This window comes from Streptomyces flaveolus, assembly GCF_000716535.1.
Lineage (GTDB): Bacteria > Actinomycetota > Actinomycetes > Streptomycetales > Streptomycetaceae > Streptomyces > Streptomyces flaveolus_A.
In genome coordinates this window covers 114,233-154,872 of record NZ_JNWV01000024.1, presented here as the reverse complement: position 1 = coordinate 154,872, position 40,640 = coordinate 114,233, and the positions used below count along the sequence as shown (strand labels likewise).

The following is a 40,640-nucleotide window of genomic DNA, read 5'->3' as shown; positions in this document are numbered from 1 at the left end:
GAACGCGATCCCCGCAACTACCTGGCCTTTCTCGGACTCGCCGCCGCCCTCTGCTGCTACAAGCGACTCATCCGCCTCACCACGTAGGACACGGTCTAAATTCAGGGTCGGCGTAAGAATCGAGCGAGGGCGGACGGAGCGTTGCAGGAACGGGCGAAAGCAACCCGTAGATCACTGCTGGAAGCGGCTGCCCAGCTCTTCGCCGAACAGGGATACGCGGCCACCAGCGTCAACGACATGAGCGCCCGGTCGGGCCGGACCAGCGGCGCCGTCTACTTCCACTACGCCGGCAAGGAGGCCGTCGCCCTCGCCGTCGTCCAGGACCGGTTCGCCACCTGGCCACAACTCGCCGCACGCTACGCGGACGAGGCGGTCTCCCCGGTCGACCGGCTCGTCGCCCTCAGCTACGACATCGCCCACGCTCTCGCCGAGGACCCGGTGACCCGTGCCGGCGCCCGCCTGTGGGCCGAACGCACCACCATCAACGCTCCCCTTCCCCACCCCTTCGCGCTGTGGACCACCGCCGTCACACGACTGCTCGCGAAGGCCCGGCTCGCCGGCCACCTCCACCCGCATGTCCGCCCCGCTCGCGCGGCCCGGACCCTGGTCCCTGCCTTCTTCGGCCTGTGCGCGCTCACCGAGGAACTCGAAGGCACGGCCGCCCTCACCGACCGCCTGACCGACTGGTGGCAGCTGACGCTGCCCTGCCTCCGCCCGCACCCGGTGCACGAGGACCTGCCGCGCGGGCGGTGACGCGCGGCAGGTCCCGTAGCCCCGGCCGCTGTCGGAGCACGGGCGGCGCATTACGGGGACCGCGCCGGGTAGGCCCCGTGGCCCACCGCTCGCGGACACCCTGAACGGGGAGATGAGGGGCGCGGCCTCCGCCGTCACGCCGCAGTCCGGGAAGCCGTGGTGTTCGAGGAAGCCCGCGATTCTCGAGCCTGCGCGGCAGCGCCGGCCCCTCGGCCGGACAGCGCGTCGCACCGCCCGTACAGCGCTCACCAGCAGGTCCGGTGGGTGCGGATACCGGGTGGTGCAGCGCAGCCCTGCACGCGGTAGTTGCGGCATGCCGGGTGGTGCGGCGGCGCTCGCCGTGGGGACGGGACGGGGGGCGTCGCGCATGCGGTGGCTGCGGATGCCGGGCGGTGCCGCCGTGCATGCCGCGGGTACGGACGCTGGGTGGTGCGGCGGCGCACGCCGTGGGGGTGGGGCCGGGGGTGCCATGGGTGCGGACGCCGGGCGCTGCGGCGGCGTACGCCGTGGGCCTGGGCGGAGGTGCCGTCACGCAGGCCGTGGATGCGGACGTCCGGTGGTGCCGCCCTGCATGCCGTGACCGCGGACGCCGGGCAGTGCCGTCGCGCGCCCCATGGGACCGGGGCGGGCGGGGCACGCCGGTATCCGGGTGGGGGGCGGTACCGCCCACGCCCACGGCGCCGCCCGGCCGGCACCCCCGCCCGCCGCTCAGGGACGCGCCTCCACCGGTTCGAGGTGCGGTTCCAGGGCGCCGGCGACCTTGTGGCACAGCTCCACGAACATCGCTCGCTCACCCGGGCTCAGTGCGGCCTCCACGATGCGGGCGTTCTCCCGCCGTTGCTCGGCGACGCGGGTGAGGAAGGCCTCGCCGGCCGGTGTGAGCGAGGTGGTGAGTTCACGCCGGTCCTCGCCGAGCGTCCGCTGGTCGACGAGCTCCAGGTCCTTGAGGACGCGCAGTGCTTTGGACGTGGTCGCCCGCGACACCCCGAGCGAGGCACTGAGCACCGAGGGAGTCATGGGGCCGCGGATGCGCAGCAGCTCCAGGACGTCGTACTGCTGCCAGGTGACGCCTTCCGGATTCGAGCGAGTGCGGCGGGCGACGAGGATGCACTGCAAGTGGGAAAGCGCGTCCTCGAGTTCGCCTGGCACAGCCGAGGTCTCGGAGGCGCTTCGTGGGCTGTCGGTTCGGGTCATCAACGCCCTCAGGTGATCAGGTCGGGGACGAGGCGCCACGGCCGGCTCGGGGCGGGAGCGGGCCGACGGCGACCTCCGATTGGTTACTCATTATCAACGATCCTGGGGCGGCAACGTATACCTCTCCACACGGTCATGTGATCCATCGCCCAACAGTTGTTTCCACCGGGAAAATTTCTGCGCGGTGATCTCGGATGAGGGGCCCTCCAGACCGGACACGCGCCGCGCCTCGCTCCGGCTTCTTCCGCCCCGCGAGCGGGAGGCACCCCTCCGGCGGACCCCCGTGGGCGGCCGGGCGCCGTCGGCCGGGCGCTTTGGTTTGCTCCGGTCGAACAATGGCTGATGCATCGTCAGTAACTCGGTTGCTTTCCTGGCGGTAAACAAGTGGCTGAAAACGCGCCCTGCGGCGCTGCGCTCCGCCGTGTCGGCCTGGGGTTGTCCGTGGCGGCGAAGGGGCCTCCGGTCGGGGCCCGACAACCCAGGCATGGGAGCGAAGAGCGGGGGTAGTGGCAGCTCCAGCGTGGGTGGCGCAGCGGTCTCGGCGCCTCAAGATCGGGGTTGACACGTCGAAGAGCGCCGACCTAACGTGATTTCCGAACAGCAACCATCACCTTTCGGTTGATTTGTGCGTATTCCTTGAGAAGCCGGTCACTGGACGTCGGATGTGCTCGTCGCTGTGGGCGCCCCGTGGCCATCCGCCAGCGAGGCAAGGAGCACGTGTGCTCACGGAGAATGCATCAGGCGAGGCGCGTTCCGCTGTTCCCCTGACCCTCACCGAGGGTTTCGACCGCGTGGTGCGGACCGCCGGCCACCAGGTCGCCCTCGTCTCCGGCACGGAGACCGTGACCTACCTGCAACTGAACGAACGAGCCGAGCGCGTGGCCCGCGGGCTGGGCGCCCGCAAGGTGGCGCCCGGTGACCGGGTCGGCGTGTATCTGCGCCGGTCTCCCGACCTCTACGCGGTCATGCTCGGCGTCCTCAAGGCGGGCGCCTGCGTGGTGCCGGTCAACCCGGACCACCCTGCGCCGTTCGTCTCCCGCGTGGTGGCCGAATCAGCGCCGCGGGCCGTCGTGCACGACGCGGGAACACCGGCCGTCGCGCCCGGTGCTCCGGGCGCACCGCTGTGGGTACCGGTCGAGGAGCTCACCACGGCCGCGGAACCGGACGACGGCGTCGCGCTGCCCGCCGTGAACGATCCGGACAGCACCGCGTTCCTGATGTTCACCTCCGGATCCACCGGCCGGCCGAAGGGCGTCCGCATCGCCCACCGCGGGCTGGCACGACTCGGCCCGTACAGCGGGGAACTGCGCATGGGCCCGCGGGACTGCCTGGTCCAGTCCGCGGCGTTCTCCTTCGCCGCGTCCACCATCGAGATCTGGCTCGCCTTCCTGCACGGCGCACGTCTCGTCGTGATGCCCCAGGGGCTGCCCAGTCTCCCGGCCCTCAAGGACGCCGTCGTCCGGCACGGCGTCACCGCGCTGTCCCTGCCCTGCGGTCTGTTCAACCTCCTGGTGGACGAGGAGCCGGAATGCCTGCGGGGCCTGAGGGTGATCCTTCTCAGCGGCGACTTCCCGTCGCCGGAGCACCTCAGCCGCGCGGCACGGGCGACGCGCGCGGTCATCTACAACGGCTACGGCTGCACCGAGAACTCCTCCATCACTGCCCTCTACCCCATCCGCGATGCCGGCGACGTCACCCGCGAGAACCGGGTGCCGGTGGGCCGCCCCCTGCCCGGGGTCACCCTGGAGGTACTCGACGACTCGCTGCGGCCCTGCCCGCCCGGAACGCCCGGACAGCTCGTCGTCGGCGGGCTCGGACTCGCCCAGGGCTATCTGAACGACCTGGAACTCACGAACCGCAAGTTCGTCACCGGGCCGGACGGACGGCCGCGCTACCTGACCGGCGACCTGGCCCGCGCCACCGAGGACGGTGACATCGTCCTCATAGGCCGCGCCGACAGCATGGTCAAGATCCGCGGCTACCGCGTCGAACTGACCGCGGTGACCCTCGCCCTGCGCGCCCTCGACGGGATCGGCGACGCCGTCGTCAAGGCGTTCCCGGAGGGCGCCGGGGAGAAGTCGCTCACCGCCTTCTACACCACCGTCGACGGACGACCGCTGGACGGCGCCGACCTGGCACGCCGCATGGGAGACCAACTGCCCTCCTACATGGTCCCCTCCACGTTCCACCACCTCGGCGACCTGCCGAGAAACGCCAACGGAAAGATCGACCGGTCCGCCCTCACGGACCCGTCGGACACCAACCGCGATCCGAAGAAAGGTCACACAGCCGTGCAGAACCCGCTCGAGACCGTCGTACTCCAGGCGTGGAAGGACATCTCCGGCGCCGACGACTTCACCACCACCGACTCCTTCCTCGGCCACGGCGGGAACTCCCTGCACTTCGTCCAGCTCGCCTCCAGGCTGCAGAAGATCTTCGGTGTGGAGGTCAGCACCGAGGACGTCTTCCGGCACGGCACGGTGGAGCAGCTGGCGCGCTTCGTCGAGCAGTCGCGGGACACCGGACGCAACCCCGCCGCACAGACCCAGTAGGCGTCACCCGGCCGTGGCCGTGCGGCGCCCGTCGCCGGCGGCCGGGGCATCTCTGCAGAGGACTACGACCGGTGAACTCCCCCCTCCGAACCACCGTGCTCGACCTTGCACGGACCACCCTCGGCAGCGCCGACCTCACCGCGCACGAACCGTTGGCCGACCGGTGCGAACATCCGGCCCTGCTCGACGACCTCGCCACCACGCTGACCGCCGTCTTCGCGGTCGAGATCACCGGCGCGGACCTGGCGGCCGGTGCCACCGTGGCCGACGTGGCCGCGCGACTGGACGCCCGGCGCGACGCGCCCCGGATCCCGGAACTGCGCGCCGGGCTCGCTCCCCGCGACGGCCGGGCGGCGGAGGCGTCCTTCGGGCAGAGCGGCATCTGGCTGATCGACCAGTACCTGCCCAACCCGGCAGCCTACAACGGCCCCTTCTTCGTCCGGCTGCCGTTCTCAGCCGATCCCGACCGCCTGCACGCGGCCGTGCGCGGAGTGCTGCGCCGCCAGGAGGTCCTGCGCACCACCTACGCCCTGAGCGACGGCACGCTCCGGCAGAACGTCTCGCGGGACGATGACGCGGTCGTCTTCGAGGTAGCCCGCTACGGCGACGACAAGGAACTCGACGCCCTCGTCCACCGGGTGGCCAATCTCCGCCTCGACCTGGCCCGCGGGCCGGTCATCGCCATGACCTGCGCGCTCGGCCCCGCGAACCGGTCCGCCGTCATCTGCAACATCCATCACATCGCCTCCGACGCCGCCTCCGCCGGTGTCTTCCTGCGGGAACTCCTCGACGCCTACGACCGCCTCGGCCGCGGTCTGCCCGTCGAGGCCGACCCGCTGCGGCCCACCTACGGGGACTTCAGCCAGTGGTACCGGGAACTGATGAACCCCGAGGCCCTCACCCGCTCCCTCGACCACTTCGCCGCCCGGCTCGCCGGGGAACTCCCGGTGCTCGACCTGCCCACCGACCGGCCCCGCCCCCCGGTGAAGCAACACCGGGGCGGCACCCTCCCGTTGCACCTGCCGGTCGCCGCGGCTGACGACTTCGAGGCGCTCGCCCGGGCCGAGGGGGTGACCCTGTTCATGGCCCTCGTCGCCGCGTACGCGGTCTTCCTCTCCCGCCACACCGGTCAGCGGCGCGTGCTGATCGGCAGCCCCGTCTCGCTCCGCGACGACCCGGCCACCCACGAACTGATCGGCTACTTCGTCAACCTGGTCGTCCTTCAGCAGGAGATCGACGACCGGATGACCGTCCGGGACGTGCTCCGCCGGGTGCGGGAGGAGGTGAGCGAGGCGCTGCGGCACAAGTGGGCGCCCTTCGACAAGGTTGTCGAGCGTCTGCAGCCACCGCGCAGCAGCGGCTACACCCCGCTCGTGCAGACCATGCTCGTGCTCACCCAGGGCGACGCCGGACGGATATCCCACGGTGACACGGAACTGCGCATCGAGCGCGGGGCCGCGCACGGCGCCAAGTACGACCTGTCCCTCGTCTTCGAGCGGGACTCCGAGGGCCTGCACGGTCTGATCGAGTACGACGCGGACCTCTTCGACGAGCCGACGGTACGGGCCATGGGCGACCGGCTGCGGCACCTGATGGAGCAGTTCGCCCGACGTCCCGACGCACCCCTGCACGAACTGGAGGCGCTCGGTGCGCAGGAGCGGCGGTCGGTGCTGGTCCGCGGGGACCGGACCGCGCACGCCGTGCACGACGCACCCGTCATGGAACTGTTCGAGGCCCAGGCCCGGGCGACCCCCGACGCGGTGGCGCTGGAGGACGGCGACACCACCCTGTCCTACCGCGAACTCGACGAGCGCGCCAACCGGCTCGCCCACGTGCTGCGCGCGTCCGGCGCTGCGGCCGGCACCCGGGTCGGGATCTGCCTGCCCCGCTCCCACGACATGGTCGTCGCCCTGTTCGCCATCCTGAAGACCGGGGCGGCGTACGTACCGCTCGACCCGTCCTACCCCAGGCAGCGGATCACCCACACGCTGCGCGACGCCGGGGTCTTCCTGACCGTGACGGACAGCTCGCTGGCCGAGGAACTCCCCCCGGGGGAAACCCTGTTCGTGCTGGACCGGCACGCCGGGCGGATCGCCGCGGCCCCCGCCACCGGCCTCGGCCGGGTGAAGACACCCGACGACGAGATCTACGTCGTGCACACCTCGGGCTCCACCGGCCTGCCCAAGGGGGTGGTCATCGCCGACCGGACCGTCGCCAACCTCGTCCGGGCTCAGCACCGTTGCTCGCCGGCCGGAGCGACCGGGCGGACGCTCCAGTACATGTCGCTGTCGTTCGACGTGTCCGTGATGGAGATCCTCGGCACCCTGTGCGTCGGCGGCGCCCTCGTGCTGGTCTCCGAGGAACTGCGCAAGGATCTGCACGCGCTCGCCGGATTCCTCGCCGAACGCCGCGTCACCCGGGTGTACCTGCCCTACATCGCGCTGCAGCAGCTGGCCTCCCTGGCCACCGACGCCGGTGTGCGCCTGGACGACCTGCGCGAGATCACCTCCGTCGGCGAGGCCCTCGTGGTCTCCCCGCAGATCCGGGAGTTCGCCACCCGTCACCCGGCGGTCCGGCTGGTGAACATGTACGGGCCGTCGGAAACGCACCTGGCCAGCTGGTACCCGCTCACCGGCTCGCCCGCGACCTGGCCCGACAGGCCGCCGATCGGCCGCCCGGTGGACGGCGTGCGGCTGGTGGTCCTGGACGCCCACATGCGGCTCGTCCCCCCGGGTGTCCCCGGCGAGCTGTACATCGGAGGGCCCGTGCTGTCCCCCGGATACCGCAACCGTCCGGACGAGACGGCCCGCCGGTTCCTCCCGGACCCCTTCGGCGGCCCCGCCGACCGGCTCTACCGCACCGGCGACCTGGTGCGCTGGAACAGCGAGGGCGACCTGGAGTACCTGGGCCGGACCGACGACCAGATCAAGATCCGTGGCTATCGGATCGAGCCCGCCGAGATCGAGGCCGCACTCGACGACCTGGACGGCGTCGCCTCCTCCGCGGTCGCCGCCGTGGACGTCGCCCCCGGCGACCGCAGACTCGTGGCCGTCCTGGAGACCTCCCGCACCTGGGAGACCGCGGAGCTGCGTCGCGCCCTGTCCGGCACGCTGCCCGACTACATGGTGCCCGCGCTGGTGGTAGCGGTGGAGCACATGCCGACGACCCCGAGCGGGAAGATCGACCGCCGGGCCGTCGCCGGCCTGGCCGCGGCACAGGCGACCGCGGCACGGACCGCGCCCGCGCCACCCGTCCGGCCGCCCAGGCCGGGCCTGGAGCAGCGGATCGCGCGGGAGTGGGCGGATGTGCTGAAGGTGCCCGCGGTGGGCAGGGACGAGGACTTCTTCTCCGTCGGAGGGAACTCGATCATCGCCACGGAACTGGTCTATCGGCTGCGCCGGGCGTTCGACCAGGACCTCTCGCTGCGGGCCCTGCTGGAGAATCCGACGGTCGCGGGCATGGCCGCCCGGCTGCGCTCCGGCTCCGGCGCTCCCACCACCGCCCCCGCCGCGCTGCGGGAGGACGCGACGCTTCCCGACGACCTGCCCGCCGTCACCGGCACCCCGGTACCGGTCGCCCGGGCCCGTGAGGTCCTGCTCACCGGCGCGACCGGGTTCCTCGGCAGCTACCTGCTGCGGGAGCTGACCGGGACCACCGGCGGCCGGGTGCACTGTCTGGTGCGGGCGGCGGACGAACGGGCCGGCATGGAGCGGCTGCGGGCCACCGCCGAGCGCTACCGGCTGGACGGGCGGATCGACTGGAACCGGGTGCGCGCCGTGCCCGGCGACCTGAGCCGGCCCGGGTTCGGTCTGCCCGGTGCGGAGTACGACGCGCTGGCCGGTACCGTCGACGTCGTCTACCACGCGGCCGCGCACATCAACTTCGTGCTGCCGTACGCCTCGGTGAAACCGACGAACGTGGACGGCTTCCGCCACGTGGTCCGTTTCGCCGCGACGGACCGCCCCAAGCACGTGCAGTACATGTCCACCATCGCCGTGTTCCCTCCGGGCGAGGCGCCCGACGGCACGGTCCTCACCGAGGACGACGTGCCCGAGGCGTGCGAACGACTGGGCATCGGCTACACCCAGAGCAAGTGGGTCGCCGAGCGCATCGCACTCGCGGCCCGCGCGCACGGCGTGCCGGTCACCATCCACCGCATCGGGCGCATCTCGGGCGACAGCGTCACAGGCGCCTGCCAGAGCGACGACTTCCTGTGGCGGCAGATCAAGAGCTTCATCGAACTCGGCTCGGCCCCGCCGGCCGAGGACCTCACCACCGATCTGCTGCCCGTCGATTTCGTCGCCCGCGCCGTCGTCGCCCTCTCCCGCCACCCCGCCACCCACAACCGCACCCTGCACGTCTTCCACCCGAGCGGATCAGACTTCACCCCGGTCCACGCGGCCCTGCGCGCGGACGGCCACCGTCTGGATATCGTCCCGGCCGACACCTGGCTTGCCCGGCTGGAGGAGTCCGCACGGCGGCCCGGCGGCAACGCCCTGGCGGCAGCCGTGCCCCTCTTCCGCGAGGGCGCCCTGGAACTGGGCGACAACACCTACGGCAACACCGTCACCACCCGCCTGCTGACGGACCTCGGACTGCCCTGGCCAGCCATCGACGAGCAGGCGATCACGCGGATGCTCCGCTACTTCCGCTCCGTCGGAGAACTGGCCGACGACTGAGGGGACTTCCGTGTCCCGGGCCCTCCCGGCAGCGCGGCGCAGCCGCCGGCGCCGATCCGACCATCCACCACACGGCAATCGCCGAAGCGGTCGCCGGACACCGAAAGCACCAGCAGCCATGCCAACGAGTTCCTGCCCCGACACCGCATACGACACCCTCATACCCTCCGTCGTCGCGGCTCTCCCGGCCGCGCAGCAGCCGGAGTGGCCGGACCCCGGGCGACTTGCCCTCGTCCACACCGAACTGGCCCGCGCGGACCCGCTGGTGACGTACGACAGCGTGCGTGCCCTGCGCCGGCTGCTGTCCCGTGCCGCCGAAGGCGAACTGTGCGTCCTCCAGGCCGGCGACTGCGCGGAGGACCCCGCCGAGTGCGGCCCGGCCCCGCTGGCCCGCAAGGCCGAGATGCTGGACGTCCTCAGCGACATCGTGCGAACGGGCGCCGGACGGCCGGTCGTCCGGGTGGGCCGTGTCGCCGGGCAGTACGCCAAACCCCGCTCCCACCCGGAGGAGCTGCACGACGGCGTCCGGCTCCCGGTCTACCGCGGTCCCATGGTCAACGCCCCCCACCCCGACGCCGACGCGCGCCGGCCCGATCCCGCCCGCATCCTGAGCTGCTACCGGGCCGCCCGCCGGGCCGTGGAGTCCCTGGACCGGCTGGGCCGCGGCGAGGGTTCGCCCGCCGAGACCCGGGTGTGGACCAGCCACGAGGCACTGCTGCTCGACTACGAGCTGCCCCTCGTGCGCCGGCACCGCTCGGGCCGCAGTTACCTCGCCAGCACCCACTGGCCGTGGGTCGGCGAACGGACCCGGCAACCGGACGGAGCCCACGTACGGCTGCTGGCGGAAGTGGACAACCCGGTGGCGTGCAAGGTCGGCCCGACCACGACCGTGGAGCAGGTGCTCGCCCTGTGCACCGCGCTGGACCCGGAGCGCTCACCGGGCCGGCTGTCGCTGGTCGCCCGGTTCGGCGCCTCCCGCATCGACGGCCTGGCCCCCCTGGTCCGCGCGGTACGGCGGGCCGGTCACCCGGTGCTGTGGCTGTGCGACCCGATGCACGGCAACGGTGAACGCACCGCGCACGGACTGAAGACGCGCCGACTCAGCGCCGTGATGGCGGAGATCAGCCGGTTCGTGGACATCGTCTCCGCCGAGGGCGGCCGCAGCGCCGGCCTGCACCTGGAGGCCTCACCGGACGACATCGCCGAGTGCACCGGCGCCGGATTCACCCCGGCCCCCGGGCCGGCCTACCGCACCCTGTGCGATCCCCGCCTGAACCTGGTGCAAGCCGTCGCGGCGACCGCCTACTGGCGGCTGCCGGCCCTGGAGGCCGTCGCATGAGCGAGTCTGCGCGGAACGCGCGCGGCCTGGCGGCCCTGCTGCCCCCGCCGGGCACCCCCTTCGCCGTCCTGCACCGGCCGGGTGCCGGGCACCCTGGCACCGTGGACGTCGTCAGCGGGCCCCTCCGCACCGCCGCCACCCTCGCCGAGCTGAGCCTCGACGACGAGTCCGCGCCGGCCTCCCCGGGCCCCGGACCGGCGCACAGGGTCCTCGCCCTGGTGCCCCACCGGCAGATCGCCGAACGAGGCTTCGCGGCTCCCGACGACGGCACCCCGCTGCTGGCCATGGACATCGGCACCCAGCACACCGTGCCCCTGGAGCGGATGCTGGCGCTCCTGCCCGACCGCGAACTGCACGTCGAGGAAACCGGGTTCGACCTCGACGACGACCGGTACGCGGCCGGCGTCGACGCGCTCACCCGCCAGGAGATCCAGCGAGGGCAGGGCGCGAACTTCGTCCTCGCCCGCAGCCTGCACGGCCGGATCCGCGACTTCGACCGGACCCGGGCCCTGGCCGCGCTGCGGCGGCTGCTGATCGCGGAGAGCGGCGCCTACTGGACCTACCTGGTCTGCACCGGCGACCGGTACCTCATCGGCAGTTCCCCCGAGCAGCACGTACGGGTGGCCGGCTCGCGGGTGTCGATGAACCCGATCAGCGGCACCTACCGCTACCCCGAGGGGGGCCGCCCGGACCGCGAAAGCCTCCTCCGGTTCCTCGCCGACCCCAAGGAGATCCACGAGCTGTACATGGTCGTGGACGAGGAACTGAAGATGATGACCGAACTGTGCGGTTCCCGCGTGCGCGTGTCGGGCCCCACGCTCGCGTGGATGTCGCGTCTCGCCCACACGCAGTACCACCTGCACGGCGAGTCCCCGCTGCCCCTGACCGACATCCTGCGCGGGACACTGCCCGCGCCCACGGTGACGGGCAGTCCGGTGGAGAACGCCTGCCGGGTCATCGCCCGCCACGAACCGGCAGGCCGGGGCTACTACAGCGGCGTGCTGGCGCTGGCCGGCCAGGAGGGGGGACGGCGCGCCCTGGACGCGGTCATCGTGCTGCGCACCGCCGACATCACCGCGGACGGATCCGTGCGGCTGACCACCGGCGCGACCGTGGTGCGTGACTCGGTGCCCCGCGAGGAGGCGGCGGAGACCACGGCGAAGGCCGCGGGGCTCCTCACCGCGCTGACCCGCGGCCCGGCCGGCCGGGCCGCGGCCCCGGCGCACGCGGCACCCGACGTCTCCCTGGGAGCCGATCCGGCGGTGCGCGCGGCGCTGCGCTCCCGCAACGACGGCATCGCCGCCTTCTGGCTCGGCGGCGGGGCGCGCCTGCCGGCGCCCTCGCCTCACGGACCACGGGTGGCGGTGATCGACGCGGAGGACCGGTTCACCAGCATGCTCGCGCAGCAGCTCCGCGCGGTGGGCTGCCACGTCACCCTGCACCCCTGGTGGTCGGTTCCGGAGGCAGCCGACGACCCCGGCACCGTGCTGCTGCTGGGGCCGGGGCCCGGCGACCCCCGGGACGTCGGCGACCCGCGGGTGGCGCGGCTGCGCTCCCTGGCCGGCCGCCGGCTCGCCCGGCGGTTGCCGCTGGCCGCGGTGTGCCTCGGTCACCAGGCCGTCTGCGGGGTGCTGGGCCTTCCCCTGGTCCGGCTCGCGCGGCCCCGCCAGGGCGCCCGGATGCGGGTCGGCCTGTGGGGACGCGACCGGCACGTCGGCTTCTACAACAGCTTCACCGCGCGCTCCGACACCGATCGCTGTCCGCTGCCCGGCCGGGACGCCACGGCCCGGGTGTGGCGCCGGGACGGGGGAGACGTGGTCGCGCTGGACGGCCCGGGGCTGGCCACCGTCCAGTTCCACGCCGAGTCGCTGCTCACCGAGGACGGCCCGGACATCCTGCGCGAGCTGGTGGACCGGGCGGCCCGTACCGAGCGGCGCACCGAGGCCCTGATGTCCCGCCGAGCCAAGGAGCACGCGTGAACCCGCCCGGAACCGTCGTCGCCAACGTCGCCCTGGAGCCCCGGGAGCTGCGCCGGACCATGGGGCACTTCGCAACCGGCGTCACCGTGGTGACCTGCCGGCGCGGCGCCCGGCTGCACGGGGCGACGGTGAACTCCTTCACCTCGGTGTCGCTCGATCCGCCGCTCGCCCTGGTCGCCCTGGACCGTCGCACCCGCGCCGCCGCCCTCCTGGACGACGGCCCCTTCGTCGTCAACCTGCTCGGCGAGCACCAGCAAGACCTGGCCCTGCACTTCGCCGGCGGCTCGCCGGCCGATTCCGTGCCGTGGGTGGACGGCGACGGCGACCGGCCCCGGCTGGCGGGAACCCTCGGGTACCTGGTGTGCCGACCCTGGCGCACCTACGACGGAGGCGACCACACGCTGCATGTCGGCCGTGTCGAGGAGTTCGCCGCCGGAGGGGGACGGCCGCTGCTCTTCTACCGAGGCGTCTTCCCCCGCCTCATGCCGGACGGAGGAGGAGACCCGGAGGGACCCGAGGAGGTGTGGTCGCTCTGTCTGGACGGCCCAGGACCGGCCACGGATCAGTTCGTCACCGATCATGAGACACGGAAGTAGGGACATGGCACCCGACAACGGACAGTCCGCAGCACCCGGCACCTCCGGGGCGTCCACCGGCAAGGCCCGGGTCACCCGGCCGCTGACCGGGGACGAGTACATCGAGAGCATCCGCGACGGACGGGAGATCTGGGCGTACGGCGAGAAGGTCGACGACGTCACCAAGCACCCGGCGTTCCGCAACACCGTGCGGATGACGGCCCGCTTGTACGACGCCCTGCACGATCCCGAGCACCACGACACCCTGACCGCGCCCACCGACACCGGCAGCGACGGCTTCACCCACAAGTTCTACCGGGTGCCGCGCAGCGTGCAGGACCTCGTGGGGGACAGGGACGCCATCGCCGACTGGGCCAGGCTGACCTACGGCTGGATGGGACGCAGTCCCGACTACAAGGCCAGCTTCCTGGTGACCCTCGGCGCGAACCCCGACTATTACGGCGACTTCGCGGACAACGCCCGCCGGTGGTACGCCACCGCCCAGGAGAACGTGCTGTTCTGGAACCACGCGGTGATCAACCCTCCGGTCGACCGGCACCGGCCCGCCGACGAGGTGGACGACGTCTTCGTGCACGTGGAGAAGGAGTGCGACGACGGGCTCGTGGTGAGCGGGGCGAAGGTGGTGGCGACCGGGTCCGCGCTCACCCACTTCAACTTCGTGGCGCACTACGGACTGCCCGTGAAGAAGAAGGAGTTCGCCCTCGTCGCCACCCTGCCCCTGGCGGCACCCGGCGTGAAGCTCATCTGCCGCCAGTCCTACGAACTGGCCGCGAGCCGCACGGGCAGCCCGTTCGACTACCCGCTGTCGAGCCGGCTCGACGAGAACGACACCATCTTCATCCTGGACAAGGTGAAGATCCCCTGGGAGAACGTCCTCATCTACGGGGACACCGCCAGGGCCGGCACCTTCCTGCAGACCTCCGGCTTCACCCACCGGCTCACCTTCCATGGGGTGACCCGGCTGGCCGTGAAACTGGACTTCCTGGCGGGCTTGCTGCTGAAGGGTGTGGAGGTCACCGGCACCAAGGACTTCCGGGGCATCCAGACCCGGGTCGGCGAGGTCCTCGCCTGGCGCAACATGTTCTGGGCACTGAGCGACGCGATGGCGCACAACCCCGATCCGTGGCACGACGGAGCCCTGCTGCCCAACCTCGACTACGGCATGGCCTACCGGTGGTTCATGACCGTCGGCTACCCGAGGGTCCGGGAGATCATCCTGCAGGACCTCAGCAGCGGGCTCATCTACCTCACGTCGCACGCCAAGGACTTCAACGAACCTGAACTCCGTCCCCATCTCGACCGCTTCATGCGGGGTTCCAACGGTTACGAGGCGGTGGAGCGCGCCAAGCTGATGAAGCTCATCTGGGACTCGGTGGGGACCGAGTTCGCGGGCCGGCACGAGCTGTACGAGCGGAACTACTCCGGCAACCACGAGAGCGTGCGGATCGAACTGCTGCACGCCCAGACGGCTTCCGGTCTCGTCGACCAGTACCGGGGCTTCGCCGAACAGTGCATGGCGGAGTACGACCTGGACGGCTGGACGGCACCGGACCTGGTGCCGCCCGACGTCGACTGAGCGCCGCGGCCCCATCCGGCCGGACGGGCCCGCCGGGCGGTACGGCCGGGGCGGGAGGAGCCCCCCGCCCCCTGCCGCTCAGCCGGTGACCAGGGCGAGCGTGAAACCGTCGTACCCCTTGGTGCCGACGGTCTGGATCGAGGTGGCGGTGACGTCCGAGCGGCCGGCCAGCATCTCGTGGAACCGGCGCACGCCCTGGACGCCGGCGTCGGGATGGTCCGGGTCGGTCACCGCGCCGCCCAGGACGACGTTGTCGACGACCACCACCGCGCCCGGCCGGGACAGTTTCAGCGCCCAGGTGAAGTACTCGGGGATGTCGGGCTTGTTGGCGTCGACGAACACCATGTCGAAGGGGGCGGTACCGGGCCGGTCGAGGGTCGGCAGGATGTCCAGCGCCCGGCCGACGTGCTGTTCGACGAGGTGGGCGACCCCCGCCTCGGCGAGGCGCGACGCGGCCGACTCGGCGAAGGACCGCTCCCACTCGATGGTGACGAGGCGGCCGTCCGGCGGCAGCGCGCGGGCCAGCCAGATGCTGCTGTACCCGCCGAACGTGCCGATCTCCAGGATGCGCCGCGCCTGCCGCAGACGCGCCAGCAGATGAAGGAGTTTGCCCTGGGGGGCGCTGACGGCGAGGTCCGGCAGGTCGAATTCCCTATGGGCCTGAGCGGCCTTCGAAAGTGCTTCGTCCTCCTTCACGAGAAGGGAGCTGAAGTAGGCGTCGACACTGTTCCATCGCTCTTGTTCCATGGTTGCAATAATTCACGATAAACCTGCGGATGGCAAGAGCAGAATTCGATATCTATGGTGCCGTGAACCTGAGAATACCCAGGTCAGCGGCCTATTCAAGGCTGTCCAGTCGCCTTCGTCATAGAAATTCATGGGCAGTCGATAATGTTCGGAAATTCCTTCGGTGTGGCGTTGACTGTCGTCCTTGCGGTCACCTAGCCTCCCTTTCTGGAACCTTGTGAAAAAGCCTGTCCCGGATAGGAGTGTCATTTCATGCGAGAAGACTCGGCCGTCACAACGGCCGCACCCCCGGTGCACCTGGTGCCGGCGATGCACCACCTGGGCGTCCAAACCCGCGACCTGGACAACTCCCTGGCGTGGTACAAGGACTTCTTCGGCTGCGCCGAGACCTGGACGCTCACCACCTTCTCGGACCTGACCCGCAGCAGGCTCCCCGGCATCACCCGGCTCACCGAGATCAGCGTCGCCGACGTCCGCTTCCACCTCTTCGAACGCGCCGGGCACGACCCGGACCTGCCCGGCGGCAACAAGGCCCAGTTCCAGCACGTCTGCCTCGCCACAGGTTCCCCGGAGGAACTGCGCGCCTGGCGCGATCGCTGGATCGAGCTCTACCGCTCGGGCCGCTACGACTTCGCGACCGATGAGCAGCCCACGGACATCGTGGTCGACGCCGACGGAGTGCACAGCTGCTACCTGTTCGACCCCAACGGCCTCGAGTTCGAGTTCACCTACGTTCCGGGCGGTGCGGCATGAGCGCGGGCCCGCACCGGACCGTCACCGAACTGCCGGTCGCCGAAGGCTGGGACTTCGGGGACTTCCCCTACGGCCTGGAGCCGCTGACCCTGCCCGAGCCCCCGCACGAGCCCGCGGCCGACGTTCCGGACGTGCTGTGCGCCGAGCCCGCCCCCGGCGGTGCGCGGACGTCCTGCCCGCGCACCGGACCGGCGCCCGGCCTCCCGGAGCTGGCCCACCAGCTCTTCTGGTTCCGCTGGATCACCGGACACCAGCTGACCTTCGCCATCTGGCAGTTACTCGGCCACGCGCTGCACCAGGCGCACGCCCGGCCCGACCCCGGCCCGTCGCTGCGAGCCATGACGGACCTGACACGGGCGTACACCGCGATGCTGCTCTACACCGGCTCCTGTCCCAAGGACGTCTACAGCGACGTGATCCGGCCCAGCATGTTCCTGCAGCACCGCGGCTTCAGCGGGACCTGGGCGCCCGACTTTGTCCCCGTCCGCCGGCTGCTGCGAGGCAGGAAGACGCCGTGGCACGAGACCCCGGAGGGCGGCCGGCTGGCCGACGAGGTCCGGCTCTACCACCTGGTGCACTCGGGGGTCGCCGCGAAACTCGTACCCGGCGGCAGGTCCCTGCTCCAGGACACCGCCCCCACGGCCCGGCCGCACGACCCCCGGATGCAGGCGCTGGTCTACGACAACTACTTCCTCACCCTGCGCGCCGACGTCCCGACCGCCGAGGTCGTCGACCAGCTCCGGCGCCGACTGGCCGCGGTGCGCCTGGACGTCTCGGTCAACGGGCTGTACCCCGGGCTGACCGCGCAGGAGGACGCCGCACTGCCCGAGGAGTTGCGCAGCGAGGACACACAGGCCTGCGAGCGGGACTTCGACGCCGTCCTGCGGCGCGTCGACGGCCTTGCCGCCGCACTCGACCGGCGGTTGCTCGACGGCACGATCGCCCGCTGAGCCTGAGCCACCCGATCATGCGACAGGAAAGGAGCGGTGGACCGTGCGGTACGGAGTCGTCGTCCTGCCCGAACGCCGCTGGGCGCAGGCCCGCGAACAGTGGGTCCGCGCAGAGGAGTTCGGATTCGACCACGCCTGGACCTATGACCAGCTGATGTGGCGGTGGCTGCGTGACGAGCCCTGGTTCGGCGCCGTGCCCACCCTGGCGGCGGCGGCCGAGGCCACCTCGACCCTGACCGTGGGCACCATGGTGGCCACACCCACCTATCGGCACCCGGTGACGCTGGCCAAGGAGGTGATGACCCTCGAGGACATCGCGGGCGGCCGGTTCGTCTGCGGGCTGGGAGCCGGGGCCGGCGGCCTCGACGACCGCGTCGTCGATCCGGCCGCCTACTCCCCACGGCAACGCGCCGACCGCTTCACGGAGTTCGTCGACCTGCTCGACAAGCTGCTGAGCCGCCGCAGCACCACACACACCGGCACCTACTACGACGTCCGGGAGGTGCCCGTGCGCCCGGGCTGCCTGGCCACGCCCCGGGTGCCGTTCGCCATCGCGGCGACCGGGCCGCGCGGCATGCGGCTGGCGGCCCGCCACGCCGACATGTGGATCACCGCGGGGCGGCCCGGCGACTTCGACGCCCTTCCGTACGAGGAGACCCTGCCGGTGATCAAGGAGCAGCTGGCGCGCCTCGACGAGGCGTGCGAGCGGACCGGGCGGGATCCCGCCACCCTGCGCCGGCTGCTGCTGACCGGCGCCATGGTGGGCGGCACCCTGGACTCCGTCGAGGCGTACCGCGACGCCGCCGGCCGCTTCGGCGAACTCGGCATCACCGACTTCGTCGTCCACTGGCCCCGGCCCTCCTTCCCCTACCAGGGCAGGGTGGAAGTGCTGGAGCGGATCGCGCGGGACGTGCTGACCGTCCGGGGCGGGGAGCGGCCGTGATCGCCTACGAGATCGTCGACATGTTCACCGGCACGCCGTTCGAGGGCTGCGCGCTCGGGGTGGTCCCGGACGCGACCGCACTCGACGACGACGGCATGCGGGCGGTGGCCCGAGAGATCGGCCTCACCGAGACGGCGTTCGTCCTGCCACCCGAGTCGCCCGACGCCACCCACCGGGTACGGGTCTTCACCCCGGAGCGGGAGTCACCGTACGGCGGGCACTCCGCCATCGGCACGGCCACCACCCTGGTGCGGCTGGGCCGTCTGCGCGCGGGGGAGCTGGTGCAGGAGTGCGGGGGCCGCCTGATGACCGTGCGCGCCAGTGCCCAGCGGGCCACGCTCGGCGTCCGGGGGGAGCCCGTGCCACCCGGCGCCTGGGATCCCGTGCCGTTGCTCGAGGCGTGCGGCCTCACCGAGGACGACCTGGTCGCCGAGCCCCGCGTGACCGGGTTCGGACCGGCCTTCCACGTGCTGCCGGTCGGACCCGAGGCGGTCGCCCGCGCCGCACACGACCCGGCGCACCCCGTGTGGTCCACCTGCCCGGACGCGGTGGTGGTCGCCTACGACAGGCGCGAACACCTGGCCGACGTCAGGGTCTTCGCCCCCGGCTACGGCATGCCGGAGGACCCGGCGTGCGCCTCCGCCGCCCTGGCACTGGGCGCCTGGCTCACCGGCGCGGGCCTGGTGCCGGCGACGGACGGTACCCGCGTCTACCGGGTCCGGCAGGGGCACGGGCTGGGCCGCCCCGCCCGGCTCGACTGTGCCGTGACCGTACGCGACGGCCGAGCGGTCGCAGCCGAGGTGACCGGGGAGGTGGCGGCCACCGCCGCCGGCCGGATGCACCTGCCCCGCACGGCGGCCGTCGCGCGCTGAGCCGGGGCCCGGGCCGTGTACCAGGCCGAGCCGCGGAAGGCACCCGGTCCGGCCGACGCACACCCAGAGCACACGACGCGAATCCCTGTATCGCAGAACGAAGAGGAGAGGAACCCGACTGTGTTGTTCCGTCCAGAGCTGCGCGGCACCCGGGGCGCGGTCGCCTCGACCCACTGGCTGGCCTCGGCCGCGGGCTTCCGCATGTACGACAAGGGCGGCAACGCGTTCGACGCGGCCGTCGCCGCCGCGTTCGTCATCCAGGTCGTGGAGCCCCACCTCAACGGGCCCGGGGGAGACGTGCCCGTCCTCGTCCACCGGGCCGGGAGCGGCCGGGTCGACGTCGTCTGCGGCCAGGGCCCCATGCCCCGGGCCGCGACCATCGAGAGGTTCGAACAGCTCGGCCTGTCCGTGGTCCCCGGCTCCGGCCTGCTGCCCGCGGTGGTGCCCGGCGCCTTCGGCGCGTGGCTGCGGGTCCTCGCCGAGTACGGCACCCTGCGTCTGGAGGACGTCCTGGAGCCGGCGATCGGCTACGCCGAACGCGGCTATCCGCTGCTTCCCAAGGCGGCGGCGATGATCGAGGCGCTCCAGGAACTCTTCCGCGACGAGTGGACCGAGTCCGCCCGCACGTACCTGGTGGGCGGGGCCGCGCCGCGGCCCGGTCAGCGCATGACCAACCCCGACCTGGCCCGGACCTACCGGCGCGTCCTCGACGAGGCCAGGGCGGCGGGCGCCGATCGCGACAAGCAGATCGACGCGGCCCTGCGCGCCTTCTACGAGGGCTTCGTGGCCGAGGCCATCGACGGCTATCTCGCCAAGGCGGAGGAGATCGACGCCACCGGCCGCCGCCACCGCGGCCTGCTGACCGGCGCCGACCTGGCAGGCTGGCGGGCGACGGTGGAGCCCTCGCTCTCCTTCGACCACCGCGGGCTCACCGTGCACAAGGCGGGGCCCTGGTCCCAGGGCCCGGTCTTCCTGCAACAGCTCGCGCTGCTGCGGGAGTTCGACCTCGCCGGTATGGGACCGCACAGCGCGGAGTTCGTGCACACCGTCACCGAGGCGGCGAAACTGGCGTTCGCGGACCGCGAGGCCTGGTACGGCGATCCCGCGCACGCGGAGGTGCCGGTCGGCGACCTGCTGGACCCGGCCTACACCGCGGCCCGCCGCGAGCTGATCGGCAGCGAGGCGTCCACGGAGCTGCGGCCGGGCTCACCGGGAGGCCGGACACCGGTGCTGCCGCCCGTCCACGACGAGTCCGCCGGTCCGGCCGGTCCCTCCTGGCTCGGCGAGCTCGAGGAGGGCATCCCGGCGGTGGTGCGCTCCACGGCCGCCCGGGGCGACACCTGCTGCGTCACCGCCACCGACGCCCACGGGAACATGGTGGTCGCGACACCGAGCGGCGGCTGGCTGAAGAGTTCGCCGGTGGTGCCCGGTCTGGGCTTCCCGCTCGGTACCCGTGGGCAGATGGCCACGCTCACCCGGGGGCACGCCAACGCGCTGGCTCCCGGCAAGCGCCCCCGCACCACCCTCAGCCCGACCCTGGTGCTCCGCGAGGGCAGGCCCGCCCTGGCGTTCGGCACACCGGGCGGCGACCAGCAGGACCAGTGGACGCTGCAGTTCTTCCTGAGGCACACCGAACACGGCATGGGGCTTCAGGAGGCCGTCGAGGCACGGACCTTCCACACCGACCACGTTCCGACGTCCTTCACCCCCCGGCGTTTCGCTCCCGGGACGGTGACCGTCGAAAGCGGCATGCCGGAGGAAACCATCCAGGAGCTCAGGCGGCGCGGCCACCGGGTCCGCACGGTCGCCGACTACACCCTGAGCAAGGTGTGTGCCACCGGCCTGGCCAGCGACGACATGGTCATCGCGGCGGCCAGTCCGCGCGGCGCGCAGGCGTACGCCGTCGCGGATTGAGGATGCCGACCGGATGCGATAAGTTTCCGAACGGAAATCGTCTCGGCGAATGGAAGGGGAACGCATGGTGCCCCACCCGTCACTGGACCCGGGTGACCACATCGTTCTGGGAGAAGCACGGCAGAACAACCTCAAGGGCGTCAGCCTGCGCATCCCCAAGGGACGGTTGACCGTCTTCACCGGCGTTTCGGGATCCGGCAAGTCCTCCCTGGTCTTCGGGACGATCGCCGTCGAGTCGCAGCGGCAGATGAACGAGACCTACCCCGCGTTCATCCGCAACCGCCTCCCCAAGTTCGAGCGGCCCGACGCGGAGGTCATCGAGAACCTCTCCACCGCCATCGTGATCGACCAGCGCCCGGTCGGCGGCAACGCGCGCTCCACGGTCGGCACCATGACCGAGATCCACGCCATGCTGCGGGTGCTGTTCTCCCGGCACGGCAGGCCCAGCGCGGGTCCCTCACACATGTACTCCTTCAACGATCCGCGCGGCATGTGCCCGGAGTGCGAGGGGCTCGGATCCAGGGTGCGGCTGGACCTGAACCGCCTTCTGGACGAGGACAAGAGCCTCAACGAGGGCGCCATCCGCTTCCAGCCCTTCGCGGTGGGCACCTTCCCGTGGCAGCTGTACGCGGAGTCCGGGCTGTTCGATCCCGACCTGCCGCTGCGGGAGTTCTCCGCGGACGACCGCGAACTGCTGCTGCACGGTTCCGGGTTCAAGGTCGACCGGGCCGGCCGGCACGGCGTCTACAAGAACGAGTACGAGGGGATCGTGCTGCGCTTCACCCGGCGCTACCTCAAGGCGGGCCTCGACACCCTCAAGCCGAAGGAACGGGCGGCGGTGCAGGAGGTCGTGACGGAGGGGCCCTGCGAGGCCTGCGGAGGCGCCCGGCTGGGACCGGCCGCGCTCGCGTCGCGGATCGCCGGGGAGAACATCGCCGACTACTCCGCCCTGGAGGTCACCGATCTGATCGGCCGCCTGGAGCGCATCGACGCCCCACCGGTCAAGCCGGTGGTCCAGGCGGCGCTGGCCGCACTGCGCAGGATCGAGGCCGTCGGACTCGGCTACCTCAGCCTCGACCGCCAGACCGCCACGCTCTCCGGCGGCGAGGCGCAGCGGCTGAAGACGGTACGCCACCTGGGCAGCAGCCTGACCGGGCTGACGTACATCTTCGACGAGCCGAGCGTGGGCCTGCACCCGCGTGACGTGCGCCGTCTGAACGAGCTGTTGCTCGCCCTGCGCGACAAGGGCAACACCGTGCTCGTGGTGGAGCACGACCGGGACGTGATCGCCATCGCCGACCACGTCGTCGACATGGGCCCGGGCGCGGGCAGCCAGGGCGGCGAGGTGGTCTACGAGGGATCGCCGGCCGGGTTACGGGGCTCGGACAGCCCGACCGGACGCGGCCTGCGTTCGGTGCCGGGACTGAAGCGCCGACTGCGCGCCCCCGACGGCAGGCTGACGGTCCGCGGCGCGCGGCTGCACAACCTCAAGGACGTCACGGTCGACGTGCCCACCGGTGTGCTGGTGGCGCTGAGCGGTGTCGCCGGCTCGGGCAAGAGCTCCCTCGCCCGGGAGCTGGCGGCCCGGCACCCGGAGGAAACGGTCGTGGTCGACCAGTCCTCCATCGGGATCTCCTCCCGTTCCACCCCCGCGACGTACACCGACATCATGGACACCGTCCGGCGGCTGTTCGCCCGCGCATCCGGAACCGACCCCGGCCTGTTCAGCTTCAACTCAGCGGGCGCCTGCCCGGACTGCCAGGGCCGCGGTGTGATCGAGACCGACCTCGCGTTCATGGACCCGGTCACCACCGTCTGCGAGCGCTGCGAGGGGCGCCGCTTCAACGACGAGGCGCTGAGCCACACCCTGTCCGGCCGGAACATCGCCGACGTCCTCGCCATGACGGCCGAGGAGGCGATCGGGTTCTTCGCGGAGGACTCCGTCCGCCGCAAACTGGCTCTGCTGACGGAGGTCGGCCTCGGCTACCTCACGCTGGGCCGCTCCCTGTCCACCCTGTCCGGCGGCGAACGCCAACGGCTGAAGCTGGCGCACCGGCTGCACGCCTCCGGCAGCGTCTACATCTTCGACGAACCGTCCACCGGCCTGCACATGACGGACGTGGGCAAGCTGCTCACCCTGTTCGACCGCCTCGTCGACGGCGGCAACACGGTGGTGGTCATCGAACACGACCTCGACGTGCTCAAGTACGCGGACTGGATCATCGATCTCGGCCCGGAGGCCGGCCGGCACGGCGGCCGGGTGGTCTTCGAGGGCACCCCGGCGGACCTGGCGCGGGTGCGGGAATCGCACACCGGCCGGTGTCTGGCCGAGGACCTCGCCGCACACGGTCACTTCTGACGGCCCGGAGCACCGGCTCGCCGCCGGCCACGGGCCGGGGTCGCACCCCGTCCTCGCGCACACCTCCCGTCCGACAAGGAGTCCGTATGCCCCTCATCCACGTCACCCTGCTGAGCGGTCGCGGCGAGGAGGAGATCGCCGCCCTCGGCCGGGCCGTCACGGAGGCCGTACACACCACGCTGGGCACCCCCCGGGAGGCGATCCGGGTGACGGTGGACGCATGCCCGCCCGAGCACTGGTTCGTGGGCGGCGTCTCGATGGCGGAGAAGAAGGCGGCCCGGGGCGGCTGAGCGGTGCTCCAGTCGCCCCGGGCGCCGCGGTTCAGGCCGCGTCCGCGAACCGCCGGCGGATCCGCCCGACGTGCTCCGGGTCCACGGCCGGGAGGTCGTCGCGGGTGAGCCGGCCGCTGCGCGTCAGCAGGTGCGCGTTGAAGGCCTCCGGCGCCAGCCCCACGCAGCGGTCGATGTTCTCGAACCACTCCAGGCTGGTCAGCGCGGTCCGCTGCATCCGCTCCACGGCGGGCCGCCGCTCGGCCTCGTAGGCCGCCAGCGCCTCGGGGACCGTCCCGTGGTCGTGCAGGGCCGTGGCGAGGGACAGACCGTCCTCCATCGCCAGTTTGGTACCCGAACCGATCGAGAAGTGCGTCGTGTGGGCGCTGTCACCGAGGAGAACGAGGTTGCCGTGGCTCCAGTCGCGGTTGCGTACGGCAGCGAAGCGACCCCAGTACGACCGGTTGCCCCGCAGCCCGTGTCCGTCCAGCAGACCGGTGAAGTACTCCCTCACCTTCCCGATGCTCTCCCGGTCGCCCACCGGGTCGTCGGACCGGCGCTCCGCGGCGCGGAAACCGGCCGCCCGCCACACCGCGTCACCGATCTCCACGATGAACGTGCTGCGACCGGGGGCGTACGGGTAGGCGTGGGCCTGCACCGGGCCGTGGTCGGTCTCGACCACGGCGAAGGTGAGCGCGTCGAACGGCCGGTCCGTGCCGAGCCACATGTAACGCGACCCGGCCTGTTCCCGCTCCGTGCCGAACGCGGCCTCGTACCGCGCGCGGGTGCGCGATCCCACGCCGTCCGCGGCGACGACGAGGTCGTGGGACGCGCGCAACCGGGACACCTCGGGCGCCGGGCAGCCGAAGTGCAGACGCACCCCGAGGTCGGCGCAGCGCTCCTGAAGGAGCCGCAGCAGGGTGTGGCGGCCGATCGCGGCGAACCCGTACCCCTCGTTGCGCTGGACCCGGCCCCGGTAGCAGACGTCGATCCGCGTCCACCGGGCGAACTCGGCCTCGACAGCCTCGAACAGAGCCGGGTCGGCGGCCTCGATGCCGCCGAGGGCGCCGTCGGAGAAGACGACGCCGAACCCGAACGTGTCGTGGGCCGCGTTGGCCTCCCACACCTCCACGACGTCGTGGGGCCGCAGGCGCTTGACCAGGCAGGCCGTGTACAGCCCGCCGGGACCGGCTCCGATCACCGCTATCCGCATGACACCTCGCTGGGACTCCGAGAGAGATGGATGGACGTGCAGAGACCAGTAAATGCTATCCGAAGAGAAATGATCTGGTCGTCAATCTCCTTTCCGGCTCCGCGAGTTACGGGACTGACCGGAGCAGATCGTTGCCCACACGTAATCAAGTCTGACGGAAGGATGCCCACATGCCGGACGTCCTCACCCCCACCCCGCTGCCGGCGGCCGACCTGGCGGGCCTCTTCCGCGCCCTGGACCCGCCGCCGTTCGCCCTGGTGCGTCGTGCCGCGCCGGACGGGACCAGCACCGGCCCGTTCGACGTGTTCATCGGCACCATGGACACCGTGCGACGGGTGACGGACCTGCCGTCGGGCCCGGCCGTGCCGGGCGGGGGACCCCACACACTGGCCCTGCTGCCGTACCGGTGCCTGGCCGAAAGAGGGCTGGACTGCCACGACGACGGCACACCGCTGAGGGTCCTGCGGATCCGCCGGCGGCACACGGCCGACCACGCCGCGCTCACCGCGGCCCTCCCCGCGGTGCGGCCCGCGGGAGACCTCCTCGGGGAAGGCGCCGGCTTCAACGGCTCCGACGAGGACTACGCCGACCTGGTCCGCGACCTCATGGCCGACGAGGTGGCGCGCACCGGTCTGCACGTCCTGATCCGCAGGGACTTCACCGCCCGGTTGCCAGGACACGGACCCGCCATGGTGGGCGAACTGTTCCGCCGGCTGCTGGCCGTGGAGCACGGAGCGTACTGGACGTTCGCGGTGTACACCGGAGGTCCCCACGGTGCCGCACTGGCCGGAGCCTCACCGCAGGGTCACGTCACACTGCGGAACGGCCGGGTCGTGATGCGCCCGATGTGCGGCACGCTCCGCCTTCCACCCGGTGGCCGGCCGAGCGCCGCCGACCTGGTGGCCTTCCTGCGTGACGGCAAGGAGTCCGAAGAACTGGGGGCCGTGGTCGACGCGGAACTCGCCATGCTGTGCCGGATCAGCGAGGGGGACGTACGCCTGGAAGGACCGCGTCTGCGACCGATGGCCCGCGTACTGCACACCGAGTGCCGCATCAGCGCCACCGCCGCGCTGCCGGCCCGGCACACGCTCGCCGGCTCCCTGTTCGCGGCGACCGCCGTGGGCCGCCCCTTCGCGGACGCGTGCCGCGTCATCACCCGCCGCGAACCAACCGGGCGCGGTTACTACGGCGGCCTGATCGCGCTGCTGGGCCACGACGACGCGGGAAACGAGGAACTGGACACCGCCGTGCTCATCCGCACCTTCGAGGTGTCCGGGCAGGGCCGGCTGAAGCTGTCGGTCGGAGCCACCCTCGGGCCCCGCTCCGTGGCCGCCGACGAGACGGCCGAGACGCGCGCCAAGGCCTCGGCCCTGGTGTCGGCGCTCGCAAGCGGAGGACCGACCGCGGGGGGGCGGTGCCGGGGGCCACGCGCGGGCTGGTCGTGGTCGCGCCCCGGAGGCGGCCGGCGGCCCGGCCACCGGTGAGGGAGGCGGAGTGCCGGGTGACCGGACGCGGCACCAGCAGGGCTCCGGCCGGCAGCCCACGTCCCCCGCCGAGCCGGCGTGGTGCCCGTCGGTGACCGCGGGGGGCGGTGCCGGGGGCCACGCGTGGGCGGGTCGTGGTCGCGGCCCGGAGGCGGCCGGCGGCCCGGCCACCGGTGAGGGAGGCGGAGTGCCGGGTGACCGGACGCGGCACCAGCAGGCCTCCGGCCGGCGGCCCACGTCCCCCGCCGACCCGGCGTGGTGCCCGTCGGTGACCGCGGAACTGGACCGGCGCCGCGCACATCTGTCCGCCTACTGGCAACGCCCCCGTCGGCCGGGCAGCCGGCCCGCTCCACGGCCACCGGTGCTGCTCGTCGACACGGGTGGCGAGGAGACGGCGCCGCTGGCCGCCATGCTGCGCGGACTGGGCCGCACCGTCGACGTGCGTCCCGCGTACCCCGCGGCGGCCGCGCCACGGACCGTCGCGCCCGGAACCACGGTCGTCCTCGGCCCCGGCCCGGGTGACCCGTTGGCCCACGGCGACGACCGCATCACCGCGCTGCGGGCCATGACGTCCGCCCTCCTGTCCAGCGGCGCACCCACGTTCGGGGTCGGACTCGGCTTCCACCTCCTGCTCGCCGAGCTGGGTCTGGCCGGGGCCGCGCGAGCGCGGGACGGGGCCACCGGCCAGCGGGAGATCGAGGTCTTCGGCAGACGCGCGACGGTGGGATACGGCGGCACGCGCACCGTGGTGGCCGGCCCGCACACGGACACCCTCGCCCGGCGGCTGTCCCTGACGCTCTGCTACGGCCCGGCCCACGGCGAGCTGGTGGCCATGCGAGGCCCTCGAACCGGCGGCGTCGCCTTCCTCCCGGCATCGGTGCTGAGCGTCGAGGGGGCGGAGCTGCTGGATGTCCTGCTGCCCTGAGCGAGTGCATATGGCGGGCCGGGCCCCGGCCGCTCACGTGTTCGCCGTGCTCCCGAGCTCGAGCACGGTCCGCGCGGCCGACTCCAGCGCGAGTGTCATCGAGCCGCCGTTGGGCTCGAACGAGGTGTGGTCACCGGCGAAGTGGATCCGGCCCTCCGGCCGGCGCATGGCCGGCATCAGGGAACTGTGCCCCACCTCGGGAAGGATGTAGGCGCCTTCGATGTACGGCTGCTGGTCCCAGACCACCGAGGTGCCGGTCTCGAAGTGCTCGCGGGCACCGGGCAGCATCGACTCGACGTGTTCCAGGGCGAAGCGGATCCGCTCCTCGGGGCTCAGCACGGCAAGCGCCCGGGCCCGCCAGCCGGTTATCAGGCACTCCAGTATCTTGCGGGGCCCGGGCAACCGGGGAGTGGCGTCCCGGACCCACCGCACCGGCAGGTCCGTGGAGAAACTCGCGTTGTCCTGGGCCCAGAACCGCCGGCGCATCTGGAGGTAGACGCGCACGATCGACGAGTACTTCACCCGGCGCATCACGGCCTGTTTGGCGTCGGACAGCCCGGCGTCCGTGAAGTCGATGTGCCGGATCGCGCTGAACGGCACCGTCACCACCACGCGGTCCGCGTCCACGGAGCGCATGCGGGTGCCGTCCAGGAAGGTGACACGAGCGCCCTCGTCGTCCTGGGCGACCCGCACCACCGGAGCGCGGTAGCGGATGCGGTCCTTCAGCCGCTCGGCGAACGCCCGGGGGAAGCGGTCGGTTCCGCCCTTCACCTTCGACCACCGGGGATCGGCGTTGGCCAGCGAGTGCGGGCTGGACTCGTGCCGCAGCCAGGACAGGGCGGAGGCCGTCTTGAGGTCCCCGCCGCGCATCTCCAGGAAGTGCGGTTCCACCAGGTCGATCGCCGCCGGCGAAGCGCCCCGCCCGGACAGCACCTCGTACACCGAGCGCCGGTCGTACGGTTCGAGCAGGGGGGTCGGCGCCCAGTCCGCAGCCGTGATGTCGGGTTCCAGCGCCTCGTAGGCGCGGCGCACATAGCGGTCGATCATGTCGGCGACGCTCAGCCCCTTCTCGTGCGGGGCGAGCGGGAGCCCGGCGCGGTCCAGCGAGTCGGCGTCGGGACCGAAGAACCGGTTGCCGACGAAGTACGAGAACTGGCTGCCGACCAGGTCGGCCGTCTCCAGTTCCACCCCCAGTTCGCGCAGGTAGTGCATGGCGTAGTGGCAGTGCGGGGTCAGCGTCATCGCGCCGGCCTCGGCGTACAGACCGTCCGTGAACGGCTCGCGCAGTGTGTACGCACGCCCGCCCGGACGGTTCGACGCCTCCAGGACCGTCACGTCAGTGCCGCGCCGGGCCAGTTCGTAGGCCACGGCGAGGCCCGACAGGCCCGCACCTATGACGACGACCCTGTCAGGCATCCGGAGTCCCGGCATTCCCCTGTCGAACTCGCGACGCACGTCGGTCTGCGTGACCTCGGCCATCGGCTCTCCCTCCCCCGTGACTGTGCACGGTTGCCGTTCATATGATTGACGTCAGGAAATCATATTCGGATGCTCTCAACGGTAAAGCCCTGAATCTCAGGTGTGTTGAGCCCCGACCCGACTTGGTAGCTGCCAACAGGCAATCGTTGCCCTCGTCGGAGCCGTTTCCTTCGCACCCGGCCGTCGTTCGGCAGGGCATGGACACCGCACCGATCCTCGTCCTCGGAGCCACCGGCTCCACGGGCCGGCGTGTCACCGCACACCTGCGGGCTCTGGGAGCGCCGGTCAGAGGCGCCTCCCGGCACAGCGCCACCCGATTCGACTGGAACGACCGCAGTACGTGGGAACCGGCCCTGCGGGGCGCGAACCGCATGTTCCTGATGGCCCCCGACGGCATCCCCGTCCACCCGGACCTCGTCGGCCTGGCCGCGGACCTCGGCGTCGAACGCATCGTCCTGCTGTCCAGCCGCGCCATCGAGGTGATAGGAGACCAGAGGCTGATCGCGGCCGAGGACACCGTCAAGAAGTCCGGAGCCGCCTGGACGATCCTGCGCATCGACTGGTTCGACCAGAACTTCGACGAGGGCCCCTTCCGCGACGCGGTCCGCGCCGGTGAGCTGGCGCTGCCGCTGGGGGATTGCCGACAGGGGTTCGTGGACCTGGACGACGTGGGGGCCGCTGCCGCCCGGACTCTGACCGAGGACGGACACACCGGCCGGACGTACGAACTGACCGGGCCGCAGGCGCTCTCCTTCGGCGAGGCGTGCGCCGTCATCCAGGACGTCACCGGCCGCCCGATGAGGTTCCACGGCGGCGACGACGCCTACCGCGCCGCGCAGACGTCCTTCGGCCGCTCCGAGGAGTCCGTCGAACGCGACATCACCGCCTACGCGGCACTCCGCTCCCTCGGCGACACCGAGCCTCTGGACACCGTGCCCCGCCTGACCGGGCGCCGGGCCCGCACCTTCCGGGAGTACGTCACCGAGGCCGCGTCCGGGAACGACTGGCCCCGCCCCTGACAGGCTGACCGCGGGCACCGGCATGCCCCCGGCTGTCGGGATGGAGGGGCGAGCCGCGGTCGTCAGCGGACGCCGGTGCCGGACCGCCGGGAGACGAGCCCCGTCTCGTAGGCGAGGATCACCGCCTGGATCCGGTCTCTCAGCGCCAGTTTCCCGAGGACGTTCGCGACATGCGTCTTGACGGTCGTTTCGGCGACCGAGAACTCGGCGGCGATCTCGGCGTTGGACAGTCCACGGGCCATCGCGTGGAGGGTGTCCCTCTCACGGGCGGTGAGGGCCCTCAGGCCCGCTGGCGGCTGCGGGGGCGCCACCTCGAGTGCGGCGAATCGGTCGAGAAGGCGTCGGGTGACGCGGGGGGCGATCACGGCGTCGCCCGCCGCGACCGTGCGGACGGCGTCGACGAGGGACTCGGCCGGGCCGTCCTTGACGAGGAAGCCGCTGGCGCCTGCTCGGAGGGCGTCGAGTACGTGCTCGTCCAGGTCGAAGGTGGTCAGGATGATGACGCGGGTGTCGGAGGTGGAGTCGAGGAGCTGTCGCGTGGCGTCGATGCCGTTCGTGCCCGGCATGCGGATGTCCATGAGGACGACGTCGGGCTGCAGGGCTCGGGCGTCTCGGACCGCGGCCCGGCCGTCCGCCGACTCCCCGACGACGGTGAGGCCCGGCTCCGCCTCCAGGATGTAGCGGAAGCCGGTTCGGATCATGGGCTGGTCGTCGACCAGGAGGACACGCAAGGGGGTGGTCACGGTGGTTCCCTGTCAGATGGGCGAGGGGGCGGGCAGGGAGATGGAGGCGTGGACGCAGTAGCCGCCCTCCGGGCGTGGTGAGGCGTGCAGGGTGCCACCGAGGATGCCGACCCGTTCGCGCATCCCGAGCAGCCCGTGGCCGCCACGGGCGGTGGGGGAGGGGCTGGCCGCGGCGCCGACCGGTCCCTGGTCGCACACCTTGACGGTCACCTGATGGGTCTGCCAGTGCAGGGTGAGGTCGACGGTGGTGCGACCGGCGTGCTTCAGGGTGTTGGTGAGTGCTTCCTGGGCCACTCGGTAGATCGCCAGTTCGGTGCCGGCCGGCAGCGACCGCGGGGTGCCCCGCACGGCATAGCCGACCGTGAGCCCGGCGGCGCGGACCGACTCGAGCAGTTCCGGAATGCGGGCCGTCCCCGGCTGTGGGGGAGTCGTGGCAGGCTCGTCGTCCGTGCGGAGCAGGTGCAGCAGCCGGCGCAACTCGGCGACGGCTGTCCGGCCGGTCTCCTCGATGGTCCTGTGCAGTTCGTGCGCCCTGACGGGGTCGTGGTCCTGGACCCGGTCGGCGGCGATGGCCTGCACCACCATGAGGCTGACGTTGTGGGCGACGATGTCGTGCAGTTCCCGCGCGATGCGCGCGCGTTCGTCGGCCACGGCGGCCCGCGCCGTCGCCGCCTCCGCCCGGGCCAGGGCCGCGAGCCGCTCGACGATGTCCTCCCGCCGCGTTCTGCGGCCGTGGACGAGCCGCCCCAGCGCCCAGGCCGTCACCAGCACCAGTGCCGCGGTGGCGGCCGAGGCGAGGTGGTGGTACTGCGCGGTCAAGAACTCGCCCAGGGCCGCGGCGGGGATGACCGCTGCCGGGATGGCGGGTGCTGCACGCCGCGACGTGCGCAGGGCGGCGAGGAACATCGCCAGGCCCGCCGCGCTGTGGGCCACGCCGACGTGCACCATGCCCTCGGCGTCGACGAGCGGCGGCTCACGGTGGCCTGCCTGCAGCACACCCACCGCGATCAGGACCGCGGTGAGCGTGGTCAGCGGCCGCCTGCGGTTGAGTGCCAGCGCCCCTGCGACCCCCGCAGCGAGGAGCGTGTGGACCACGTCCGGGGCCCGGGGAACGCCCGTGCCGGCAGTGCCCGGCTGCGTGAGCACCCCCACTGCGCACACGGCGGCGAGAAGCACGTCGGCGGCAAGGGGTGGCAGGCGCCGGGGCGGGCCAGGCGAGGGGTCCGAAGGCGCCGGCACGACCGGCTTCCCGCGTCGGCGGACGAAGAATGGCGCAAGCGAAGTCATCGGCGAAGAAGCGCGGTCAGTCGGCGGAGTCCGGGGAAGGGCGGTGGGGGGAGGCGGCCGTCGTGCTGAACCGGTCACGGTAGGCACCCGGCGTCACACCCAGCTCACGCTGGAAGACACGCCGCATGGTCTCCGGGCTGCCGAAGCCGGCATGCCGGGCGACGGTGTCCATCGCGTCCGTTCCGCTCACCAGCAGCGTGCAAGCGGCTTCGAGACGCACCTGCTCGACGAAGCGGGCGGGCGAGGTTCCCGTCTCCGCCCGGAACAACCGAGTCAGGTGGCGCGGACTGACTCCGGCGCGCCGGGCCAGGGACTCGAGCGTGTGGTCGCCGGCCGGGTCCTCCGTCACCCGGTCCAGCACCGCGCGCACCGGAGGAGTGCGGGGGTGGCGGACCCGGCTGCGGACGCTGAACTGGGACTGGCCGCCGGGCCGGGCGAGGAAGACCACCAGATGCCTGGCGACCTCACGGGCGGTGTCCGCTCCGAGGTCTTCCTCGATCAGCGCCAGGGCGAGGTCGATCCCGGAGGTCACCCCGGCGGAGGTGTAGAAGTTGCCGTCGCGGACGAAGATCGAGTCGGAGTCCACGCGGACCTTGGGGAAGCGATGGGCCAGGCTCGGGGCGAACTCCCAGTGCGTGGCGGCTCTGCGACCGTTGAGCAGCCCCGTCGCCGCCAGCGGGAACGCCCCGGCACAGACGGCCGCGGTGCGCCGGGCGCCCATCGCGAGTTCGGTGAGGCTCCGCCGCAGGTCCCGGTCCAGGATGGCCGGTCTCCAGTCGGGCGCCCCCGGCACGATCAGCGTGCCGATGTCCTGCGGGAGTTCGGCCACGGCGCAGTCGGCCCCCAGTATGAGGCCCGAGCAGGTGTGGACGGCGCCACCCGTCAGCGAGGCCGTCTTCAGCACGTAGCGGCCTCCGTGCTCGTTGGCCGTGGTGAAGGCGTCGACGGGGCCTGCGACATCGAGCAGTTGCACACCCTCGTACAACAGGACCGCCACCACGTGACCGGACCGGGGCCGGGTGCAGCGCCCGTTCGGCCGCCGGCCGGCCCCGAGGGCGAGGGAGCCCGGGGGCGCCTGCGGGAGGGTGCCGGGACGAGAGGGAGAGGACGACATGGGTACCTCGGGGAGGGGACGGTGTCCCGGGGGCTGAGGAGGCAGGACAGAAGCCCCCGGGACGAACAGGGTGTTACTCGGGCCGGACCGGCTCGACGTCACCGAATGCGGTGTGCGGGCGCCGCGCCGTGCCGTCGCGGGCTCCTTCAGAATGCGCTCCTCGGGCGTCGCCCGGGAGGGTCAAGGTTCCGGCGAGCGCGCGGGATCCGACGCTCCCCCCGCAGACCCGCGCACGGTCATGGTGGCCAGGGTCGCAGCGCGGCCTGCGGCCGGCCGGCAGGGGTGGGACCGGTGGCCCGTCGTACGGGACGCGGGCCGGTGCCGACGACCCGGGCCGGGGAACCGGGTGCCGGTACGACGGCACGGCGGGGCATCGCCGCAGCGCTCACTTCCCGACGGCTGCCCGGTCGTCCTCGGGTGAGCCCGCCGCCGCGTGGGCGGGGTGCTCGCGCTGGACGAGCGCGGCCACCGCGGACAGGGCGAGAAGGATCACCGACAGCCACAGGCCCTTGGCGATGCCTCCGTCGGAGTCGGACAGGACACCGGAGACCAGCGGGCCGACCGCCTGGCCCACGCTGAAGGCGACGGTCAGCCAGGCGATGCCGGAGGCCCAGGCATGCGGGGGCAGCATCCGGCGGGCCAGGACGGTGACGGCCGTGGGACCCGCCATGAAGGCCGAGCCGAAGACGATCGCGGACACGACGGCGGCGGTGAGGCCGTCGCCGAGCAGCACCGGCAGCACGCCGAGCAGGACGACCGCGGACACCAGGGCCAGGGAGGTTCCGCCGCGCAGCCGGCCGATGACGCGCCCCCACAACAGCAGGGTGGCCAGCGCGCTGGCGGCGCCGAGCACGATGAAGAACGCCGCGGTGCTCCACGTGCCCAGACCCTGGTCGTGCAGCAGCGCGATCACGAAGGTCATGTAGGACACGTAGCCGGCGCCGAACAGCACGTACCAGACGAAGGACCACGACATGCGGCGCAGGCCGGAACCCCCCTGTCCGGCCGTCGCCGGCGGTGCCGCCGGCACCGCCCGCACGGACCACGCGGCCGGTACCAGGGCGAGCAGCGCCAGGACGCCCATCAGCAGCCAGCCCGTCTGCCAACCGGAGGCACCGAGGGCGCTCAGCGCGGCGGGCACGGCGATGCCGGAGAGCACGACACCGATGCCCACCCCGGCCATGTAGACGGCGACGAGCGCGGCGGAGCGTTCCTGACGGCCGCCGGAGTGGACGCGGGAGGCCAGTGCCGAGCCGACCACGAAGGTCACAGCGGTGGAAAGCCCGCCGATGAAGCGGAGCACCGCCAGGGCGGTGAAGTCAGCGGTGGCACCCGAGCCCAGAAGCGCCAGCGCGCTGATCACCATGCCGTACACGAACGCCCGGCTCGCGCCGAAGCGCCTGGACCACCAGGCACCGCTGCCGGCACCGATGATGTACCCCAGTGCGTTGGCCGTGTTCAGACCGCCCGCGGCGGCGTACGACCACCCCATCTCGGTGCGCATCGCGGGCAGCAGCAGTGCGTAGGCGAAGCGGGTGAACCCGAGTGCCACGACGGGTCCTGCCGCCAGACCCAGCGCCGTCAGGTACTCCGTCCGCGGGCGGACCGCGCCCGCAGCCAACGTGTCCATGATGTCTTCCCTCAAGGTCGTACGACTTCGGCGCCGTGCTCTGCGCTGACGCCGGTCCGCACCTGCGTGGCAGCGGACACCCCACTCAACTGCGCGGGTCGAGCCGGCCATGAGGTGCTGCGGGACAGGACACCCTCGCATCGGGACACGTTCGGCCGGAGCCGCCGCGACGCGCCGGGAGGTGTCCCGTGGCGAGGGCGTCGCGTCCGGACCTGTGCCAGGACACCCCGGTGCGACGGTGTTCGACGAGCTGCACCTCGCCGGATTCCCCGGCGAACCGAGCCCAGGAGTCAACGCCGTGTCCTCCTCGTCGCACGCCTCCCGCGACCGCTCCGCTCCCGTTCCCCGGCCCGGCCCTGTCCGCGTGTGGCTCGCGGAAGGCGCCGCCACGCTCGTGATGCTGCTGGCCATGACGGTCCTCTTCCGCCACCTGCTCCACCCCGCGGCGTGGCCGGCCCGGCACCTCACCTCGGACACCGGACGGCTCCTCGCCGACGCCGTGGCGAGCGGAGCCGTCGTCGGCGGGCTGGTCGCCTCTCCACTGGGCCGCATCAGCGGCGCCCACATGAACCCGGCGGTCACCGTGATGCTGGGCGCAGCCGGCCGGCTGCCCCTGGTCCGGCTGCCGCTGTACGTGTCCGCGCAACTGTTCGGATCGCTCGCGGGCACCGCGCTGGGACGCGTTCTGCTCGGTGACCCGGTGGCCCACCCGACAGGTCCGCTACGCCCTGCTCCGCCCCCTCCTCGACGAGCCACCGTCGCTGATCGGCATCGGTGAGGCAGTGGGCACCGCGGTGCTGCTGGCGGTCGTGGTGCGACTGGCCCGTGATCCCCGTCTCGAGGCGGTGGCACCGGCCACCATCGGGGCGACGCTCACCGTACTGATCATCCTGACGGCGCCTGTCGCCGGAGGGAGTCTGAACCCTGCTCGGCAGTTCGGCCCCTGGCTCATGGCGGGCCGCCCAGGACCGGCGTGGCCTTATCTGGCCGGCCCGCTGGCCGCCGCGGTCGTGGTCGGTGCCCTCGCCCGCCTGCTGCCCACACGCGGTACGACGGCCGCGGTCACGCCGCGATGACCCTGGGGGCCGTCCGGCCGGAGGAGGACGGACGCGGCAGTGGTTCCTCCTGCCGAGCGAGCGGACCTCACCCCTCATGAGGAGAAACCCGGCCCACGGCACCACGTGCAATGGAAGAACCCCGTCCGGCAGACCTGTCGAAGGAGAGACCACATGCAGTTGGCCCAGCCCTCCCACGCCATGGGCGACCTCACGCACGCGCTGGAGTTGCGGGAGGTCAGCAAGACGTACGGACACGGGGCCGATCGAGTCACGGCCCTGGACCGGGTCAGCGTGGCCATCGCCCCCGGCTCGTTCATCTCGGTCATGGGTCCCTCGGGGTCCGGCAAGAGCACCCTCCTGCACTGCGCGGCAGGCCTGGACAGGCCGACCTCGGGGCGGGTGCTCCTCGGAGGCGGCGAGGTGACGTCGTTGCGCGAGTCTCGCCTGACCGCGCTGCGGCGGACCCGGATCGGCTTCGTCTTCCAGGCGTTCAACCTGCTCCCGTCCCTGACCGTGGCGCAGAACATCACGCTCCCCCTGCGCCTGGCCGGCCGCCGCACCGACGCCGGACGGCTGCGTCGACTGGCCGAACGCGTCGGTCTCGAGGACCGGCTCCAGCACCTGCCCAGCCAGCTGTCGGGCGGACAGCAGCAACGGGTGGCGATCGCCCGCGCCCTGATCACCGGGCCGGAGGTGATCTTCGCTGACGAGCCGACCGGTGCGCTGGACCCCGGGACGGCCGGCGACATCCTCACCCTGCTGCGCCGGGCCGTCGACGACATGCACCAGACCGTGGTCATGGTCACGCACGACCCTCCCGGCTCGCGAGCCACCTCTGCCGAGTCGGCCAGGGCACGGACGATGCCCAGACCTCGACCGTGCTCCGCGAACTCCCGCGAGTCGAGGTGCCGGGCCGTTGACGGCACCCCGGAATCCCTCACACACACCCGCAGTTGGTCGTTCCGCTGGGCGAGGCGGATGGTCATCTCCGCGTGACCGTACAGGGCGGCGTTGGCCGCCAGCTCACCGATGACCAGCGCCGCCGTGCCACGGTCCTCCGCGTCCAGGCCCCAGGCGGCGAGCGCGCCGACGGCCCAGCGACGGGCGAGGCCCACGGAGGCGGGCTCCGCGGGAAGCGTGATCACGACTGCCCTGATCGAGCCCGGGGGGAGCGGCCCCAGCTGGCTGCCCGGGGTGTCCGTTGCCGCGGCGGTCTGTACGGATGCACGCGCGTCCTGACGGGGAGTGGACCACATGGCGGCCTCCAGGTATGCCCGCCCGGGCGGGGGCTCCGCCCGGCGCACTGGTGACAACCACGCGCGCCGGTACCGCGATGACCCGGTTGACGGACATGTGGGCCACACATCGGGCCATGGCGCGCGCTCGGCCGAGCCGGAAACGGGTTCTTGAGGCCGGCCCGTAGGTGTAGGCGTAGGCGGGCGGGCATGTTGGCCCGATGCGTGTGGCTCTCCCCGAAGCCGGCCGGTCCGGTGTCGTGACGTGGTCGGGGATGCTGAGCACGACCGGATCGGCCGTGAGCTGCCCCGCGAGCGTCTCGTAGAGCTTGTCGAGGGGTGGCTGCGGGGCGACGCCCGGCGCCAGCGGCGCTCAGACGTGTCGGCTGCTTCCGTGAACGAACCACGCGCCGGTCCGCCGCGCCGCCTGCCGCGCCTGGATCAGATGCGCCAGGACCGCAGGGCCTCGGCGACGGCGTAGACGCTCAGCCGGGAGTCCCGGACCTTTCTGACGAGGTCGGACAGGGCGCCGTATGGGGGGTCGATGCCTTCGCCGGACTGATCCATGTACTGAGCGGCCACGAGGGCGGCGAAGAGGCTGTTGCGGTGGGGGAGTGGCTCCAGGCGCACGATCGTGTGCAGGAGCGCGGCCGCGCGCCAGGCGGCATCCGGGTCGGAGGCCTCGAGCGTCGGCATCCGGGTCTTGTGCCGGGCGACGGCCGCCACCAGCGCGGAGTAGTCGGTCACGGTCACGTCTTCGTGCCCGAGGGCGGCCTCCTGGACGTCGAGGAGCCAGGAGACGTCGATGAGCACAGCCATCAGGCGGCCGCGGCCCCGTCGCCGCGCCGAGAGGGCGGAATCTCCTCGGGGAACGCCTCGTCGAACTCCCCGCGCAGCCTGTCGGCCCAGGCGGTGGCGCCGGCGACGAACCGCTTGCGGTGCATCTCACGTACGCCGAGGTCGTGCAGGTACTGCTTGAGACTCTTGCCCTCGGCGGCGGCGGCGGCGCGGACGCCTTCCATTTCCTCGTCGGAGAAGGACACGTTCAGTGATGGCATAAGGCCGATGGTACCTAGTTGGTACCACGCTCCTCAAGACGGGCGACCGAGGTCTGAACAGGCAGACCATTGCCGGCCGGCGTCGGCGATCTCGTCATCGCTCCAGGCGAACGCCTGCCCTTGCGCCCACGCGACGATCTCCGGGGTCTTCCAGAACGCACCGCCCCCGGGCTCGCCCCGCGGCGATGGCGGGGCGATGAAGGGCAGCTCGGGCAGTCCCAGGAGCGCGCCCCATGCCGGGCCGTGAGCCGGGTGGGGCCACACCCGCAGCGGTTACACCGGCTTGTTCGGCAGCCCCCACTCAGCCAGTCGCGCCGTTCGGCGGCCTCCCACAGCGAAATCCTGGCAGTCAGCGATCGTGATCACGGAGTCGGAGCCGTCTTGGACAGCCCCGTTCACCGGCCTGGACCCCGCGTGCCTTCCGCAAGCTGATGGTGAGCGTCAGCGCTTCCGCAGGGACATGGTCGGACGGCACTCTGAAAACTGTCCGGTACCGCGGGCCATCCCCTCAACGACGGGTCGCTCCGCGCTCCCGGGGTTAGCCGAAGATGAGCTCAACGTCCTTGTCCACGCAGAGCCGAAGGACGGTGATCAGCTGCCTGACGTCTTCGATGCGCCGTCGAAGGACGGGGTCGTTTTCGTCAGGCTGACATTGGACGAGAATCGCCTCCAGCCGGGGCAACATGGCCGCGCATTGAGCGGGTGCGAGGTCGGGGCCATGGTCGTCCGGATGGTTGAGCAGTGGCGCCAGCGTGGTGGAGACGCCGCCCCACTGGCGCTCTCCGCCGAAGCCGTCCATCTCGGTGAGGGTGAACCCCTCGGCCTGGGCCAGCCACTTCCTGAACATGCTGAAGCCGGTGTAGGACCAGGAGATGTCCGGGCTCGCCACGTCGCCGTCGCCCGGGAAGAGCATCAGTCCCACCGTGTCCCCCTTGGTTGCTCGTAGCCCAGGATCGTCGTGGGCAAGGGCGTCGGCAACTGAATTGATCTCCGGATGGCTGGCATGATCACGGCGGCGGAGCCATCCTGGGTAGCTCGGTTCGCCGAGCCCGCGCACCGTGAGCAGACTGGTGACCCTGCGTAGGGAGGGTGCGGACACGCCGGGTCGCGGGTGGCCGTGGAGGCTGCCGCTGGCGGGCCGTGTGCTGCCCGGCCGCCGCGGACTGGCGGACCAACCTGACGTTGCGGCAACTTGCGCCACTGTCGGGTGTGCCGAGGTTCCGAGGCAGGCAGTGCTGATCGTGGACGGCACCTCGAGCAGTCCGAGAACTTCGTGGCCCGTGCCCGGCAGGCGTCACGACTCCCGTGGTGGGGAGGAGTCCGGCGCCCAGGACGCGATCGGCCGCACCAATCACTTGTGGGGCGACCTTCAGACCAAGCTGAGGCGCGAACGGGCGCGGAGCACCTGGTCGTTCGTCCCTACGAACTGCTCGGACGCGGATCGTTGGTCGCCTCGGCCGCGAGCTTTCGCAGTGCGTCGCGCAGCTCCCCGGCGACCGGCCGCGCCGAGGGTTCCTCGATCTGATCCGCCTGGAGGCCGCTTACCGGGGGGAAGCGGTCCGCGACCGCGCGCAGCCAGGCAGTGGGGCCGATGTCACCGGCGAGAGCGTCACGGGTGTGGCCACGGTCGAGTGTCACGGTGTTTATGAGCTCGATGGGCAGCGGTTCCCCCAGGAGCACCGCGCCCGTGATCGTCGTGCCTTCCGCCACGCCCCGAAGTCGAGGACGCGAGGGCCGGCAGGAGTGAGGATGACGTTCTGCGGCTTCACGTCCCGGTGGACGACGCCAGTCTCGTGTACGGCTGCCAGCGCCTGGGCCGTGCCCGTCGCGAAGGCGTACAAGGTGCCGCCGGTCAGGGAGCCGTGGTCGGCCAGGTACTGGTTGAGGGTAGGGCCCGGAGCGTAAGCGGTCGCCAGCCAGGGCGCGTCGGCTTCCGGGGCGGCGGCGAGCAGCGGCAGGAGGCACGGCCCCTGCACGCGCGCGGACAGCTGCACCTCGCGCCGGAACCGGGCCCGGAACTCCGGGTCTTCGGCCTGTGCAGGGTGGATCACCTTGACAGCGACCCTGAGCCCGTCGGCGGTGAGACCGGCATGGACGGTCCCCATGCCGCCGGAGCCGAGGCGGCCGATGATCCGGTAAGGGCCGACACGGGACGGATCACCTGGGCGGGCGGGTCGCACCCGCCCGCCGGAACCAGCAGCGCTTACGAGGAGTCCCACCCGTAGTTACGTGTAACGGGCCCCGGTCGCGCCCGGCCCGTGCATGTGGGAACTCCTCCGCCTCAGGGGTCACTCGGGTTCAGTGCGTGTGTCCTGACCGCGGACTTGCGCGAGTTGTTCGCGGCGAACACCGACTGGCTCACGGTGTTCCAGTTGCCTGCCTAGGCCCCGGACGAACACGCAGGAAGGCGTGTGGTCTTTGGCCAAGCAGGACCTTGGCAACCTCGCTGGCCGCCGACCTGGGGCACATCGCCAAGGACCGTGAAACGCAAGCTCAACATGTTGCACTCCAGCCTCAGTTGCTCGACGGCTGTCTTACCGGCACCGACCTGGCCGTCGACGAGTTACCTGCTGGGGAGCCTGTCATTCGAACGCGCGTTCAGTAGCATCACATCGCCTGGATGCTGTTCCCGCCTGACGAATCGAGTGAGCCCATGAGTGACGATGTCCTCTCCGTCATTCCGATCGACCCGCACTGGCAGCCCGAGCAGGCCGCGGCTGACCGTACTGCGTCGATCGTGGTGGACCTGGTCCCCGGGCTCCCTGACGGCATCGACGTCGAGATCGACGTCACCTGGCACGACACACTCACCGTTGTCGACTGTGGTCAGAATCTGCAGAAGATCGGTTGCCCCCACTGCGGCGCGTCGATCGACATCGAGTGGTGGGCCGACCTGCTTGAAGCCCACTGCGACGACGGT

The 40,640-nt window shown here is 72.1% G+C and carries 31 protein-coding genes and 4 pseudogenes (1 of these 35 cut by a window edge); 22 read left to right on the top strand and 13 right to left on the bottom strand.

What is annotated here, in order from left to right; all coding sequences use genetic code 11:
- Nucleotides 1-87: pseudogene (locus tag OO52_RS52185) on the top strand (IS5/IS1182 family transposase); the annotation flags it as partial.
- Nucleotides 88-141: 54 nt separating this feature from the next.
- Nucleotides 142-753, top strand: a complete 612-nt coding sequence (locus OO52_RS26290; RefSeq protein WP_030647021.1) for a ScbR family autoregulator-binding transcription factor — start codon at nucleotides 142-144, stop codon at nucleotides 751-753.
- Nucleotides 754-1,461: 708 nt separating this feature from the next.
- Here OO52_RS26290 and OO52_RS26285 read toward each other — a convergent pair.
- Complete coding sequence (locus tag OO52_RS26285; protein ID WP_037629496.1) at nucleotides 1,462-1,902, bottom strand: MarR family winged helix-turn-helix transcriptional regulator; 441 nt, start codon at nucleotides 1,900-1,902, stop codon at nucleotides 1,462-1,464.
- A gap of 764 nt (nucleotides 1,903-2,666) precedes the next feature.
- Here OO52_RS26285 and OO52_RS26280 point away from each other — a divergent pair.
- The 6 genes from OO52_RS26280 to OO52_RS26255 all read left to right on the top strand — a co-directional run bounded on the left by OO52_RS26280 (nucleotide 2,667) and on the right by OO52_RS26255 (nucleotide 14,668).
- Nucleotides 2,667-4,499 (top strand): non-ribosomal peptide synthetase, encoded by a 1,833-nt coding sequence (locus OO52_RS26280; protein WP_051818593.1) that lies wholly within the window; start codon nucleotides 2,667-2,669, stop codon nucleotides 4,497-4,499.
- A 71-nt stretch (nucleotides 4,500-4,570) separates the two neighbouring features.
- On the top strand, nucleotides 4,571-9,178 hold the full coding sequence (locus OO52_RS26275; protein ID WP_051818595.1) for a non-ribosomal peptide synthetase: 4,608 nt from the start codon (nucleotides 4,571-4,573) through the stop codon (nucleotides 9,176-9,178).
- A 118-nt stretch (nucleotides 9,179-9,296) separates the two neighbouring features.
- Nucleotides 9,297-10,517, top strand: a complete 1,221-nt coding sequence (locus OO52_RS26270; RefSeq protein WP_030647028.1) for a 3-deoxy-7-phosphoheptulonate synthase — start codon at nucleotides 9,297-9,299, stop codon at nucleotides 10,515-10,517.
- Nucleotides 10,514-12,496: an anthranilate synthase family protein gene (locus tag OO52_RS26265; protein ID WP_037629499.1), complete on the top strand. Its 1,983-nt coding sequence runs from the start codon at nucleotides 10,514-10,516 to the stop codon at nucleotides 12,494-12,496. Before OO52_RS26270 ends, OO52_RS26265 begins: the two co-directional genes overlap by 4 nt.
- Complete coding sequence (locus tag OO52_RS26260) at nucleotides 12,493-13,092, top strand: flavin reductase family protein (protein WP_037629502.1); 600 nt, start codon at nucleotides 12,493-12,495, stop codon at nucleotides 13,090-13,092. The genes OO52_RS26265 and OO52_RS26260 overlap by 4 nt, the downstream gene beginning before the upstream one ends.
- A gap of 4 nt (nucleotides 13,093-13,096) precedes the next feature.
- A complete protein-coding gene (locus tag OO52_RS26255) occupies nucleotides 13,097-14,668 on the top strand; it encodes a 4-hydroxyphenylacetate 3-hydroxylase N-terminal domain-containing protein (RefSeq protein ID WP_030647034.1) in 1,572 nt (523 codons plus the stop codon).
- Nucleotides 14,669-14,746: 78 nt separating this feature from the next.
- Here OO52_RS26255 and OO52_RS26250 read toward each other — a convergent pair whose 3' ends face one another.
- Nucleotides 14,747-15,415 (bottom strand): O-methyltransferase, encoded by a 669-nt coding sequence (locus OO52_RS26250; RefSeq protein WP_030647036.1) that lies wholly within the window; start codon nucleotides 15,413-15,415, stop codon nucleotides 14,747-14,749.
- 252 nt (nucleotides 15,416-15,667) lie between these two features.
- On the opposite strand from OO52_RS26250, the gene OO52_RS26245 reads away from it, so the two are divergent.
- The 7 genes from OO52_RS26245 (at nucleotide 15,668) to OO52_RS26215 (ending at nucleotide 23,496) form a co-directional block, all read left to right on the top strand.
- Nucleotides 15,668-16,168, top strand: a complete 501-nt coding sequence (locus OO52_RS26245) for a VOC family protein (protein ID WP_234339756.1) — start codon at nucleotides 15,668-15,670, stop codon at nucleotides 16,166-16,168.
- On the top strand, nucleotides 16,165-17,118 hold the full coding sequence (locus tag OO52_RS26240) for a hypothetical protein (protein WP_051816305.1): 954 nt from the start codon (nucleotides 16,165-16,167) through the stop codon (nucleotides 17,116-17,118). The genes OO52_RS26245 and OO52_RS26240 overlap by 4 nt, the downstream gene beginning before the upstream one ends.
- A gap of 43 nt (nucleotides 17,119-17,161) precedes the next feature.
- Nucleotides 17,162-18,061 carry an LLM class flavin-dependent oxidoreductase gene (locus OO52_RS26235; RefSeq protein WP_030647043.1) on the top strand — a complete coding sequence of 300 codons (900 nt, stop codon included), beginning with the start codon at nucleotides 17,162-17,164 and terminating at the stop codon, nucleotides 18,059-18,061.
- Complete coding sequence (locus tag OO52_RS26230; protein WP_051818597.1) at nucleotides 18,058-18,933, top strand: PhzF family phenazine biosynthesis protein; 876 nt, start codon at nucleotides 18,058-18,060, stop codon at nucleotides 18,931-18,933. The genes OO52_RS26235 and OO52_RS26230 overlap by 4 nt, the downstream gene beginning before the upstream one ends.
- A 120-nt stretch (nucleotides 18,934-19,053) precedes the next feature.
- Nucleotides 19,054-20,847, top strand: coding sequence for a gamma-glutamyltransferase family protein (locus OO52_RS26225; protein ID WP_030647049.1), 1,794 nt, complete (start codon nucleotides 19,054-19,056; stop codon nucleotides 20,845-20,847).
- Nucleotides 20,848-20,911: 64 nt separating this feature from the next.
- Complete coding sequence (locus tag OO52_RS26220) at nucleotides 20,912-23,206, top strand: ATP-binding cassette domain-containing protein (RefSeq protein ID WP_030647053.1); 2,295 nt, start codon at nucleotides 20,912-20,914, stop codon at nucleotides 23,204-23,206.
- An 86-nt stretch (nucleotides 23,207-23,292) separates the two neighbouring features.
- Nucleotides 23,293-23,496 (top strand): tautomerase family protein, encoded by a 204-nt coding sequence (locus OO52_RS26215; RefSeq protein ID WP_030647055.1) that lies wholly within the window; start codon nucleotides 23,293-23,295, stop codon nucleotides 23,494-23,496.
- 31 nt (nucleotides 23,497-23,527) lie between these two features.
- On the opposite strand, the gene OO52_RS26210 is transcribed toward OO52_RS26215, so the two are convergent.
- Nucleotides 23,528-24,688 carry an FAD-dependent monooxygenase gene (locus OO52_RS26210; RefSeq protein ID WP_030647058.1) on the bottom strand — a complete coding sequence of 387 codons (1,161 nt, stop codon included), beginning with the start codon at nucleotides 24,686-24,688 and terminating at the stop codon, nucleotides 23,528-23,530.
- A gap of 170 nt (nucleotides 24,689-24,858) precedes the next feature.
- On the opposite strand from OO52_RS26210, the gene OO52_RS26205 reads away from it, so the two are divergent.
- Nucleotides 24,859-26,172: a chorismate-binding protein gene (locus OO52_RS26205; RefSeq protein WP_051818599.1), complete on the top strand. Its 1,314-nt coding sequence runs from the start codon at nucleotides 24,859-24,861 to the stop codon at nucleotides 26,170-26,172.
- A 268-nt stretch (nucleotides 26,173-26,440) separates the two neighbouring features.
- Nucleotides 26,441-27,097, top strand: a complete 657-nt coding sequence (locus OO52_RS26200; RefSeq protein ID WP_158712567.1) for a glutamine amidotransferase-related protein — start codon at nucleotides 26,441-26,443, stop codon at nucleotides 27,095-27,097.
- A gap of 33 nt (nucleotides 27,098-27,130) precedes the next feature.
- Here the strand turns inward: OO52_RS26200 and OO52_RS26195 are convergent, their stop codons facing one another.
- Nucleotides 27,131-28,576: a flavin monoamine oxidase family protein gene (locus OO52_RS26195; RefSeq protein ID WP_030647066.1), complete on the bottom strand. Its 1,446-nt coding sequence runs from the start codon at nucleotides 28,574-28,576 to the stop codon at nucleotides 27,131-27,133.
- A 197-nt stretch (nucleotides 28,577-28,773) separates the two neighbouring features.
- Here OO52_RS26195 and OO52_RS26190 point away from each other — a divergent pair, with 197 nt between their 5' ends.
- On the top strand, nucleotides 28,774-29,595 hold the full coding sequence (locus OO52_RS26190) for an NmrA family transcriptional regulator (RefSeq protein WP_031025909.1): 822 nt from the start codon (nucleotides 28,774-28,776) through the stop codon (nucleotides 29,593-29,595).
- Between the two features lie 62 nt (nucleotides 29,596-29,657).
- Here the strand turns inward: OO52_RS26190 and OO52_RS26185 are convergent, their stop codons facing one another.
- The 4 genes from OO52_RS26185 to OO52_RS26170 all read right to left on the bottom strand — a co-directional run bounded on the left by OO52_RS26185 (nucleotide 29,658) and on the right by OO52_RS26170 (nucleotide 34,369).
- Nucleotides 29,658-30,338 carry a response regulator gene (locus OO52_RS26185; RefSeq protein WP_267885023.1) on the bottom strand — a complete coding sequence of 227 codons (681 nt, stop codon included), beginning with the start codon at nucleotides 30,336-30,338 and terminating at the stop codon, nucleotides 29,658-29,660.
- A gap of 12 nt (nucleotides 30,339-30,350) precedes the next feature.
- Complete coding sequence (locus tag OO52_RS26180; RefSeq protein ID WP_051818600.1) at nucleotides 30,351-31,484, bottom strand: sensor histidine kinase; 1,134 nt, start codon at nucleotides 31,482-31,484, stop codon at nucleotides 30,351-30,353.
- A 157-nt stretch (nucleotides 31,485-31,641) separates the two neighbouring features.
- The gene (locus OO52_RS26175; protein WP_030647075.1) at nucleotides 31,642-32,622 is read right to left on the bottom strand and encodes a GlxA family transcriptional regulator; all 981 of its coding nucleotides are present in this window, start codon (nucleotides 32,620-32,622) and stop codon (nucleotides 31,642-31,644) included.
- 502 nt (nucleotides 32,623-33,124) lie between these two features.
- Nucleotides 33,125-34,369 (bottom strand): YbfB/YjiJ family MFS transporter, encoded by a 1,245-nt coding sequence (locus OO52_RS26170; RefSeq protein ID WP_051818602.1) that lies wholly within the window; start codon nucleotides 34,367-34,369, stop codon nucleotides 33,125-33,127.
- Between the two features lie 298 nt (nucleotides 34,370-34,667).
- On the opposite strand from OO52_RS26170, the gene OO52_RS54035 reads away from it, so the two are divergent.
- The 3 genes and pseudogenes from OO52_RS54035 to OO52_RS26155 form a co-directional block, all read left to right on the top strand.
- Entirely contained in the window at nucleotides 34,668-35,147 is a 480-nt protein-coding gene (locus tag OO52_RS54035) for an aquaporin (RefSeq protein ID WP_158712566.1), read from the top strand.
- Nucleotides 35,062-35,445 (top strand): aquaporin, encoded by a 384-nt coding sequence (locus OO52_RS54030; RefSeq protein WP_078876979.1) that lies wholly within the window; start codon nucleotides 35,062-35,064, stop codon nucleotides 35,443-35,445. Before OO52_RS54035 ends, OO52_RS54030 begins: the two co-directional genes overlap by 86 nt.
- A 153-nt stretch (nucleotides 35,446-35,598) precedes the next feature.
- Nucleotides 35,599-36,243: pseudogene (locus OO52_RS26155) on the top strand (ABC transporter ATP-binding protein); the annotation flags it as partial.
- Nucleotides 36,244-36,281: 38 nt separating this feature from the next.
- Here OO52_RS26155 and OO52_RS54670 read toward each other — a convergent pair.
- From OO52_RS54670 to OO52_RS54665, 5 genes and pseudogenes are all read right to left on the bottom strand, one after another.
- A pseudogene (locus OO52_RS54670) lies at nucleotides 36,282-36,683 on the bottom strand (ATP-binding protein); the annotation flags it as partial.
- Between the two features lie 420 nt (nucleotides 36,684-37,103).
- Nucleotides 37,104-37,481, bottom strand: a complete 378-nt coding sequence (locus OO52_RS26150) for a hypothetical protein (protein WP_030647088.1) — start codon at nucleotides 37,479-37,481, stop codon at nucleotides 37,104-37,106.
- Nucleotides 37,481-37,720 (bottom strand): hypothetical protein, encoded by a 240-nt coding sequence (locus OO52_RS26145; protein ID WP_030647091.1) that lies wholly within the window; start codon nucleotides 37,718-37,720, stop codon nucleotides 37,481-37,483. Before OO52_RS26145 ends, OO52_RS26150 begins: the two co-directional genes overlap by 1 nt.
- A gap of 538 nt (nucleotides 37,721-38,258) precedes the next feature.
- Nucleotides 38,259-38,633 carry a hypothetical protein gene (locus OO52_RS26140; RefSeq protein WP_420711426.1) on the bottom strand — a complete coding sequence of 125 codons (375 nt, stop codon included), beginning with the start codon at nucleotides 38,631-38,633 and terminating at the stop codon, nucleotides 38,259-38,261.
- 539 nt (nucleotides 38,634-39,172) lie between these two features.
- Nucleotides 39,173-39,852: pseudogene (locus OO52_RS54665) on the bottom strand (protein kinase domain-containing protein); the annotation flags it as partial.
- A 521-nt stretch (nucleotides 39,853-40,373) separates the two neighbouring features.
- Here OO52_RS54665 and OO52_RS26125 point away from each other — a divergent pair.
- Nucleotides 40,374-40,640 carry the 5' portion of a hypothetical protein gene (locus OO52_RS26125; RefSeq protein ID WP_030647101.1) on the top strand. Its footprint extends 201 nt past the window's final position, so only the first 267 of its 468 coding nucleotides appear in the window; it begins with the start codon at nucleotides 40,374-40,376; its stop codon lies beyond the right edge, outside the window.

Excerpts from the sequence above, each read along its gene's own strand:
- OO52_RS26270 (WP_030647028.1), top strand. The coding sequence starts at position 9,297 with ATGCCAACGAGTTCCTGCCCCGACACCGCATACGACACCCTCATACCC.
- OO52_RS26265 (WP_037629499.1), top strand. The coding sequence starts at position 10,514 with ATGAGCGAGTCTGCGCGGAACGCGCGCGGCCTGGCGGCCCTGCTGCCC.
- OO52_RS26255 (WP_030647034.1), top strand. The coding sequence starts at position 13,097 with ATGGCACCCGACAACGGACAGTCCGCAGCACCCGGCACCTCCGGGGCG.
- OO52_RS26250 (WP_030647036.1), bottom strand. The coding sequence starts at position 15,415 with ATGGAACAAGAGCGATGGAACAGTGTCGACGCCTACTTCAGCTCCCTT.
- OO52_RS26245 (WP_234339756.1), top strand. The coding sequence starts at position 15,668 with ATGCGAGAAGACTCGGCCGTCACAACGGCCGCACCCCCGGTGCACCTG.
- OO52_RS26240 (WP_051816305.1), top strand. The coding sequence starts at position 16,165 with ATGAGCGCGGGCCCGCACCGGACCGTCACCGAACTGCCGGTCGCCGAA.
- OO52_RS26220 (WP_030647053.1), top strand. The coding sequence starts at position 20,912 with ATGGTGCCCCACCCGTCACTGGACCCGGGTGACCACATCGTTCTGGGA.
- OO52_RS26215 (WP_030647055.1), top strand. The coding sequence starts at position 23,293 with ATGCCCCTCATCCACGTCACCCTGCTGAGCGGTCGCGGCGAGGAGGAG.
- OO52_RS26210 (WP_030647058.1), bottom strand. The coding sequence starts at position 24,688 with ATGCGGATAGCGGTGATCGGAGCCGGTCCCGGCGGGCTGTACACGGCC.
- OO52_RS26205 (WP_051818599.1), top strand. The coding sequence starts at position 24,859 with ATGCCGGACGTCCTCACCCCCACCCCGCTGCCGGCGGCCGACCTGGCG.
- OO52_RS26195 (WP_030647066.1), bottom strand. The coding sequence starts at position 28,576 with ATGGCCGAGGTCACGCAGACCGACGTGCGTCGCGAGTTCGACAGGGGA.
- OO52_RS26190 (WP_031025909.1), top strand. The coding sequence starts at position 28,774 with ATGGACACCGCACCGATCCTCGTCCTCGGAGCCACCGGCTCCACGGGC.
- OO52_RS26170 (WP_051818602.1), bottom strand. The coding sequence starts at position 34,369 with ATGGACACGTTGGCTGCGGGCGCGGTCCGCCCGCGGACGGAGTACCTG.
- OO52_RS26150 (WP_030647088.1), bottom strand. The coding sequence starts at position 37,481 with ATGGCTGTGCTCATCGACGTCTCCTGGCTCCTCGACGTCCAGGAGGCC.
- OO52_RS26145 (WP_030647091.1), bottom strand. The coding sequence starts at position 37,720 with ATGCCATCACTGAACGTGTCCTTCTCCGACGAGGAAATGGAAGGCGTC.
- OO52_RS26140 (WP_420711426.1), bottom strand. The coding sequence starts at position 38,633 with ATGCTCTTCCCGGGCGACGGCGACGTGGCGAGCCCGGACATCTCCTGG.